Here is a 57,149-nt window from a genome sequence, read left to right as displayed (position 1 = left end):
GCGGGGTCCACTTCACCGGCCACCGCAAGGCCGACGGCACCCACGAACTGGACCTCACCATCAGCCGCCCCGCCGTCCGGATCTCGGGCGGCAGCGGCACCCTCTACGCCGACATGGTCAGCAAGGCGAAGACGACCGGCAAGGTCACCACCTCCGCCCAGGTCCCGCTCGCCGCGCTCAATCTCTCCGGCATCAACATGAAGGGCGGCGCCAGCCCCATCGCCCTCAACAACGTGCCCGCGACACTGACCGCACAGGGCGCGACGGCGTTCGCCGGGTACTACACGGCCGGTACGCCGCTCGACCCGGTCAGCCTCAACGTCGACGTGGCGGCAGCAGCAGCGCCGAAGCCGAAGCCGTCAGCCGAACCGTCCAAGAGAGCAACGCCGCAGACGCCGCAGACGACACAGACCGGCTTCCGCGACGCGGCCGTCGACTGGGGCGTACGCCGGACCTTCCGTGAGTACGTGACCGGCTCCATCGCCAAGGGCAAGTGGACCCTGACCGGCGGCGCCCAGGACGGCGGCGCGCTCTTCCGCTTCCCGCAGGGCAAGGGCTCGTACGACGCCAAGAAGCAGACTCTGGACGCCACCTTCGCCGGAACCGTCCGCTTCACCGGCGCGGAGCTCGATCTGACCCTCACCAAGGTCGCCGCCCGGGTGACGGCGGGCAAGGGCACGCTGACCGCCGACGTCGTCACCGCCGACCGGACGGACAAGGCAGTCCCCCTGGTCACCTTCACCGCCACGGACTTCGCGCCGAAGAACGGTCTCGCCGCCCTCACCGAGGCCCCGGCGATCCTCACCGAGCGCGGTGCCAAGGCATTCGGCGGCATGTACAAGGCGGGCACGGCCATGGATCCGGTCTCGCTCGCCGTCGCCGTCGAGGAGTCGGCGCGGCTGCCCGCCCTGCCAGATCTGGGCAGCGGCGCGAACACCTCACCGGCGCCCTCGCCCTCGCCCTCACCGGCACCGACGCCGCAGCCGAAGCTGAAGCTGAAAGCGGACACCGCCTCCAGCACAGGGACGTACGTCGCCGTCGGCGGTGCGGGTGTGCTCGCGGTCATCGCCGCCGCCGTTGCCCTGTACCTCGTCCGCCGTCGTCGCACCACCCACAACTGACCGAGGAGCACACGACCATGGCAGCCACTCGCCACCCCATACCCCTCGCCGCGGCCATCGCGACCGCCGCCGCCTTCGGCGCGACCGCGTTCGCCCTCCCGGCGCTCGCCACGGGCAACGCTCCCGCTCCCGCCGCCGTCCCGGTTCCCGCCGCCTCGCAGCTGGAGCTGAAGGAAGGCACCCTGGACTGGGGCTTCAAGCAGACCTTCCGCAACTACGTGACCGGGATGGCCCAAGGGACGATCGAGGTCACGGACGGCGCCAAGCAGGCGGCGAACAATGGGCCGTTCACCTTCACGGACGGCACGGGCACGTACGACGACACCGGCACGAAGGCCACCAACACCGCCCTCAAGGGCAGTGTTCTCTTCTCCTCCACGGCCCACCTCTTCGTCATCAAAATCGCCGATGTGAAGGTGATCACCGCGGGCACGGGCGGCTCCATCCAGGCCGATGTCACGCTCAACGGCGCGACCCAGAACGACATCGCGCTCGCCAAGCTCGATCTGACGGCCGTCCAGCCGGGGCAGGGCGCGGGTGGCGCGACGGTCTTCAAGGACATACCGGCGTCGCTGACCGCGGACGGCGCGAAGGCCTTCAACAGCATGTACAAGGAGGGCGAGGCGCTCGACCCGGCGACGCTGTCGGTCAAGACGGCGGGCGGCAGCCAGCCGCCGACCAGCCCGCCCGTGACTTCCTCTGTGACGCCTTCTGTCACTCCGTCCGTGACACCTACCGTCATGCCGCCGGTTACGCCGCCCGTGACGCCGCCCCCCACCCCGACGTCGTCCATCACCGGCCGGCCGGGCGCCGAGGACGGTGCGATTGTCGACGGCAACCTCGACTGGGGCGTCAAGAAGAGGTTCCGCGACTACGTCGTCGGCTCCATCGCCCACGGCAAGGTCGAACTGTCCGGCGGGGCCACGGCTGCCGGCGACGGCTACCGCTTCCCCAAGGGCGTCGGCACCTTTGACGTGACGGCCCAGACCCTCACCGCCTCCTTCGACGGCAAGGTCCGCTTCCTCGGTCACCTGACCACCGGCGAGTACCTCCTCGACATGTCCCTGAGCGGCTTCGAGGTGCGGGTGACCGGCACAAAGGGCACGCTCGTCGCCGACGTCAGCACGAAGGACCGCCCGAAGAACCCGGAGACCCCTCCGAAGGTCAGCACCTTCCAGAACCTGAGCATCGCCACGCTGACCCTCCCGGCGGGCGGCCTGAAGGCCGAGGACGGTGTGGTGAAGCTGACGGCCGTCCCGGCCAAGCTGACCGCGGACGGCGCGAAGGTGTTTGACGGCCAGTACCCGGCGGGCGATGAGATGGACGCGGTGACGGTCGCGGTCGCCCTTGACGACGACGCGGAGCTTCCGGGCGTTACGGGCGGCTCCACGGGCGGTTCCACGAGCGGCGGCTCGACGACCGGCGGCTCCACCACGGGCGGCACGGTCGGCGGCGGCTCGGTCGGCGGCGGCGGCTCGGTGGGCGGCGCCATGGCCTCCACCGGCGCCGAGATCCCGGTGACCGCGCTGCTGGCCGCGTCGGGCGGCATCGTGGCTGCGGGCGCGGCCGTGGTCTTCGCGGTCCGCCGCCGCGAGGGCGGCACCGCGTCCTGACCCTGGCCCTGACCGGAGCGACCGGAACGCAGGGCCGCACCGTCCTCGAACCGGGGACGGCGCGGGCCTGCGCGGATGCTTGAATGCCGGGGTGAACGAACTCGACGTACTGAGCGTCTTCTGCGGTCCTGACGGGCGTCACGGCAATGCCCTCGGTGTTGTACGCGATTCCCGCCACTACCCGGACCAGGCGTCCCGGCAGGCCCTTGCCGCCGAACTCGGCTTCAGCGAGACCGTGTTCGTGGACGACCCCGAGCGCGGGCATATCGACATCTACACGCCCGGCCTGCGGCTGCCCTTCGCCGGGCACCCGCTCGTCGGGGCGGCCTGGCTGCTCGACATCGAGGTGCTTGAACTGGCGGTCGGCGAGGTGTTCGCGCGCCAGGACGGTGAGTTCACCTGGATCACCGTCCGCCCGGAGTGGGCCCCGCCGCGCACTCTCCAGCGGTACGCCTCCGTCGCCGAGGTCGACGCGCTGCCCGCCCCGCCGCCCGGCGAGGGCTGGCTCTACGCCTGGGCCTGGCAGGACGAGGCCGCGGGCCGGGTCAGGGCCCGCGGCTTCCCGCGCCGCGACGACGGGATCGCGGAGGACGAGGCGACCGGCGCGGCGGCTCTGCTGCTCACGGCGGAGCTGGGCCGCGCCCTCAACATCACGCAGGGGCGCGGCTCACAGCTGCTCACGGCACCGGCGCCGGACGGCACGATCGAGCTCGGCGGCCGGGTCAGATTCACACACTGAGCCCCTGAGTCCTACGCGCTGAGGCGGAACTCTTCGCCCAGCTCCCGGAAGACCGCGCCGTTGAAGCCGAACGCCCGCTTGCACTCGCCGATGATGCGCTGCTTCTCCAAGTCGTCCGCGTTCAGCGCGTTCAGCAGCTCGCGGTAGCCCCGCTTGAACTCCGCCGGATTGGTGATCTGCTCGAAGACGTAGAACCGCACGCCGTCGCCCTTGTGCGCGAAGCCCCAGGTCTTCTCCGCCTTGTCGCGGATGATCTGGCCGCCGGAGAGGTCCCCGAGGTAGCGGGTGTAGTGGTGCGCGACATACCCCCCGGGCCAGTCGCGCGCGCACTCCTCGATCCGGGCGGCGTACGCGGTGGTGGCGGGCAGCGGCGCGAGACCCTCGCGCCACTGTGGACCGCGCAGATGCGTGAGATCGCGCTCCAGCGCGGCCGTACGCATCAGCTTGGACTGGATGAAGGGTCCGGCGACGGGATCCTCCTTCAGCGAATCCGCCGCCTCCTCCAGCGCCCGGTAGACGAACCACAGCTGCTCGGTGTAGCGCGCGTACGCCGCCACACCCAGCCGGCCGCCGAGCAGATCACTCATGAAGGACGAGGTCTCCGCCTCGGTGTGCTGCTCCTGCGAGGCGACCCGGATGAGCGTGGAGAAGGGCGTGCCGGTGGCGGTGGCATCCAAGGCGGGCCTCCAGGGACCGATGGGGACGGGAAAGGAAGCGGTGCGCGGCAGCGGCAGTCGCCGCGGTGCCGCGGTTGCCAATGCCGATCTTCCTACTTAGGCTTACCTAAGTCAATGTGTTCCCGACGTCCTGTCGGTAAAACTCTACCGCTCGCCGCGATCACGGCAATGTGAGGATCTCGGCCCCGCTTTCCGTCACCACCAGCGTGTGCTCGAACTGCGCGGTCCGCCTCCGGTCCTTCGTCACCACGGTCCAGCCGTCGTCCCAGATGTCGTACTCGTACGTGCCGAGCGTGAGCATCGGCTCGATGGTGAAGGTCATCCCGGGCTGCATCACGGTGGTCGCGTGCGGGGCGTCGTAGTGCGGGATGATCAGCCCGGAGTGGAACGACGAACTGATCCCGTGCCCGGTGAAGTCACGGACGACGCCGTAGCCGAAGCGCTTGGCGTACGACTCGATGACGCGGCCGATGACATTGACCTGGCGGCCCGGCTTGACGGCCTTGATGGCGCGGTTGAGGGACTCGCGGGTCCGCTCCACCAGCAGCCGCGACTCCTCGTCCACGTCGCCGCAGAGGTAGGTGGCGTTGTTGTCGCCGTGCACACCGTTGATGTAGGCGGTGACGTCGAGATTCACGATGTCGCCGTCGCGCAGGACGGTGGAGTCGGGGATTCCGTGACAGATGACCTCGTTGACGGAGGAACAGAGCGACTTGGGAAAGTTGCGGTAGCCGAGGGTGGAGGGATAGGCGCCGTTGTCGCACATGAACTCGTGCGCGACCCGGTCGAGTTCGTCCGTGGTCACGCCGGGGGAGATGTGCTTGGCGGCCTCCTCCATCGCCTGCGCGGCGATGCGCCCGGCGACGCGCATCCGCTCGATGGTGTCGGAGTCCTGGACTTCCGGCCCGGTGTACGGGGTGGGCGCGGGCTTCCCGACGTACTCGGGGCGCCGGATGCTGCCGGGGACGGATCGGATGGGAGAGAGCTCCCCTGGTACGAGCAGTGACTGGCCAGACATGTCAGCGAGTCTAACCAGGGGGTGTGGGGCAGCATGGCCCCAGAGGAAGGAGCCGACGATGGCCCTGTTCAAGAAGCGCACGGCCGGGAAACCGGGTGAGTGGTACTACTGCCTGCAGCACAAAAAGGTCGAGGAGGGCCCGGAGTGCCCGGCGAAGAACCGGTTCGGGCCGTATGGGTCGCGGGGGGAGGCGGAGCGGGCGATGGAGACGGCGCGAGAGCGGAATCTGGAGTGGGAGACGGATCCGCGCTGGCACGACAAGCCGGGCCCCACGGAGCGGGACGCGTCCTGAGCCTGGCGCCTCGGGCCCTGGTCGGGGGCGCTGCCCCCGAACCCGCCCCCTACGCCCTGGCGGGCGTGGGGGGACCCCCAGCGCCTCAATCGCCGCCGGGGCTGGAAATCCAGCCCGTCCGGCGTTTGAGGACACGGCCGAAGGCCGTACCGGGGGTCCAGGGGGGCGAAGCCCCTTGGTTAAGGGATGGGGCGGGTAGGGGAACAGGCCCCCGGCAGGGGCCTGCCCCGTCAAAGCACCCCCTCCGCCTCCTTCCGCGCCCGCCGCGCCACCGCGTCCCCGTCCGTCTCCGCGTCGTACGACACCAGCCTCGGCAGCACCGCCGTCAGCACCCCCACCGCCGCCACGCACGCCAGCCCTCCGCCCCAGATCGCCGGCCGCGTCCCCGTCCAGCCCGCCATCGCGCCCGCGCGGACCTGGCCCAACTGCGGGCCGACGCTGTACGACAGCACCTCTATGCCCGCCAGCCGCCCCCGCAGCTCGTCCGGGATCGTCTGGTTCCAGATCGTGGAGCGGCCAAGACCGCTCAGCATGTCGCCCGCGCCCGCGAACGCCAGGCACACCAGCACCAGCCATACATTGCCGAACCACCCCGCCCCCGCGATCGCCGCGCCCCAGCCCGCCGCGCCGAAGACCACCAGCAGACCGTGCCGCCGCACCCGGGACGTCCAGCCGCTCGTCAGGCTCAGCACTACCGATCCGACGGCGCCCGCCGCGTACATCAGGCCCAGTGACCACTCCGCGTCCAGGTCGTCCGCCAGGAACGGGAAGATCGTGTGCGGGAAGGCGAGCACCATCGCCGCCAGGTCGATCGCGTACGTCCCCAGCAGCACCGGACGGGACCACGCGTACCGCGCTCCCTCCGCGATGCCCCGCAGCGACGGCTTCTCCGCGTCGTGCGCGGGCGGGGCCGCCGCCAGTCGCGTACACAGCAGTACGGACGCGGTGAAGCCGACGACCGTGATCGCGTACGCCGCGGCGTTCCCCGCGTACGCCACCACCAGACCCGACAGCGCGGGCGCCGCGATCGCGCTGAGCTGCCACCGCAGCGCGTTGAGCGCGGCAGCCGCCGTGAGCTGGTCGTGCGGCACGATCCGGGCCATCAACGCGTCCAGCGCCGGGCGCTGCAGCCCGGCGAGTGCCGAGACCCCGGCCGCGACCAGATACAGCGGCCAGAGCATCGGCTCCGGAAGTAGCGCGTTCACCAGGAGGATGACGGCCAGCAGGCCGAGGCCCGCCTCCGTGCCCATGATCAGCTTGCGGCGGTCGACGGCGTCGGCGAGCGCCCCGCCGTACAGGCCGAAGACGATCAGGGGCACCAGCTCCACCGCGCCCATCGCACCGACCGCCAGCGGAGAGCCCGTGAGCTCCTTGATCTGGAGCGGCAGGGCGATCATCGCCATGAAGCTGCCGAAGTAGGTCACCAGGCCCTGGATCCAGAGCAGCCGGAAGTCGCGGGACGACCGCAAAGGCGACAGGTCGGGCAAGATCGAGGAGAGGGCAGAAGTCACAAGCGGCCATGGTCCGGTCCTGTAGTGGCCCGGAGCAACTGGTTTACGTTCTCGGCTTTACGGTTCTCGGCACGCAGAACCAACACGCAGACCAACACGTAAAGTCGACCCATGACTTCCACTGACAATGCGGGCACCGCGCCGAAGGCCCCCGCCAAGGATCCCCGGGACCTCCCCGACGTCTCCGGCCTCGTCGTCGGCGTCCTCGGCGGCACCGGCCCGCAGGGCAAGGGGCTCGCGTACCGGCTGGCCAGGGCCGGGCAGAAGGTGATCATCGGTTCCCGGGCGGCGGACCGTGCCGAGAAGGCGGCGGCGGAGCTCGGCCTGAGCATCGAGGGCGCCGACAACGCCGAGTGCGCGCGGCGCAGCGATGTCGTCATCGTGGCCGTGCCCTGGGAGGGGCACGGCGAGACGCTGGAGACGCTGCAGAAGGAGCTCGCGGGCAAGCTCGTCGTGGACTGTGTCAACCCGCTCGGCTTCGACAAGAAGGGCGCGTACGCGCTGAAGCCGGAGGAGGGCAGCGCCGCCGAGCAGGCCGCCGCCCTGCTGCCCGACTCGCGGGTGACCGCCGCGTTCCACCACCTGTCGGCCGTACTGCTCCAGGACCCGGCGGTCGAGGAGATCGACACCGATGTGATGGTGCTGGGCGAGTCCCGCGCGGACACCGACATCGTGCAGGCGCTGGCCGGCCGTATACCCGGCATGCGCGGCATTTTCGCGGGGCGGCTGCGCAACGCGCACCAGGTGGAGTCGCTGGTGGCGAACCTGATCTCGGTGAACCGCCGCTACAAGGCACACGCGGGTCTGCGCGTCACCGACGTCTAGCCGTGGCACCGGCGGCAGGGGCATGGGGGACACTGGACGGGACGTACAACACCCCGACAGGAGCCCACCCCATGCCCCGCCTCGCTCTCTACTCCCTCATCGTCTGCGCCCTCGCCGTCACGGCGGCCGTGGTCTCCTTCGTACAGGGCAGCTGGCTCGGGGTCGTCTGGGTGCTGCTCTCCGGGCTCTCCTCGAACATGGCCTGGTACTACCTGCGCAAGGCCCGCCTCACCGCGGAGAGCTGATCGAGAATTCCGGCCAGAACTGGTAGAGATCCAGCCCTGCCACCGAGTCGTACCTGGAGACGCCGAGCCCGTCCAGGATCGAGTACACCGCGTCGAAGAACACGCCGTTGACCTCGGGGATCCACAGCAGGGCGAAGATGGCGAGCAGCCCGAAGGGCGCGTACGGCTCCATCTGGCGGCGGATCTTGTACGAGAGCCAGGGCTCCAGCACGCCGTACCCGTCCAGGCCCGGGACCGGCAGGAAGTTCAGGATCGCCGCCGTGACCTGGAGCATCGCCAGGAAGGCGAGCGCGTAGCGGAAGGGCGTGGGAACGCCGTCCAGTGCGCCCAGCCAGAACGGCGCTGTGCAGACAATCGCGAACAGTACGTTCGTGAGCGGTCCCGCAGCCGATATCAGGCTGTGCTTCCAGCGGCCCCGGATCCGGTCGCGCTCGATGAAGACCGCGCCGCCGGGCAGGCCGATACCGCCCAGGATCAGGAAGACGACGGGCAGCACGACCGACAGCAGGGCGTGCGTGTACTTGAGCGGGTTGAGGGACAAGTAGCCCTTCGCGCCGATGGAGACGTCGCCGCTGTGCAGCGCGGTGCGGGCGTGCGCGTACTCGTGCAGACAGAGCGAGACGATCCACGCCGAGGTGACGAAGAGGAACGCGGCGAGGCCGGGGCTCGCAGCGAAGTCCGTCCACACCGCCCAGCCGGTCACCGCCATCACGGCGACGATCCCGAGGAAGACGGGGCTCACCCGCCGCTCGCTGTTGCGGGTGGTGGCGTAGGTCATGGGCGCGGCTCCAGGGGCTTGGCGGGGCGTGCGGATCGACCGTAGCGGCGATGCGGCGGCGACGTGCTGAATCGTGCTGAACCGTGGTGAATAACGTCCCGGGTATGGTCCCTGGTTCCTGCCAGGTCTCTGGCCCGAATCGCTGCCGGAAATAACACTGCGCGGTCTCGGGGCGGCACAAGTGACAATGGGCGGGTGCACTATCGGCTTCTCGGCACCACACAGGCTTTCCACAACGACGGCACGCCCGTCGCCCTCGGCGGCGCGCGCCTGCGCGCGGTGCTGGCCGCGCTGGCGCTGCGGCCCGGCCGTACGGTCCCGGTCGGTGTCCTGGTCGAGGAGGTCTGGGACGGCGACCCGCCGGCTGACGCGGCGGGCGCGGTGCAGGCGCTCATCGGGCGGCTGAGACGGGCGCTGGGGCACGCGGCGGTGGCCCGTGCGGAGGACGGCGGCTACCGGCTGCGCGCGGACGGCGACGACGTGGACCTGCACCGGTTCGACCGGCTGGCGAAGGAGGGCGCGCGGGCGCTGGGGGAGGGCGACGCGGAGAAGGCGGCGGCGCTGCTCGACGACGCGCTCGGGCTGTGGCAGGGACCGGTGCTTGCCGACCTGCCCGACCGTACGGCGCGTGCGGCCCGCTGGGAGGCCCGCCAGCTGGACGCCCGCCGCTCCCGCCTGTCGGCGGCGCTGGCCCTGGGCCGGGCCGAGGAGGCCCTGCCGGAGCTGGTCGCGCTGTGCGCGGAGCATCCGATGGACGAGCGCCTGCAGGCCCTGCGGATCCGGGCACTGCGGGACGCGGACCGCGCGGCGGAGGCGCTGACCGCGTACGAGGAGATACGCCACCGCCTGGCGGACACCTTGGGCACGACCCCCGGCCGCGAACTGCGGGCGCTGCACGGAGAGCTGCTGAACGGTTACGCCCCACCCGTCGGCGGCACGGTCCGTGCGGCGACCGAGGGCGCGGCCCGCGAGAGCACCCCGTACGCCACCGGATCCGCCCACAACGGCCGCACCCCGGCCACCGCGCCCGGTGGCCACGACCGCCCCCCTCCCCCCGGGAACCTCCGCGCTCGGCTCACCTCCTTCGTCGGGCGCGACGCCGATATCGACGCCATTCACGGCGACCTCCGCAGGGCCCGGCTCGTCACCCTGCTCGGGCCCGGCGGGGCCGGGAAGACCCGGCTCTCGCAGGAGGCCGCCGAGCGCGCCGTAGCCAAAGCTCACGACGCGAACGCGAACGCGAACGCGAACGGAAACGGAAACGGAAACGGAAACGCGGACGCGAACGGACACGGGAACGGGAACGCGCGGAGCCCGTGGCCCGACGGGGTCTGGCTGGCCGAGCTCGCGCCCGTGGACGACCCCGAGACCGTGCCCGAAGCTGTCCTCACCGCCCTCGGGGCGCGCGAGACCGTCCTGCGCGGCGCCCGCGCCGAAGAGATACGCGCCGTCGAAGGGCACGGTGACAACCCCCTCGTACGGCTGACCGAGCACTGCTCACGCCGCCGCATGCTGCTTCTCCTCGACAACTGCGAGCACGTCGTCGCAGCCGCCGCCACCCTCGCCGAGCAGCTGCTGGAGAACTGCCCGGGGCTCACCGTCCTCGCCACCAGCCGGGAACCGCTCGGCGTGCCGGGCGAGTTGGTGCGGCCCGTCGACCCCCTGCCCGACCCCATGGCGCTGCGGCTCCTCGCCGAGCGGGGCGCCGCCGCCAGGCCCGGGTTCCGTATCGACTCCGACCCGGCCACCGCCGCCGCCTGCGCCGAGATCTGCCGCCGCCTGGACGGCCTCCCACTCGCCATCGAACTCGCCGCCGCCCGGCTGCGGATGCTCACCCCGCGCCAGATCGCCGACCGCCTGGACGACCGCTTCCGGCTGCTGACCAGCGGCAGCCGTACCGTCCTGCCGCGCCAGCAGACCCTGCGCGCCGTCGTGGACTGGTCCTGGGACCTCCTCGACGACCCCGAACGTGCCGCCCTGCGCCGCCTGTCCGTCTTCGCCGGCGGCTGCGACCTCCCCGCCGCCGAAGACGTCTGCGGCGAGGACGCCCTCGACCTGCTCGGGTCGCTCATCGACAAGTCCCTTGTCGTCGCCGCCCCCACCCCCGACGGGCAGATGCGCTACCGCCTCCTGGAGACCGTCGCCGAGTACGCCGCCGAGCACCTCGACCAGGCCGGCGAACGCGCCGAGGCCGAACACCGCCACCTCGTCCACTACCGGGAGCTGGCCCGCACCACCGACCCCCTCCTGCGCGGTCCCTGGCAGCGCGCCGCCATCGAGCGGTTCCAGCGCGAGTACGAGAACCTCCGCATCGCTCTGCGCCGCGCCGTCGCCGCCCGCGACGAGCAGGAGGCGCTCCAACTCGTACTGTCCCTGTGCTGGTACTGGCAGATGCGGGATCTGCGGAGCGAGGCCCGGCACTGGGCCACCGCCGTCGGCGAACTCGGCCCCGATCCGTTCACACCGCCGGTCGAGCCCGCCCTGCCCGTCTTCGAGCGGTTCACGGACGCCCCGCCGCCCATGGAGCCGGAGCTGCTGAAGGAGGCCAGACGCAGCGCGGCCCTGATCCGGATGATCTTCATGGACTACGACGCGGACCGTTGGACCGAACCGGAAGGCATCGAGCGGCTGCGCAACATCAGCCGGACCTACCATCCCGGGCTGCCGCAGACCTGCCGCCCCCCGACCTCGTTCTGGTTCTTCGCCGTCGTGATGACCGGAGACGGCGAACAGTTCAAGGACATGCTGGACCGGACCGTCGACGCCTGCCGCGCGTTCGGATACGAGTGGGAGCTCGCCGCCGCCCTCCAGGGACGGGCCAATGTCTTCGCCAACCGCAGCGATTGGGCCGGTGACGCGGCCGGCGACGCCGATGAGGCGCTGGAGATCTTTCTCCGCCTCGGCGACGTCTGGGGTGTGGCCGAGGCCCTGTCCGCGCGCGGCGAGGCGCGCGAGCGGCTCGGCCAGTACGCGCTCGCCGCCGAGGACTTCACGGCCGCCATCGACTACGCCCAGCAGCTCGGCGCCCAGGCGCAGATAGCGATACTGCGCTCCCGACTCGGCGGCATCCTCCTGGAGACGGAGGAGGGCGAGCGCGGTGAGGCACTCCTGCGCGACGTGCTGGCCGTCAACGAGGGCGGGTACAACGAGTCCTCGGCCATCGCCCGGGTCCTCCTCGCCCTGTGGCTGGGCCACACCGGCCGCACTCAGGAGGCGCGCGCGGAGATCGAGCTGCTGAGGGTGCAGTTCAACTCCAACACCCTCGCCGTCTTCGAGGGCATGGTGACCGGTTTCCTCGCCTGGCTGGACCTGCTCGACGGCGCGTACGAAAGCGCGCTGACCAACGCGCGACTGGCGCTCGCCAAGGCGCAGGATCCGCTGACCAGGATGATCGCGCCGCAGATGCAGTCGGTGCACATGGTCACCGCCGCCGGGGCGCTGGCCCTGCGCAGGCCGGAGCGCGCACGAGACGCGGCCCGGCTGCTCGGTGCGGCCGACGCCCTGCTGCCGCCCGGCCATCACGGGGCTCAGCACGAGCGCGAGAACCGGGCCCGTTCACAGGCGGCCGTCCTCGCCGCGCTCGCAGAGGACGCCGACGATGCCGAAGGCGCAGTCGGCGCGTACGAGGTCGCGTACGCCGAAGGCGCCGGCCTCACCATGGAAGAGGCCGCCGCCCTCGTCTGACTTACCTCAGCCGGCCTCAGGTCTTCTTCCGGAACTTGGCGACCGCGAGCGGCATCGTGATCAGCGTGATGAGCGCCGCCCAGCCGAGCGTCATCCACACCGACTCGGCGACAGGACCGCCGTTGATGAGGTTCCGTGCGGCGTCGGCGAGGTTGGAGAGCGGGTTGATGTCCGTGAAGGTCTCCAGCCAGCCCGGCATTGTCGACGTCGGGGTGAAGATCGAGGAGCCGAACTGCAACGGCATCAGCACGAGCATGGCCACTCCTTGGACGGCCTGGGCCGTCTTCATGGTGAGACCGAGCAGGATGAAGATCCACATCAGCGAGGCGCCGAATACGGTCGAGAGACCGATCGCCGCGAAGAGTTCGAGGACGGAGGTCTTGATCTCCAGGCCGAGCAGGAAGCCCATGCCGAGCAGGATGGTCGTGGCGACCAGCATCCGGCCGATCTCCACGACTATCTTCGCTATGAGGACCGAGGAGCGGGCTATCGGCATGGACCGGAACCGGTCCATCACGCCCTTCTTGAAGTCGTCGTTCACACCGGTGCCGACGGCCATGGCGATGTTCATGCCCATCATCGCCATCAGGCCCGGGACCAGATAGTTGACGTAGACCTGCTGCTGGCCCTTGCCGGAGATCGCGCCGCCGAAGACGTACACGAACAGCAGCACAAAGATGATCGGCATCAGCAGGACGTCGAACATCGACTCCGGGTCCTGCTTGATCTGCAGGGCGTTACGGCGCACCAGCGCGCCGATGTGCCGGAGATTGGCCCGCAGGCCGATCCGGCCCTCACCGCCGCCGGACGGCCGTTTCTGAGGGGAGGGGGCGGGCGTGGATTCGGGCGCGGGCGCCTTCGAGTGCTGCACTGTCGCCGCGCTCATGCCGCGACCTCCTCAAGAACGGTGTCGGACGTGTTGGGTGTGCCGGTCGTGTCGGACTCGGACGACGGCGCGGTCTTCTCGCCGGTGATGGCCAGGAACACTTCGTCCAGGCTGGGCAGATGCGTGCCGATGTGCCCTATGCCGAAGCCCCGCGCGCCCAGCAGGCCGACCACAGCGGTCAGTTGCTCGTCGCTCAGGATCGGTACGTACAGCATTCCCTCGTCCGCCACGGCCTGCGCCCCCGCGAGGCCGTCGAGACCCGCTTCGGTGACCGCCGCCGCCATCGCGGTCAGCTGGGCCGGATCGCTGGGCCGTATCTGGAGGGTCCGGCCGCCGACCTTGGCCTTCAGCTCGTCCACCTTGCCGTTGGCGATGACCCGCCCCCGGTCGATGACCGTGAGCTCGTCGGCCAGCTGCTCGGCCTCCTCCATGTACTGGGTGGTGAGCAGGACGGTCACTCCTTCGCCGACCATCCGCTTCACCTCGGCCCAGACCTCGTTACGGGTACGGGGGTCGAGGCCCGTCGTCGGCTCGTCCAGATAGAGCACGGCCGGCTGCCCGATCATCGAGGCGGCCAGGTCGAGCCGTCGCCGCATACCGCCGGAGTACTGGAGGGCGGGCCGCTTGGCGGACTCGGTCAGCGAGAAGCGCTCCAGCATCTCGTCGGCGCGCAGCCGGGCGTCCTTGCGGGAGAGGTCGAGCAGCCGCCCGATCATGTAGAGGTTCTCCCAGCCGGAGAGCTTCTCGTCGACCGAGGCGTACTGGCCGGTGAGGCCGATGGTGCGGCGCAGCTGCCGGGGCTGCCGCAGCACGTCGTAGCCCGCGACGAAGGCGGAGCCGGCGTCCGGCTGGATGAGGGTGGAGAGAACTCGTACGAGAGTGGTCTTGCCGGCGCCGTTGGGGCCGAGGACACCCAGGACGGTGCCTTCGCGGACATCCAGGTCCACGCCGTCCAGAGCTTTGGTCTCGCCGTAGTGCTTGACCAGCCCCCGCACCTCGACGGCGTTGCCCTTGCCACCGTTGGGGTCTTTGTTGATTCGCGTCATGACGCTCATCGTGGCGCATGCCACTGACAATCCACCTACAGGCCGCCGACAGCCGGCCGAACAGCCCGCCGATGGGGGATGTCGGCGGGCTGTCGTTGGTGCCGGAATGGTCCGTGAGCGGTGTGCGGTGCAGTGGAAGGTCAGTGGAAGGTGTGCTCCTCCTGCGGGAACGATCCTGCAGTGACGTCCTCGGCGAACGCCTTCGCCGCGTCCCCGAGCGTCTGCCGCAGATTCGCGTACTGCTTGGTGAAGCGCGGCACCTTCCCGCCCGTCAGTCCGGCCATGTCCGTCCAGACGAGCACCTGCGCGTCCGTGTCCGGCCCCGCGCCGATGCCGATGGTCGGGATGTGCAGGCTGCGCGTGATCTCGGCGGCGATCTCGGCCGGTACGAGCTCCAGCACCACCGCGAACGCGCCCGCCTCCTGCGCCGCCTTGGCGTCCCGGACCAGCCGGTGCGCGGCCTCGTCGCCACGGCCCTGCACCCGGTACCCCATGGTGTTGACGGACTGCGGGGTCAGCCCGAGGTGCGACATGACCGGGATGCCCGCCTGGACCAGTAGCTCGGTCTGGCCGAGCGAGCGCTCGCCGCCCTCGAGCTTGACCGCACCCACGCCCGCGTCCTTGACCAGCCGGGTGGCGCTGCGCAGTGCCTGGACGGGGCCCTCCTGGTACGAGCCGAAGGGGAGGTCGCCGACGATCAGGGCGCGCTTGGTGCCCCGTACGACGGCGGCGGACAGCAGCGTCATCTCGTCCATCGTGACCGGCACGGTGGTCTCGTAACCGAGGTGAACGTTGCCCATGGAGTCGCCGACGAGCATGACCGGGATGCCGGCCTCGTCGAAGACGGACGCGGTCATCGCGTCGTAGGCGGTGAGCATGGGCCACTTCTCGCCCCGCTCTTTGGCGGCGGCGATGTCGTGGACGGTGATACGGCGAGTGCCCTTGCCGCCGTACAGCGCCTTGCTGCTGTCGGCGGGCGTGGCGGGCGTGGTGGGTGTGGCGGCAGCCTGAAGCGTCATGGCTGAACGGCTCCTTCGTCATCTCGAGGCACCCTTACGGCGTCCCCGGACCGTCTCCATGGTGGCACCTCGTGCCGCCCCTGGGGAAGAGGTGGCCGTCCGTTCGGTAAAGACTTCCTATACGAGACGGTTTCGTATCGGAACGGAGTACCCTGGGCTGCCATGCCGACTCCGTCCGACGCAGCTGCCGCACCTGACGTACCCGACGTATCCCGTGTACCCGAGGCAGTCCACCGACGCAGGTGGTCGATCCTCGGAGTCCTGATGTTCAGCCTGATCATCATCGTGCTGGACAACTCGATTCTGAACATCGCGGTCAAGACGATCGCCGGCCCGCCGCCCACCGGCATCGGCGCCACCCAGAGCGAGCTGGAGTGGGCGATCAACGCCTACACGCTCGTCTTCGCCGGGCTGCTGTTCACCGCGGGCCTCCTCGGCGACCGCACCGGCCGCAAGAAGGCGCTGCTCTTCGGGGTCGCCGTCTTCGGCGTCGGCTCGGCGCTGGCCGCGTTCTCCGGCTCGCCCACCGAACTCATCGCCTACCGCGCGGTGATGGGCTTCGGCGCGGCCTTTGTGATGCCCGCCACCCTCGCCGTACTGATGAACGTCTTCGAACGCGAGGAGCAGCCCAAGGCCATAGGGATCTGGGCGGGCGGTGTCGGCGTCGGCATCGCCATCGGCCCGATCACCGGCGGGGTGCTGCTGGAGCACTTCTGGTGGGGCTCGATCTTCCTGATAAACGTTCCGGTCGTGGTCATCGCGCTGATCGCGATGACACTGCTGGTTCCCGACTCCAAGGACCCGGAGCCCGGCCGTATCGACCCTCTGGGTGTGGCCCTGTCCATCGTCGGTCTCGTCCTGCTCGTGTACGGAATCATCCGCGGTGGTGAGCTCGCCGACTTCGGCACGGCCTCCGTGCTGCTTCCGCTGCTCGGCGGTCTCGCCGTACTCGCCGGTTTCGTTCTGCACGAGCGGCGCAGCGACCACCCCGCCATCGACATCGCGTACTTCAAGAAGCCCGCCTTCGCCGCGGCCGTCGCCGCGATCGCGCTGGTCTTCTTCGCACTGATGGGCGTGACGTTCTTCTCCGCGTTCTACCTCCAGAGCGTACGGGGCCAGAGCCCGCTGGAGGCCGGGCTGCTTCTCCTGCCGCTGGCCGTGGCGCAGATGATCTTCGCGCCGCGCGCCCGGCTGGTCGTGGACCGGTTCGGCGCCCGCGCGGTCTGCACGATCGGCATGCTCATGGTCGCTGCCGGGCTCTCCGCCTTCACTGTCTTCGACGCCGCCACACCCCTCTGGGTGCTGGAAGTGGTCTTCTTCGTCCAGGGCGCGGGCATGGCGCACATCATGCCGCCGGTGACCGTGACGGTCATGCAGACGCTGCCCCGCGAGAAGGCCGGTTCAGGGTCCGCGGTCAACAACACCTTCCGTCAGGTCGGCGGGGCACTGGGTGTCGCCGTACTCGGCTCGCTGCTCTCCACGCGGTACCGGAGCGAGATCGAGGGCCATCTGTCGGTGCTCCCGCGCGGCGAACGGCACGAGGCGGGGGAGTCGATCGAGGCCACCCTCGGGATCGCGGAGAGGCACGGCGGCGCGGCCGGCAAGGCCCTGATCGGTCCCGCGAACGACGCGTTCCTCAGCGCCATGCATCTGACGGCGCTGGGCGCGGCGGGCATCGCCCTGATCGGGGCGGTGGTGGTGGCGCTGTTCCTGCCGGGCCGGGTGAAGGGGGACGAAGAGGGAGAAGCCGCCGGCGAATCGGACCGGGTGCCGACCGGCACCGGCACCGGCGCCGACCAGACCGACCGGACGACGTGACGACATGACGACATGACGACCGGACCTGACGTACCGTACGTCCGCGATGGCGACAGACAGGGCGAGTGACGGGGCGAGTGACAGAGTGGACGTGCCCGTGGGGGAGCAGCGAGGCGTGGCCGCGGCAGTCGCCGGGCGACGCGGACGGCCGCGCAGTGAGAGTGCCGAGCGTTCGATTGTCGACGCCGTCGTGCACCTCCTCGAAGAGGGCGTGCCGTTCTCCGGGCTCTCCATCGAGCGCATCGCGCGCACCGCGGGCGTCGGCAAGGCCACCATCTACCGCCGCTGGGCGGGCAAGGAGGCCCTCTTCGTCGACGTCGTACGCTCAATCGAGCCCGACGACCCGCCACTGCCCGGCACCTCGGTACGCGACGACCTGGTCGCGCTGGTCGAGACGCTGCGGCGGCGCGGCCTCGCCAAGCGCTCCTCCGCCCTGCTGCACAACGTCTTCGCGCAGATGCGGAGCCATCCCAAGCTGTGGGACATGTATCACGTCACCTCCGTCCAGCCACGGCGCGAGCAGATGGAGGCAGTGCTGCGACGGGGGATCGCGACCGGCGAGATCCGGCCGGATCTCGACGTCGAGCTGCTGAGCGATCTGTTCTCCGGGCCGATGCTCGTACGGACTGTGCTGCGGCCGGAGGGCACGCCGGAGGCGGGCAGCTCGGAACGGATCGTCGACGCGGTACTGCGGGGCGTCGGCACAGGCGCAGGCGCAGGCACAGGTACAGGCACGGGCACGGGCCGAGGTACGGGCACGGGCACGGGCCGAGGTACGGGTACGGGCGAGGGCGTTGCCCCGGACGGGGGCACGGACGCGGGCGTGCCGCACTGAAGTTGCCCGCCCGGCAGCCCGCCGGCCCGGCGTATGCGTCGTTTCTCACACCGCCACCGCCTGGCCCGATGTCAGGAACCGCGAGCGGCCGCCTGCCGTCCCTGTCGGCACCGACTGAGTGCGGCTGTCCGGCCGCGGCGGAAAAGCGCCCGTCATCCCCTAGGGTCGACGTCGAAGGCGAGGACGGCGCGACGGCCGGGCAGTGGCAAGGCAGTGGCACGGCAGCGGCAAGACAGCGGCTAGGCAGTGAGGAACAGCTCCATGGCGCAGGCGGAAATGACGGAACCCGCGACCGGCGACACGGGAGACCGGCGGCCCCCCGGATCCCGGCTCCGGAGCGTGCTCGACCGCTGGCGCGGCGACCCCGGCATCTGGCGGCGCGGCATCGTCCTCGCCGCGTTCGCCCTGCTGGTCGCCCTGTTGATGATTCTGCACGCGCAGATCCCGAACCGGGTCGGCAACCTGGGCAGCCTCACCGAGACCTTCCTGCCCTGGCTGGGCCTGTTCATCCCGCTGATCCTCGCTGCCGCGCTGCTGCGGCGCTCGGCCACCGCGCTGATCACCCTGCTGCTGCCGACCGTGGTCTGGCTGAATCTTTTCGGTGGGCTGCTCATCGAAAAGTCCGGCGGCGGCGGCGATTTGACCGTTGCCACGCACAATGTCAACGCAAAGAACCCCGACCCGGCGGGCACGGCGACAGAGGTCGCCGCCTCGGGCGCGGACGTGCTGGCGCTCCAGGAACTGCCCGCCGGCCAGGTGGAGTCGTACGAGCAGGCCCTTGCCGGGACGTACAAGTACCACGCCATACAGGGCACTGTCGGGCTGTGGTCCAAGTACCCGATGAGCGGCACCAAGGCCGTGGACATCAAGCTGGGCTGGGACCGCGCCATGCGCTCGACGGTGGCGACGCCCCGGGGCGCGATCGCGGTGTTCGTGGCCCATATGCCGTCCGTACGCGTGAAGGTCAACGCGGGCTTCACCGCCAACCAGCGCGACAAGAGCGCGGACGCGCTGGGCGAGGCGATCAGCGATGAGGCCCTGGACAAGGTCGTGCTGCTCGGCGACCTCAACGGCACCATGAACGACCGCTCGCTGAACGCTGTCACGGCCCAGATGCGTTCCACTCAGGGCGCGGTGGGCGACGGCTTCGGCTTCAGCTGGCCGGCGTCGTTCCCGATGGCCCGCATCGACCAGATCATGGTGCGGGGCATCGAGCCGGTGGCGTCATGGACGCTGCCCCGGACGGACAGTGATCACCTCCCGATCGCGGCGCGCGTCAAGTTCTGATCGTCAAGTTCTGATCGTCCAGCTGTGACTGTCGAGGTGTGACTGTCGAGGTGTGACGGAGAACGCAGTACGGGGAACCCCGCCGCAACGCCCTGTTCATCTGAAGGGCCGATCCGTGTGAGAGCCTTTGTTCCGTAGCTAAACTAATCCCAGAAGCTCGGAAGGCCCTTCCCATGCCCTTGGCGCTGTTCGCGCTCGCCGTGTCCGCCTTCGGTATCGGCACCACCGAGTTCGTGATGATGGGCCTGCTGCCCAATGTCGCCGACGACCTCGGCACCTCCGTCCCCACGGCCGGTTACCTCGTCTCCGCGTACGCGATCGGCGTCGTCATCGGCGCCCCGCTGCTCACCGCGCTCGGCTCCCGCATCCCGCGCAAGCGGATGCTCCTGCTGCTGATGGCGCTCTTCGTCGTCGGCAACCTCGCCTCCGCCCTCGCGCCCGGCTTCGGCTGGCTGATCGCGGGCCGGGTGCTCGCGGGACTGCCGCACGGCGCGTTCTTCGGCGTCGGCGCGGTCGTCGCGGCGCGGCTGGTCGCCGACGGCCGCCAGGCGCGGGCCGTGGCAACGATGTTCCTCGGCCTCACCGTCGCCAATATCGTCGGCGTCCCCGCGGCCACCCTGCTCGGCCAGCACCTCGGCTGGCGCGCCACCTTCCTGGTCGTCACCGTGATCGGCCTGGTCGCGATGGCCGCGCTCGCCCGGCTTATTCCGTACGTACCCGTCGACGCGCACCAGAGCCTGGGCCGCGAGGTGCGCGCGCTGGGCAATCGGCAGGTGCTGCTCGGTCTGCTGACCGCGGTCTTCGGCTTCGCCGGGGTCTTCGCGGTGTACTCCTACCTCGCCTCCATGACGACCGAGGCGATGGGCTTCGGCGAGTCCTCGGTGACGCTGGTCCTCGCGCTCTTCGGCATCGGCATGACCCTGGGCGCGCTGATCGCGGGCCCGCTGACGGACCGGGCGCTGCGCCCCACGCTGTACGGCTCGCTGGCTGTCCTCACGCTGGTGCTGGCCGTGTTCCCGTTCACCGTGCACAACCAGGCGGCGGCGCTCGTCGCGGTGGTGGTGCTGGGCGCGGTCGGCTTCACGACCACCACCCCGCTCCAGATGCTGGTCATGAACCATGCCCACGACGCACCCACGCTGGCCTCCGCCTCCAACCACGCGGCCTTCAACCTCGCCAACGCGGGCGGCGCGTGGCTCGGCGGCGTGGCCATCGCGGCGGGCTGGGGCTGGACTTCACCGGCACTGGTCGGCGCGGTGCTGACGGTCGTGGGCCTGGCGATCGCGGTGACGGCGGGCGTGCTGGACCGTACGCCGTCCGACCGTACGCCGAAGGGGGCCTCCCGCATCGTCGCCACCGGAAGCCCCCGTACTCACACCGAAGAGGAACTCAGCCTGTCGTCGTCTCCCGCCAGCGGTTCGTGATCGGCAGCCGCCGGTCCTTGCCGAAGCCCTTCGCGGAGATCTTGGTGCCCGGCGGGTACTGGCGCCGCTTGTACTCCGCCGTGTCCACCATGCGCAGCGTCTTCGCCACCAGCTCCTCGTCGAAGCCCGCCGCCACGATCGCGTCCTTGCCCTGGTCCCGGTCGACGTACAGCTCCAGGAGCCGGTCCAGTACGCCGTAGTCCGGCAGCGAGTCGGTGTCGACCTGACCGGGGCGCAGCTCCGCGCTCGGCGGCTTGGAGATGGAAGCCTCGGGGATCGGCGGGGTGTGCCCGCGCTCCTGGGCCGCGCGGTTGCGCCACTGCGCGAGCCGGAAGACGGTCGTCTTGTAGACGTCCTTGATGGGCCCGTACGCGCCGACGGAGTCGCCGTACAGCGTCGAGTACCCCACCGCCAGCTCGGACTTGTTGCCCGGGGCGAGGACGATGTGGCCCTCCTGGTTGGAGATGGCCATCAGCATCGTGCCGCGCAGCCGCGACTGGAGGTTCTCCTCGGCGAGACCGGTCAGGCCGAGCGCGCCCATGTACGCGTCGAACATCGGCGCGATCGGTACGGTGCGGAAGTTGAGCCCGGTACGGCGGGCCAGCTCGGCCGCGTCGTCCTCGGAGTGGCTGGACGAGTACTTCGACGGCATCGAGACGCCGTACACGTTCTGCGCGCCCACCGCGTCGCAGGCGAGCGCGGCCACGAGTGCCGAGTCGATGCCGCCCGAGAGCCCGATCAGGACACTGCGGAAGCCGTTCTTGGCGGCGTACGCGCGCAGTCCCACGACGAGCGCGGAGTAGACCTCCTCGTCGTCGTCCAGGCGGTCGGCGTAGCCTCCGCCCAGCTCGGCGTCGTACGCGGGCAGCGGCTCCTGGGACAGGACGACGTGCTCGATGCGCAGCCCGTCGTCCACGATGCCCGAGGGGACCTCCCCGGCGGCGGGCAGCTCCAGATCCAGTACGACGCTGCCCTCGGCGAACTGCGGGGCGCGCGCGACGACTTCGCCGTCGGGGCCGACGACGATCGAGTCGCCGTCGAAGACCAGCTCGTCCTGTCCGCCGATCATGGCCAGGTAGGCGGTGGTGCACCCGGCCTCCTGGGCGCGCTTGCGCACGAGCTCCAGGCGGGTGTCGTCCTTGTTCTGCTCGTACGGCGAGGCGTTGATGGAGATCAGCAGCCCGGCCCCGGCGGACCTGGTGGCGGGGACCCGGCCACCGTCCTGCCAGAGGTCCTCGCAGATCGCGAGCGCGACGTCGACGCCGTGTACGCGGATGACGGGCATGGTGTCGCCCGGCACGAAGTAGCGGAACTCGTCGAAGACGCCGTAGTTGGGCAGGTGATGCTTGGCGAAGGTGAGCGCCACCTCACCGCCGTACAGCACGGCGGCGGCGTTCTGCGGGGCCCCCGGGGGCTGCCCGTAGCGGGGCTGGACGCGCTCGGAACGGTCGAGGTACCCGACGATGACGGGCAGCTGTCCGAACCCTTCGCGGTCCAGACGCACGGCCAGGGCACGCAGCGCGGCCCGGGACGCGTCCACGAAGGACGGCCGCAGGGCCAGGTCCTCGACGGGATAGCCGGTCAGCACCATCTCGGGGAAGGCGACAAGATGCGCCCCCTGCTCGGCGGAGTGCCGGGTCCAGTGCATGATCGCCTCGGCGTTGCCGGCGAGATCGCCGACGGTCGAGTCGATCTGATTCAGGGCGAGGCGTAGTTGAGGCACGCGGCCAGTGTAATCGTCTTTCTGACACGATGCCCTATGGGGCGTACCACGGGGCTGTCGGCTTCGGGGCGCTTCGCCGACGGTCCACTCGGCCGAGTGGCTGGTGGGCCGCACCATCGGTGCGGCCCACCAGGTGACCTGATGGCCCTCAGTCCGTACGGGCCTCCGCGCCCCGCTTGCGCAGCAGGTCGACCATCAGGTCCACCTCCGAGCGCTGGGCGTCCACCATCCCCTGGGCCAGCTTCCGCTCCGTATCCACGGTGCAGAGCTTCGCGCAGCCCTCGGCCATCGTGATCCCGCCGTTGTGGTGGGTGATCATCAGCTGGAGATACTCGATCTCGGCCTGCTTGCCGCCGGCCTTGCCGAGCCGGGCCAGGTCCGCCCTGCTCGCCATGCCCGGCATCAGCACACCGTCCTCGGCCGGAGCGGGCTGTCCCACCTGGTCCGCGCCGCCGTGCCCAGCGTGCTCACCACCACCGCTACCGCTCATCCACGCCATCGGCTCACTGCCCGCGGAGAGCTTCGGCAGCCCCCACAGATCCAGCCAGCCCAGCATCATCCCGCGCTGATTGGCCTGGGTGTTGGCGACGTCGTACGCGAGCCGCCGGATCTCCTCGTCCTCCGTACGGTCCCGGACGATGAACGACATCTCCACCGCCTGCTGGTGGTGCACCGACATATCGCGGGCGAACCCCGCGTCCGCCGAACTCGCCGTAGGCGTATCCGACGTGCCGTCACCGCCGCCACCGTCACCGACTGCCGACGCCACCGTCGCCGCCCCCGCGAAGAGCACCGCGAGCACGACCGCCGTGACCGCCGCCCACTGCGTACGGTTCATGCCGATCACGAAGCGCCCAGACCGCCGGTGCACGCCGCGCCCGGCTCAGGCGTCTGCGAGCCCTGCACGTACTTCGTGAAGAACTGGTCCACCCGCGGGTCATCAGCGCTGTCGACCGTGACCTGCCTGCCCCAGGCGGTCAGCATGATCGCCCCGGCCTGGTCCTTGTACGGGCTCATGAGCGAGTACGGGGTGTCTTTCACCTTCGCGCTCAGTTTGGTCACATCGGCGGCGGGCGCCTTGTCGGTGTACGTCACCCAGACCGCGCCGTGCTCCAGCGAGTGCACGGCGTTCATGTCGGCGATCGCTTCCTTGTAGACGTCGCCGTTGCAGTTCATCCACACCTGATCGTGGTCCCCGCCGACCGGCGGCTTCATCGGGTAGGCGACGGCCTTGGTGACATGCTTGTTGGTGAGCTTCTTCACGTCCCAGGACTTCTCGCCGGTGACCGGAGCCTTCGCCTGGGCGACCTTCTTGTCCTTTTCCTCCGACTCCTTGTTGAGGACGACGGCACCGAAGCCGACGAGACCGGCGACGACGACAGCGCTGATGCTGATCGTGATGATGCGATTGCGGCGCTCGCGTGCCCGGTCGGCGCGGCGCATCTCCTCTATTCGGGCCTTGCGGTCGTTGTCGCGGGAAGCATTGCGGGAAGCCATGGTCGTTGTCGTCCTTCGTGAAGTCTGCAAGCGATCAAAGGGTGGGGGAGCGAGGGCCTGCTGTCTACGCTAAGTCCGCAGCACTTGAAGGACGTGAAGGTCCGGGGCGCGCGGCAGCGCCCCGGAACGGGGCAGCCGGCCGGTGGCGGCCGGCGGGTCGAAGTGCGGGGGCTGCGCGCCGGACGGGAGCGGGGCGTCGGGCGGTGGGGCGGTCAGCACGGCTGGTGCGACCAGCGGGAGCAGGCCGCAGCCGCGCTTGTCGTACGGACAGGTGTACGTGTACGTGTACGAGGTTGCGGTTGCGGCGGTAACCGCCGTCTGTACGACGTCCGGAGGCGAGGCGGTGTGGGTGCTCTGGTGCGGGGCAGCCGGGCTCAGACAGATCAGGAGCGCGCCGAGGAGCGTCGCCGCGGCACTCACGAGTGCCATGGGACGCGCGGTGCGCGTGATGTGGTTGAGCCGTGAACCCCCCATGGCCGCAGAATAGTGGGCCGGGGGGCTCTGTACGCCATATGGGCCCGGGTAAGGCCGGTAAACAGTCACGACTGGCACGGATCAGGGCCCCGTCGCACCGTGCGACAGGACCCTGATCCATGCTCGTCGTGCGTACCCGTGCGTACCCGTGCGTACCTCAGACGCGCGTCACACCCGTTCGGGCGCCCGCGCCTCCGCCGTCTCCCGCGGCGGCCGGTCCGCCGCCCGGAACAGCCGCCCAGGCCACCAGAACCAGCGGCCCAGATCGAGCGCGAGCGCCGGCACCAGGACCGTACGCACCAGGAACGTATCCAGCAGCACGCCGATGCCGACGAGCACGCCCAGCTGCGCCATGGTCACCAGCGGCAGCCCGGCGAACACCGCGAACGTCGCGGCCAGCACGACGCCCGCGCTGGTGATGACGCCGCCGGTGGTCGTCAGGCCCTCCAGCACACCGCGTGCGTGGCCCAGCCGGACGGCCTCCTCCCGGACCCGGTGCATCAGGAAGATGTTGTAGTCGATGCCGAGGGCGACCAGGAAGACGAAGCCCATCAGCGGAAGCGACCAGTCGACTCCGGCGAAGCCGAGCACATGCTCGAACAGCAGATTCGAAGCGCCGAGCGCCGCGAAGTACGAGAGCACGACCGTCGCGAGCAGCAGCACCGGCGCGACGATCGCCCGCAGCAGCAGGACCAGTACCAGCAGGACCACCAGCAGAACCACCGGGATGACCGTCCGCAGATCGCGGTCGGCGGCCCGCTGGGTGTCGAGGGTCTGCGCGGTGGTGCCGCCCACCAGGGCGTCCGCGCCCTCGACCGTATGGACCCGGTCGCGCAGCCGGTCGACGGTGTCCTTGGCGGCCTGGCTGTCCGGGGCGTCCTTGAGCACCACGGAGAGCGTGGTCAGTGCGCCGTCCCTCGTACGCTCGCCGTCGTCGTCGACCCGGGCGACCCCGGCGACCTGCGACGCGGCGGCCTTGACCGCGGCGGCCCCGGCGGTCCTGGTGACAATCTGCGCGGGGTCGGACGCGCCCGACGGATAGTGGGCCGAGATCCGTTCCTGGGCGACGACCGACTCCGGCTTGTCCTGGAACAGCTCCGACTGGCGCAGTCCCATGTCGATGGAGAAGGCGCTGAGCGCCAGTACACCGGCGACCGCGACGGACATCATCCAGGACCAGCGGGGACGGCGGGCGACGGCCGCCCCGATCCGGGACCAGACCGTTGTCGTCCTGCGCGCCGGGGTCCCGAAGCGCGGTACGAAGGGCCAGAAGACCCAGCGGCCCGCGAGGACGAGCAGCGCGGGCAGGATCGTGATCATCGCGAGGAAGCCGCAGATCACCCCGATCGCGCCCACCAGGCCCAGGGACCGCGAGGAGTTGATGTCGGCGAGCGAGAGACAGGCGAGGCCGACGGCGATGGTCCCCGCGGACGCCAGGATCGCGGGCCCGGAGTGGCGCAGCGCGAGCTTCATCGCGGTGTGCCGGTCCTCGTGGCGGTGCAGCTCCTCGCGGTAGCGCGCGATGAGGAGCAGTGCGTAGTCCGTGCCGACCCCGAAGACGAGCACCATCAGGATGCCCGCGCTCTGCGGGTCGACGGGCAGGCCGGCGTACTTGGCCAGCAGGTAGGTGGCGACCTGGGTGAGGACCGCGGCGAAGGCGACGGACAGCAGCGGGAACAGCCACAGGACCGGGCTGCGGTAGGTGATCAGCAGCAGGATGGCCACCACCAGGCCGGTGGCGATCAGGAGGGTGGCGTCGAGCGAGTCGAAGACGGCGATCTGGTCGATCAGCGACCCGGCGGGGCCGCCGACCTCGACGTCCAGGCCGGGCGGGGCGTTGGCGCCCGCGATGTCCCGGATCTCCTCGACCCGGTCGCTGATCCCGTCCTCCTCCGAGGAGAGCGGGACGACGAGCATGAGGGCCTTGCCGTCGTCGGAGGGGATGGCCGCTGCGATCCGCTCGCCCTCGGCGGCGTACTTCGCGAAGGCGGCGCGGTCGGCTTCCGCCTTGCCGGAGACGGTGCTGCCGATGGCGTCGTTGCCGCTGTAGACGATGACGGCGGGCATCACCGGATCCGTACGGAACTTCTCCAGCTCCGTGTTGACCTGCGCGGACTCTGCCCCACGGGGCAGAAACGCATTGGGCCCCGTCTCTTCGACCTCGCCGAGCTTCCCGGCGAGCGGGCCGAGCGCGGCGGCGAGGATCAGCCAGCCGACGAGGACGAGCCATTTGGTCCGCCTGCCGCCCGGTACGGTGGCCAGCCGCTTGATCAGCGCTTTCATGGCCTGCGTGGCGTGCATGGCCTGCATGGGTAATCTCCTTGTGTGGAGTTCGGGACGCACGGGACCCGCACCGCGGCGTGATGGTTTGGCGACCTGCCGCGGCGTACGGGTGGTGGTGCGTTGACTGGGTTCTCCATGAGTACGGCCGGGAGTTCCCGCTCCCGGCCGTACCGCGTATGCGACTACTCGATTTCGCGCATCATCTTCTCCATCGAGGTGAGCGACGTACGGGTCTGGGTGAGCTCTTCGAGGGTGCGCCGGTGCAGCTCGACGTTGTCCTCCAGCAGCTGCGCGTACTTCGTGGCGAGCTCCCGGTACTGGCTCTCGCGGGCGGCCAGCGCGCGGGCGCGCCAGGTCGCGGCGAACTGCCAGACGATCACGATGAGGAGGAGGAAGAGCCCGCCGGCTGCGACCGCTCCTGCCAAATCCGCGTTCATTGCGCCGTCTCCTTCGTCGTGTCCGTCGTGTCCGTCGTGTTGAGCGTCCGTGCCGCTGCCGCGACCACCTCGGGAGTCAGCGTCAGGGAGAAGGGCGTGAGCTCGAAGTACTTCATCGCCTTGCCGCCCTCCGACAGCTCCAGCGCTCCGGTGACCAGCCCGGCCGCCTCCAGCCGCTGCAGATGCATATGCAGCAGCGGGCGTCCGATGCCGAGCTCGCGGGCGAGCCTGCTGACGTAGTTGCGCCCGCCGAGGAGCGATTCGACGATCCGCATCCGGTGCGGATTCCCGAGCGCCGTCAGCACCTTGAGCAGCTGGTCACCCGTCGGAACCTGGGCCGGGACCTCGGTCATCGGTGCCCTCCGCTCGTATCTGTCAGTTCAAACTGACACACCCGGTCCAGGTGTGTCAAAAAGATCTGACACATGTCCGGGATGAGTGAGGGGTACCTCAGGGTCGTCTCGGGGTACCCCCTGACTCACAATGGGCTCAGCCGGTACCGCGTGCGGTGGACGTGCCTCGCAACGCGCCTGAAACCCATGGGTGGCATGCTCGTCTTGAGCAGGCGGCTTGACCAGCAAGGATGGATGGAAATGGATAAGCAGCAGGAATTCGTGCTCAGGACGCTCGAAGAGCGCGACATTCGCTTCGTGCGCCTGTGGTTCACCGACGTGCTCGGCTTCCTGAAGTCGGTCGCGGTGGCCCCCGCCGAGCTGGAGCAGGCCTTCGACGAGGGCATTGGCTTCGACGGCTCCGCGATCGAGGGCTTCGCACGCGTATACGAATCCGACATGATCGCGAAGCCGGATCCCAGTACGTTCCAGATCCTGCCCTGGCGGGCGGAGGCGCCCGGCACGGCGCGGATGTTCTGCGACATCCTCATGCCGGACGGCTCCCCGTCGTTCGCCGACCCCCGCTTCGTACTGAAGCGGATGCTCGCCAAGACGTCGGACCTGGGCTTCACCTTCTACACCCACCCGGAGATCGAGTTCTTCCTGCTGAAGGACAAGCCGCTGGACGGCTCCCGTCCGGTCCCGGCGGACAACTCCGGCTACTTCGACCACACGCCGCAGAACGTGGGCATGGACTTCCGCCGCCAGGCGATCACCATGCTGGAGTCGATGGGCATCTCGGTGGAGTTCAGCCACCACGAGGGCGCGCCGGGCCAGCAGGAGATCGACCTGCGATACGCGGACGCGCTGTCCACGGCCGACAACATCATGACGTTCCGCCTGGTCATGAAGCAGGTCGCGCTGGAGCAGGGGGTCCAGGCGACGTTCATGCCGAAGCCGTTCTCGGAGTACCCCGGCTCGGGCATGCACACCCACCTCTCACTCTTCGAGGGCGACCGGAACGCGTTCTACGAGTCGGGCTCGGAGTACCAGCTTTCCAAGGTGGGCCGCTCCTTCATCGCGGGCCTGCTGAAGCACGCGGCGGAGATCTCGGCCGTCACGAACCAGTGGGTCAACTCCTACAAGCGCATCTGGGGCGGCTCGGCCCGCAGCGCGGGAGCGGGCGGCGAGGCCCCCTCGTACATCTGCTGGGGCCACAACAACCGCTCGGCGCTGATCCGCGTCCCGATGTACAAGCCGGGCAAGACGGGCTCGGCGCGCGTCGAGGTCCGCTCGATCGACTCGGGAGCCAACCCGTACCTGACGTACGCGGTCCTGCTGGCGGCGGGCCTCAAGGGCATCGAGGAGGGTTACGAACTCCCGGCGGGCGCGGACGACGACGTATGGGCGCTGTCGGACGCGGAGCGCCGCGCGATGGGCATCGAGCCGCTGCCGCAGAACCTGGGCGAGGCGATCACGCTGATGGAGCGCAGCGAGCTGGTGGCGGAGACGCTGGGCGAGCATGTCTTCGACTTCTTCCTCCGGAACAAGAAGCAGGAGTGGGAGGAGTACCGCTCCGAGGTGACGGCCTTCGAACTCCGCAAGAACCTGCCGGTTCTGTAGCGGCGCCCGAACGACGATCCGGGCCGGTGGCGGTGTGCCACCGGCCCGGCCAGTTCTACTCTTGCGGCTGCCAGAACCGGTCAGCCCGCGCGGAGAGCCGCGGTCGCCTCTACGAGGCCGTCTCGTTCCAGGCGTTCGAGGACATCGCCGATGGTGCCGGGCGGCCTGCGCCAGGAGTCGGCGATTTGTTGGACGGCGGCGAAGACTCGTTGCCGGTCGAGATCGATTTGGGCGAGGACGAAGTCGTCGGGGTGCACGGCCTCAACGTTCCACGTCGCCAGGGCCTCGTCGGGAAAGTCCTTGAGGTTATGGGTGACGATCAGCTGACCTCGGGACTTGATCGCAGCGGCGAGCACGTGGTGATCGTCGGGATCGGGTAACTGGAGCGTTGCCTCCAGAGGTTCGTAACCCCTCACGAGACAGTCCCGTACAGCGCGCATCATCAACTCGCGCGTGCGGGCGAGCTCCGCCGGGTCCAGTTCGGGTCTGTTGGTCTGGAGGTTGGTGAAGACCTCATCCAGGATGCGGTCTGTCCACTTGGCCTGCACCAGTCCGGCCTGGGCTATCCGGATCAACAGGTCCCGCAAGGTGCTCGGATACAGGACACAGGCGTCGTAGACGACGGTGAATGCCGCGGGATCAGATCAGCCCCATCTCCTGGTTCAACGCCGTCAGTTCATCCGCCGCGTCGCGTCGCTTCTGATCGTCCTGGCGCTGGTACTCCAGCAGCGACTGTGCCTTGATCCGGCGGTGCGTACCGACCTTCCGGTAGTCGATCTCGCCTGCCTCCAGAAGCCCGATCAGGAACGGCCGGGAGACGTTCAGCATGTCGGCCGCCTGCTGCGTGGTCAGTTCCGCATGCTCGGGGACGATGGATACGGCACGGCCGGCTGCCATGTGGCTGAGGACCGTGGCCAGTAGTTCCACCGCCTCGCGGGGGAGCTCAAGATCGGCGTTTCCTTCTTCGATCCTGAACCGGAACCGCTCGGCGCGTGGGGAACGGGCCAGGGAACGTTTCACCGGCCTCAGCGCCCGCGCCGCGAAGTCGGCGCTCGCGTCCGATGGGGGCATCGAACGAGCGGTTGAGTTGCTCATCGGGTGACCGTCCCTTCGTGTCGTGACCAGGGCCGCATGACCGACGGCCCTATTCGCATTATCCGCAACAGCCGAAATAAACGCAACAGGCGCGTAGCCGGCGCGGATCATGTCACCTGGCCAAATCGGGACCGGGCCGAAGGCTGTGTGCCGTCGGCCCGGGACTTCTCATGCAGCGTCTAACAGGGGACGACGTGCCAGACCGGGGCCCAGTCGTAGTAGCCGCTGTTGGCGTACGCGGGGGGTGTCGTGTAGATGGTGTTGTAGTTGCGGTCCAGGAACCTGGCCCTCGTGCCGGGGGTCTGGTTGTTGCTCCAGGAGCCGGGGTCGTTCCAGTTCGCCAGGTCGTACGTCTGGCACTTCCACAGGTTGAACTGCGTGCCGGTGAAGTTCGTGCCGGTCCACATGCAGAAGTTCTCGTACGGGCAGGCCGCCTTCGTACCCGGCTTGGCCGCCGTGCTGGTCAGGTCGCGGGCGTGGCGCTCTCCCGGCACGGCGACGACGATTTCGCCCTTGCCCGCCAGCGCGATCTTGTTGGCGGAGACCTGCTTCCCACCCACCGAGGTGAGATAGCCGGTGACCCTTGTCTGTAGTTCCTTCGCCTGCGTGCCGGTCAGCCCGGCCTGCCTCGCCTGGGCGGCAAAGTCCTGGTCGGTGCCCGTCGTGGCGGCCGAGGCCGAGGCCGTGCCGGTGAGTCCGATCACGGCTGCGGCGATGAGTGCCATCACCGCGAACCATGACGTCGTCAGCTTGCGTAGCGCCATGCGCGTTTCCCCCAACTGTGTTCCCGAACCGATGCCCGCGCTCTTGTGCCGGGCTCGTCAACGAGTCTGTCGGGATGGGGGATTCGCGAACAAGAACTTCCTCCATGGATGTCCAGGACACGCCACGGCGCCCCTCCCTGACCGCGCCGGTCCGCGCCTCACCAGCGGGCGACCGCCCAGGCGAACGCATAGCCCGCGCTGTTGAGGGCGCAGTGCAGCGCGACGGGCGGGATGAGGCTGCCGGAGCGGCGGCGCAGTTCGCAGAGGAACATACCGGCGATGGCGGTGCCAAGGACCGCCGCTGACACAGACAGGGCGACGCCGGTTCGGCTCGTGCCGAAGATCGCCTCGGCGGCCGCGTTCGCGCGCGTGAGCCCCCGGGCGGGCTGAACGTGCCAGAGCCCGAAGAGCACCGAGGAGACGGCAGTGGCCCACATGGGTCCCCGCCGCCGCTCGACCATGGCCCACAGCACTCCCCGGAACGCGATCTCCTCCAGCAGCACGGTGCCCAGCGGTACGCGGACCAGCACGCGGAACATCAGCTCGTCCGAGGTCAGCCCCGCGGCACGTTCGTCCAGGAAGGCCTCCCGGGTGAACGGCATGGCCAGACCCAGCAGATAGACCACCAGGACGGCTCCGACCAGGACCAGTCCCCAGCGCAGTCCCCGGCGGGCAGCGGCGGCGCCGAGTCCCAGGTCCGCCCAGCTGAGGCCATCCCACCGGGCGATCAGCAGAAGAACGGCGGCCGTGGCGGCGCAGAGGGGGACGTACCAGTCGTCCGCGAGCCGGTTGCCCCACACCTGCACCGCAGCGAGAACCGCGATGACCAGTGTGATCCGCATCGTCGTACCAGGATGGCCCAATCCTGGGGGCGCAGCACCTCGTGCAGTGGCTGGGTGTAGTGGCCCGTATGCGAGGGCCGCCTTGAAATCACGCCGTCATGCGCGGGGCTTCGCGCGGACGTGCATCCGCTCGCCCTGTCTCCCGAAGAGGCTCAGGATCTCGACCTGCCGCCCGTCCGCGCTGCTGAACCAATGAGGCACGCGGGTGTCGAACTCGGCGGCCTCGCCGGGACCGAGGACCAGATTGTGCTCGGCGAGGACGAGCCGTAGTCGGCCGTCCAGCACATAGAGCCACTCGTAGCCCTCGTGCGTACGCAGTTCCGGCTCGGCACCCCGGTCCGAAATGATCATCTTGTACGCCTGGAGGGGGCCCAGGCTCCGGGTCAGGGGGACGAACGTACCGCCGCTCGCCAGGGTGCCGGGTGTCATCCGTACCCGGGGATCCCCGACTTCGGGGGCGCCGACCAGGTCGTCCAGGGGCACGTCGTACGCACCGGCGAGTGGCAGCAGCAGTTCCAGGCTGGGGCGGCGCTGCCCGGTCTCCAGCCGCGAGAGCGTGCTCTTGGAGATGCCGGTCGCCTCGGAGAGCGCGGCCAGGGTGAGGCCGCGCTTGGCGCGAAGCCCTTTGAGCCGGGAGGCGACCTCGTCAATGACCGCTTGGTAGGGCGGTTGCTTGTCCATGCGGGCATTCCATCCTGCCGTCCCGGAATCGGCAACAAGATTTGCCGCCGTCTTCTGGCAGGCGCACGCTCCTGGCCGGGGTCACCAGAGAACGGAGTCCACGTTGAAGTCACCCAGTGCGGGACAGGACGAGGCAGCAGCCAGAAGCGCGGAGCGGACGCCTACGCACCGATGGGCGCTCGCCGCCCTTTCGCTGTCCATGTTGCTGTCCTCGCTCGGCACGAGCATCGCCAATGTCGGCCTGCCGACGTTGGCGCAAGCGTTCTCCGCCTCCTTTCAGGAGGTCCAGTGGGTCGTCCTCGCCTATCTCCTCGCCATCACCACCGTGATCGTCAGCGTCGGACGGCTCGGTGACATCATCGGCCGCCGACGGCTGCTCCTGGCCGGAATCTCCCTGTTCACGGCGGCCTCGGTCCTGTGCGGCGTCGCGCCCACGCTGGGGCTGTTGATTGCCGCCCGGGCGGCGCAGGGCCTTGGAGCGGCCATCATGATGGCTCTCACCATGGCGTTCGTGGGTGAGACGGTTCCGAAGGCAAAGACCGGTAGCGCCATGGGGCTGCTCGGAACGATGTCCGCGATCGGCACCGCTCTTGGTCCGTCGCTCGGCGGCGCGCTGATCTCCGGACTCGGTTGGCGGTCCATTTTCCTCGTCAACGCACCGCTGGGTATCGCGACTCTTCTGCTCGCGTACCGCTACCTGCCCGTTGACCGGCACGAGCCCAAGGCCGACCGGCCCGGCTTCGACCATGTCGGCACACTGCTGCTCGCTCTGACGCTCGCCGCTTACGCACTCGCCATGACGATGGGACGCGGCACGCTGCTGTTGGCTGCCGCGTTCGGCGTCGGCCTCTTCGTACTTGCCGAGGCGAGAGCCGCATCCCCCTTGGTCCCATTGGCAATGTTCCGCGAGCCGGCGCTGAGTGCGAGCCTCGCCATGAGCACGCTCGTCTCGACGGTGATGATGACTACGCTGGTGGTCGGGCCGTTCTATCTCTCTCGTACGCTCGGGCTCGAAGAGGCTCTTGTCGGGCTCGTCATGTCGGTCGGTCCGCTTGCCGCCGCGCTGACCAGTGCGCCCGCTGGTCGCATTACGGACCGATTCGGCGCACAGCGCATGACCATCGTCGGGCTCATCGGAATAGCGGCCGGTTCGTTCGTTCTGTCCATGCTGTCAGCGGCGGTCGGCATTCTCGGCTACCTCGCCCCTATCGTCGTCATCACCGTCGGCTATGCGGTGTTCCAGACGGCCAACAACACCGCCGTCATGACAGACATCCGCCCGGACCAGCGAGGCGTCACGTCAGGCATGCTCAACCTGTCGCGCAATCTCGGGCTCGTCACCGGTACATCCGTCATGGGCGCGGTCTTCGCCCTCGCCGGTATGCGAGTCACGTTCGCGGTCGCGGCGATTCTGATCGTCGTCGCGACCGCGATTGCGGTGGGAAGCCGTGCTCTCGGGGGCGGGGATTCCTCCGGTGTCAGCGGGTGGCCGCGTACGTGATGAAGTCGGCCCAGGGGGTTGGGGTGAACGCGAGCTGGGCGCGTTCCTTCCTCTTGGAGTCCCGTACGCGGATGGTGCCGATGGCTGCCGCGACCTCGACGCAGTCGGACCCGGGCTCGCCGCTGCTATAGCTGCAAAGAACCCGGGAAAGAACCCACCAAAACCACCCCCAGCCCTCCGTCACTCGCACGAGTGATCCGGGCCGATCTGGCTGGCGCATATGCCATGCGGCGAGGCAGGCTCGGGCTCAACAACCGCAGACATGCGACGGCCCCCGGCCGGGACGGCAATCCCGATCGAGGGCCTGACCACCAAGGAAGAAGACGCTTCCCGATGGCTGAGCAGCAGCTTAACGCGCCCTTGAGCGCCCCGTCCCCCGTTCCCACGTCCGGCGTACGGCACGTCAATCGCAGCCACCCGGACTGATTCACCGTGGTCGGAAACCACCTCGCGCAGCACCGAGAACTGTCCCTCATCGCCATCGGGCTGGCCGTACACATCCAGTCGCTGCCCGCCGGGAAGTGGGTCTCGATCAAGGAACTGGCCCAGCGCTTCGCGGAGGGCGAGATCCGTATCGCCGAGGCCCTTCGCGAGCTGGAGACCCACGGTTACCTCGCCCGTAGGCGGGAGCGGTTGCCGTCCGGCCAGATGGTGACCCGGACCGTCTTGTACAACAACCCGCCCGCGATGAAGGCGGATGCGGCGCCCCCGCCACCGCAGCCCGAGTCCGAGCCCGAGCTTGAGCGGCCCGCGTCCAGCCCCCGTGGTGCCGTTGCCCGCGCCCGCAGACCCCGTCGTCTGGGACCTCCTCGCCGGGCTCCGGCGCGACGACCCCCGCCTGCTCCTCGCCGAGCGCGACCTCCACCGTCTCGCGCCCGGCGTCGCGGCCTGGCTGGAGCGCGGTGTGGAACCCGCCGCCGTACGGCGTACCCTCATTGCCGCACTGCCCGCCGAGCCGATCCACCATCCGGCCGCCCTGCTCGCCCACCGCCTCACGGCGCTGCTGCCGCCACCGCTCCCGGCGGCACCGCCCCGGCTGGAACGCCCGGACCCGCTCCAGAACTGCGATCGCTGCGACCGGGCCTTCCGCGCACCGGAACCGGGTCACTGCCGGGAGTGTGCGGGGGCCGTGGTGACGCCTCGCGCGGCGGTGGCGTAGCGCCCCGGCGTAGTTCCCACATGACGTGTGAAGTGTCTGTTCAGGTGGGACTGGTCATGGAATCCCACGGTCGTGGCGACGTCGGCGGGCCGCCAGTCGGCGAGGAGGAGTCGGCGAGCCCGGTCTATGCGCTTGCCGGTCAGGTACGTGTGCGGCGGCAGGCCGTAGGTCTGCTTGAAGCAGCGGATCAGATGCGTGGGGTGAGCCTGCAGGATGGTGGCGGCCTCCTGCAGAGACAAGCCGCCGGGTATTCGCGAGTCCAGCAGTTCCCGCAACGTGGTGGCCAGGCGGTTGGCCTCGGGGCCCGGTTGGCGGGGCCGGAGCGCGTCAAGGTGGAAGTGGAGCCGTTCACGGACGAATGACAGACGGGACTCGGCTTCGAGGGCGTCTCCCGGGTGGTGAAGCGCGGTGTGCAACTGGTGGATTCGATGACGCAGCAGTACGTCCTCGATGAGCGGGTCGTCCACCGCGCTGCCGGCCAATCGCTCCGGGAGCACGGTCGTATCGAGGTAGAGCACGCGCTTGCGGAAGCCGGAAGCAGTGACAGTTCTGCCGTCGTGGGAGACGCCAGGAGGCAGCAGGAGGACCACGCCTGTCCCTGTGGCTCCATGCCGATGGCGATCGAGCGCGAAGTCGACCGACCCCTCGTCGAGGATCATCAGATCCCAGGTGTCGTGGGTGTGGGCCGGGTAGGCGTGCTCGGTGAAGTGCGCGTGGAAGACCTCGGCGATACCCGGGACTGCCGGCCGCCAGGCGTTGATCTTCGTGCGAGGTCGGTCTCCTGCCATGCCAGGAACGTACAAGACCGGCTGGGTACACAGGCGGCAGGCTCACAGACACCAGCCGGGGCAGGGGCCCCGGAGTGACCGAGCATTCGGAGGACACCGCATGTCCAAGTCGCCCAAGAGCGTCAGCCTCGCGGAAAAGCTCTCGCAATTCAGCGACCTCTGGTCGCAGAAGAAAGTGGCTGATCTCAACGACTACGAGGTCAAGCTCGCCAAGCTGAAGGGAGAATTCGTCTGGCACACCCATGAGGACACCGATGAACTGTTCCTCGTCATCAGCGGCCGACTCACCATCCAGCTCAGGGATGGAGACGTTGTCCTCGAACCAGGCGAGCTGTTCGTCGTTCCCCGTGGTGTCGAACACTGCCCGGTGGCAGACGAGGAAACGGCCATCCTGCTGCTCGAACCGGCTGGAACGATGAACACCGGCGATGCGGGAGGGCCGATGACCAAGGCGGCCGAGTCGCTTCACTAGCCGCGGTCCGGCTTCTGGCGACGTACCACCGATGAGTTCAGCCGGTCCCCGTCGTCTACTGAGGGAGGTACGAAAACACCGACGACTTCTGTGGAGACCCGGCATGAGGAAGATCATCGCAGACCTGTTCATCTCGCTCGACGGCGTCGTGGAGGCGCCCGACCAGTGGCACTTCCCCTACTTCAACGACGAGATGGGGGCGGCCGTCGACGCCTCTCTCGGCACGGTCGACACGTTGCTCCTCGGTCGTAAGACCTACGACAGCTTCGCCGGCGCCTGGCCCGAGCGGGAGGCAGCCGGTGGGGAGGACGCCCCCTTTGCCAAGGTCCTCGGCGACGCCCGGAAGATCGTCGTGTCGAACCAGCAGCTTGAGTTCACCTGGCGGAACTCCGAGCAGCTCACGGGCGATCTCATCGAGGCGGTCACTGCCCTGAAGAACGAGCCGGGCACCGGTTCCATCGGGATGAGCGGCTCGGTCTCCGTCGTCCGTCAGCTGCTGGCCGCTGGGCTGCTGGACGAACTGCACCTGCTGGTGCACCCGATCGCCGTCCGCAAGGGCATGCGGCTGTTCGAGGAGGGCGAGACGCCGATCCCGTTGAAGCTGATCTCTGCCGAGACCTTCCAGACAGGTGTGCTGAACCTCTTCTACGCCCCCGCCGAGTCGGCCGGGCAGGCAACCTATGACGACGCCAAGGCCCACCTGCCCCAGGCCGAGCACTAGCACCACCGGTTAGCACCACCGGTCCTTATCGGGCCAGAACAGTCACGATGAAGGGCAGCGCGCCGGTGACCACTGCCAGGAGCATGGAAGCGAGGGTCTGACCGTTTACCACGGTGGTGGGGCTGGCGATGACGTAGGAGAGGAGGTCGTTGATGCGGGCGTCGGCATCGCTGACCTGTGCGGAGCTGGCGGGCGGCCGTGGCGGTAACGCTCTCGCGATCCGTTCCACAACGTAGGCACGTCTCTGCTCTACGAGGGCCGACAGGCGCCACTGCGAGTACAGGCCGAATACAGCGATCGCCACCATAAAAACTCCGGCGAGCGCCCATTTGGTGGCTGTCAGCAGGTTGTTGCCAGGAGCGAGTCCTGAGACATAGATGACGGGGACGAAGGCGATCGAGAAGCCCACGGCCGAGAGCAGAGCTACGAAGCGGTACCAGCGGGCGACGCGTTCCACGCCCACGGTTCTTGCCGGGGCGAACCAGAGGAGTCTGACATTACGCAGGGTCGTGATGATCTTGGCCAGTTTCACTGCCCTGAGGATCCAGTACGCGCTGTTGGCGGCGGCAGCTCCGGTGACCGCGACCACCAGGTATGAGGCGAGGTCGACATACATGCGCTGGGTGACACCCTGCGCGCGCGTGAGGGTGAACATAACCACCGCACCCGTAGCGGAGCCCAGAGCCATGTATTGCCACTGGCGCTTCTGCGACGTGCCACGGTCGATCCATGCGTGTACTGCGGTGCGTCCGGGATCGGTGAGTATTCGGTCCATAGAGTCCGTCATGGCGTGGAAAGTGCGACAGCCCAGCCACTGGCAGAGGACGACGTAAAGGTCGACCGCGGTGTAGTAGAGCATCCACAGGTAGTACGTGCGGCCGTGCGGCGTGGAGGTCGGGAAGAACAGTTGATGGCTTGCGGCCACAGCGAATGGCACGGACACGGCCAGCAGGAAGGGCACGCAGCGCCTGGCTTTCCACGTCAACGCGGGTCCTGTAGCCCTGATTCCGAACACACGGAGGAAGACGACCTGGGCCATGTCCGCCGGATAACGGTTGTAGAGGTCTCCCAGTACAGGCACCGGCCCCCCGAAGCTCACCTGCTGGAAGATTCAGCCAGCAGGCATCAACAGTGACAGCTCGGCACGCCTGCGATCGCAAGGTCGGGGTTTGTCGGCGATGAGTGGGCGAGAAATGTCTAAGGACTGGTACTGCGTTTGTCTTACCGAGGGACGTCGCTGCGGTGCTCCTGGACGTCCCGTACGGCGCTCACTGCTGGGGCTCGTCGCGCAGCCGCAGCCGCAGCAGCACCAGTTCGGTGAACGCCTCCCGCTCGCCGAGCTGACACCGCACCACCAGTAGCTCGCTGTGCCTGTCCTGGCCACCGCACCCCCTTGTCCCACTCTGTATGCCGAGCAAGTCGGCGGTGAGGCAGGAAAAGTTCACGGCGGAACCTGTTGGGCTGCCCAGGTTGTCGAGTGGGTGACAGGGTCTTTGGACCTCACACTCCTTGGGAGGAGCACTCGTGAGCGAGACGGCCTATTTGGACGAGCAGCTGTTGAGGCGGGGCCTGCACGAGCTGGCCGAGTCGGAGAGCTCGCCCGGAAGCCCACCGGCGGTGGGTGCCCTGGTGGGCCGGGGCCGCCGCGCCCGGTGGCGCAGGCGCGCGACCGCCGTCACCGTGAGCGCGGCGCTGCTCGGCGTCGTGGGCGCGGGCGGTGTGTACGGGGGCATGCTCGACGGCGGGGAAGGTGCGAACGTCGCCGCGCCGCCCACGCCCGACGGTGTGCGGACGGTTGACATCCTCAAGAACCTGCTCCCCGAGGGGACAGTCAGCCAGGAACGTGAGGGCATGCCGGGCAGTGCCTTCGCGTCCTACGCGGGCGGTTCTCTCGTCTTCGACGACGGTAAGGGCGCGGCGGCGATCTCGATCTCGCTGGGCAGGGTCGACTCGCCCGCGGCCAGTCTTGCCAGCCTGGTGGGGTGTGCCCGCGGCCCCAAGGGGGGCAGTTGGGGGCCCTACGGGACCTGTACGTCAGAGAAGTTGGCTGACGGCTCCACCCTGATACTCGCCAAGTCGTTCGAGGCCAAGTCCCGCGCCGAGTCCCGTAGCAAGGACCCCAAGATCTGGACCTGGGAAGCTCTCCTCTACAAACAGGACGGTTCGATACTCACCCTCAAGGAATGGAACGCACCCGCCCAGAAGGGCGTCAAGCCCACGCGCGCCGACCCACCGCTGACGCGGAAGCAGCTGACCGATTTTGTGACGGCGAGGGAGTGGCACACCACACTGGACTCCTTCCCCCGGCGTGGGGGCGGCGTCCATGACGAGGGCGCTCCGAGCGGCTTCGAAATCAAAGACACCCTCATACCGCTGCTCCCGTCGAGTCTGAAGCCGGCCGGTCTCGCGGGCGGCACCAGCCCCAACGACTTCCTCAGCCTCGGCGTCAATGATGGCAAGGGTGGGGCGGCGGTCGAAGTCAACATCGACCATCGCGGAACCAACGACGGCGATCGGGTGCGGATCCACGAGCGGCAGGGCCTGGATCCGTGGAGCGGGAAGGACCTGCGGTTCCGGTCTGTCACCGCCGTTCGGCCCGGCGGCTTCCGGGTTGTCGTCACGACGTACAACGGCTATGCGTTCGGTGATGCGACCCGCGCCACACCGCCGCTCACCATGAAGCAGCTCAGGGCCATCGCGACCAGTGAGGAGTGGGACAAGTTCAAGTGAGGGACCGGGTACGGGCCGAACCTGCCGACCGGCAGGAACGGCCCGGCCAACCCCGAGTTCAGCGCTCAGCCAGAGGCGCCGGGGCCTCCTGGACCGTCCAGCCGTTGCCGTCCGGGTCCTTGAAGAACATGAACGAGTTCCACTCCTCTCCCGGGCCGTCCTCCCAGCCGCCCGCGCCGACGTGCTGGATCGGGCTGACCTCCACCGACCGCTCCGTGAACGCGGCGCGCGCCGCCGCGATGTCCGTCACGCACAGTTGGAGGCCCTGGAGCGAGCCGGGTGTCATGGACGGCTGGTCCGGGTGTTCCGGCACGCCGCTGATCAGCGCGATCGAGCAGCGGGAGCCCGGCGGGGTGATCTGGATGATGCGGACGCCCGGGACCACCTCCTGGTCGAGGTCGACCTTGAAGCCGCAGCCCTCCTCGTAGAACCTCTTCGACCGGTCGAGATCGGTGGCCGGGACCGTGATGACCTCAAGTGTCATTTCCATAGGTGGCGCCCTCCTCAGGTGAATTGCCAGCGGGTCTGGCCGTATGGGTCTTTGGCGAAGCCGAATGCGGTGCGCGGCGCGACCCGGAACACCGGGGCCGGGCCGCCGGCGCCCACGAAACAGCCGTCGCGGACTTCGAAGGTCCACTCTTTGCCGTACTTCTCGACGTACGCCCCGGCCAGGGCGCGCAGACGCGTCTCGTCGGTCACCCGGACCGCCTCGCCTTCGAACACCAGATCGTATCCCTCGTGCAGAGCGTTGCTGCCAGTTGTGAGAACGACGTTCTGATTGTGGCGAAGGTTCTTGGCCTTGCGCTCGTCCGCGCCGGTGCAGAAATGCAGCCCGCCGTCCTGCCAGACGGCGATCAGCGGCGTGACATGCGGACGCCCGTCAGGCCGTACGGTCGACAGCCAGAAGACCTCCGCCGCGCTCAGGCGGGACACTGCCTGCGACCAGTCCGTGGGTTCGGCTTTCTCCTCGCTGTACCGGGCGTCCAGGTCGGTCACTGGTTCAGCCGGCGGTTCAGTCAGCGGTTCAGTCAGCGGTTCGTTCTCGGACATGGTGGCGTCCTCTCGTGCGGTGCCGATGAAGGGGTGACTGCGGCCCGCCTCCGTACTCATCGGTCCGCCGGATACGCTCGGAGCCGGATCGTGTACAGGAGGCCACAGGATGACGGTGCCGGGACGCAGAAGCAGTACCTTCACCCGCCTGCTGCGGCACGGCTTCACCGATCCCTCCGCCGCCGAGCGGCTCCTCTCCCTCCCCCTCCTCGCTCCCGTACGCACCGACCCGGTCCTCCTCGACGCGCTCGGCGCCGCCGCCGACCCCGACCTCGCGCTCCGTTCCCTCGTACGCCTGGTGGAGGCGCAGCACCCGGCCGACCGACAGGGATTCCTGGACACCCTCGTCACCGCGAAACCCCTGCGCGACCGGCTGCTCGGGGTCCTCGGCGCGTCCGACGCGCTCGGCGATCACCTGGCCCGGCATCCGCACGACTGGAAGGCGCTCGTCACGTACGAGGCGGCCGACCTGCACCCCGGCGTCGCGGAATTCGAGTGCTGTCTCGCCGGCGCCGCCGACCCCGTCGCGCTGCGCGTCGCCTACCGGCGGTGCCTGCTGTCCATCGCCGCCCGCGATGTCTGCGGTACGACCGATCTCGCCGAGGTCGCCGCCGAACTCGCCGACCTCGCGACCGCCACGCTGCGCGCCGCCCTCGCCATCGCGCGTACCGCCGCGCCCGGCGACGCGGAGCAGTGCAGGCTCGCCGTCATCGCCATGGGAAAGTGCGGCGGCCACGAGCTCAACTACGTCTCCGACGTGGACGTGATCTTTGTCGGTGAGCCGGTGGAGGGCGCGGACGAGACCAAGGCCGTGCAGGCGGCGGCCCGGATCGCGTCCCATCTGATGCGGATCTGCTCCGAGACGACCGTCGAGGGCACCATCTGGCCCGTCGACGCCAATCTGCGGCCCGAGGGGCGTAACGGACCGCTGGTCCGTACGCTCTCCAGCCACCTCGCCTACTACCAGCGCTGGGCCAAGACCTGGGAGTTCCAGGCGCTGCTGAAGGCGCGGCCGGTCGCCGGGGACGTGGCGCTCGGGGAGGCGTACATCAAGGCGGTGTCCCCGCTGGTGTGGCAGGCCGCCGAGCGCGAGAACTTCGTCCCCGACGTGCAGAAGATGCGCCGTCGCGTCGTCGACAACATCCCCGCCGCGGAGGTGGAGCGCGAGCTCAAGCTCGGTCCTGGCGGGCTGCGGGACGTGGAGTTCGCCGTACAGCTGCTCCAGCTGGTGCACGGGCGCAGCGACGCGACCCTGCACAGCGGCTCCACGCTGGAAGCGCTTCAGGCACTGGCGGCCGGTGGGTATGTGGGGCGGTCGGACGCGGCACAGCTGGATCGTGCGTACCGTTTTCTGCGGGCCATGGAGCACCGGATCCAGCTGTACAGGCTGCGGCGTACGCATCTGGTGCCGGTGGAGGAGGCCGACCTGCGCCGCCTGGGGCGTTCGCTGGGGCTGCGTACGGATCCGGTGGCCGAGGTGACCAGGGAGTGGCGGCGCCACGCGGCTGTGGTGCGGCGGCTGCACGAGAAGATCTTCTACCGGCCGCTGCTGGACGCGTTCGCGCAGCTCGCGCCGGGCGAGACGCGGCTGAGCCCGCGCGCGGCCGGGCAGCGTCTTGAGGCGCTGGGGTACGCGGATCCGGCCGCGGCGCTGCGGCATCTGGAGGCGCTGTCGTCCGGGGTGACGCGCAAGGCCGCGATCCAGCGCACGCTGCTGCCGGTGCTGCTGGGCTGGTTCGCCGACTCGGCCGACCCGGACGCCGGTCTGCTGGGGTTCCGCAAGGTGTCCGACGCGCTGGGCAAGACCCCCTGGTATCTGCGGCTGCTGCGGGACGAGGGCGCGGCGGCGGAGAACCTGGCGCGAGTGCTGTCGGCGGGGCGGCTCGCGCCCGATCTGCTGCTGCGGGCGCCCGAGGCGGTGGCGCTGCTCGGCGACCCGGAAGGGCTGAAGCCGCGCAGCTGGGAACACCTGGAGCAGGAGATCCTCGCGGCGGTGGGGCGCGCGGACACGGCGGAGGGGGCGGTGGCGGCGGCGCGTGGTGTGCGGCGGCGGGAGCTGTTCCGTACGACCGCGGCGGATCTGGTCAGCTCCTACGGTACGGAGGACAGCCCGGCGGAGCCGGACCCCGGGGCGCTGGTTGACCGGGTCGGGAACGCGGTCACCGACCTGAACGCGGCGACGCTCGCGGGGGCGCTCAGGGCGGTGGTGCGGGCGGGGTGGGGGGACACGCTGCCGACGCGGTTCGCGATCATCGGGATGGGGCGCTTCGGGGGGCACGAGCTGGGTTACGGGTCCGACGCGGATGTGCTGTTCGTGCATGAACCGCGGGAGGGCGTGGAGCCGGAGGAGGCGGCGCGGGCGGCGAACCGGGTCGTCACGGAGATGAGCAGGCTGCTGCGGCTGCCGGCGGCGGATCCGCCGCTGCTGATCGACGCGGATCTGCGGCCGGAGGGGAAGAGCGGGCCCATGGTTCGTACGCTCCCGTCGTACGAGGCGTATTACCGGCGGTGGTCGGTGGCGTGGGAGAGCCAGGCGCTGTTGCGGGCGCGGCCGGTGGCGGGGGACGCGGAGCTGGGGGCGCGGTTTGTGGAGCTGATCGATCCGCTGCGGTATCCGGAGGGTGGGCTGGGCGAGGACGCGGTGCGGGAGATCCGGCGGCTGAAGGCGCGGATGGAGACGGAGAGGATGCCGCGGGGGGCGGATCCGACGCTGCATATGAAGCTGGGGCGGGGTGGGCTGAGCGATGTGGAGTGGACGGTTCAGCTGCTCCAGATGCAGCACGGGTGGGCGGAGCCGGGGCTTCGTACTCCGCGTACGAGGGAGGCACTGGCGGCGGCGCGGGCGGCGGGCCTGATTTCGGGGGAGGAGGCGCAGACGCTGGACGAGGCGTGGGTGCTGGCGACGCGGGTGCGGAACGGGGTGATGCTGGTGAGGGGGCGGGCGGGGGACACGTTTCCTTCGGGGGGGCGGGAGCTGGCGGCGGTGGGGCGGTATTTGGGGTACGGGACGGGGCATGTGGGGGACATGCTGGAGGACTACCGGAGGACGACGAGGCGGGCGCGGGCGGTGGTGGAGGAGCGGTTTTACGGGGCGTAGGGGTGTTTTTCCCCCACCCCGCCCCAACCCGAAACCGGGGCTGCGCCCCGGACCCCGGGGGTGAGATGTAGCGGGGCTGACGCCCCCGCGCCCCCGGTTGCGCCGGCTTCGCGGCGCGGGCGTGCGGGGCGGGCCCGCTGTCCGGTGGCGCCGGCTTCGCGGCGCGGGGGCTGTCGGCCTGGGCGGCCCGCTGTCCGGTTCGCCAGATGCGCCGGTGCGGGTGCCGCCCGAGGTGTCCGGGTCACCGGCTCGGCAGCTGGGCCTCGGGGGAGGGGGCGCGGCGGGGGCTGACGCCCCCGCGCCCCCGGTTGCGCCGGCTTCGCGGCGACGCGTGACCAGTCGGGTTGGGTGGGGCCGTGCCCCCGGTCGCGTCGGCCTGGCGTTCGTGGGTGGGCCCGGTGCGCGGTATCGCGAGTCCTACGGGCGGGTCTGTGGGGAGAACAGGCCCCTCGCCCGAGCCCGCAGTAGCGGGGTCAGTGCAGGGCGCAGGGGCACCATGCGCGGGAGGCGGTGGGGGAGTGCGCCGTACCAGGCGAACGACGCCGCGAAGCCGAACGCCAGGCACATCAGGCCGCCCACCGCGTCCAGCCAGAAGTGGTTGGCCGTGGCCACGATCACCACCAGGGTTGCCGTGGGGTACAGCACGCCCAGGATCTTCGCCCACGGCGCCCTCGCCACCGCGAAGATGATCATGCCGCACCACACCGACCAGCCGATATGCATCGACGGCATCGCCGCGTACTGGTTCGACATGTTCTTCAGGTCGCCCGACGCCATCGAGCCCCACGTCTGGTGGACCAGCACCGTGTCGATGAAGTTCTGGCCGTTCATCAGCCGGGGCGGTGCGAGCGGATACAGGTAGTAGCCGACCAGCGCCACACCCGTCGTGGCGAAAACCACCAGCCGCGCCGCCGCGTAACGGCCCGGGTGCCAGCGGTAGAGCCACACCAGCACCCCGATCGTCACAATGAAGTGCAGGGTCGCGTAGTAGTAGTTCATCGAAACGATCAGCCATGTCGTCGAGTTCACGGCGTGGTTGATCGACTGCTCCACGGCTATGCCCAGCGACTTCTCGACGTCCCAGATCCAGTCCGCATTGCGCAGCGCCTGCGTCTTCTGCTCCGGCACCGCATTGCGGATCAGTGAGTAGATCCAGTAACTGACCCCGATGAGGAGAACTTCGAACCAGATCCGCGGGCGGCGCGGGCTCCGGAGCGTACGAAACCGCGCCCGCGAATCAGCCGCGGCAGTCTCTGCAACCGTGGGTGCGGGGGTGGCCGTCCGGCCTTCCATAGTCTTCACGGTCGCTTCGCCCATGGGACGAGAGTCTGCCAGATACATGCCACCCCGCCGATCCTCCCCCGGGTGGGTTCTGGGACACACCCGCTACGCCCTACGGACGACGGCTTCCCCCTACAGGCCCCGGTCCGGGCGCCGATGCCGTTGAACCGCGAACCACCAGTTCCGGCATGAAGATGAATTCACTGTGCGGCGCCGGGGTTCCCCCGATCTCCTCCAGCAGCGTACGCACCGCCGCCTGGCCCATGGCCGGGACCGGCTTGCGTACCGTCGTCAGCGGCGGATCCGTGAACGCGATCAGCGGTGAGTCGTCGAACCCGACCACCGACACGTCGTCCGGCACCTCCAGGCCCCGCTGCCGCGCCGCCCGTATCGCGCCCAGCGCCATCATGTCGCTCGCGCACACCACCGCCGTACAGCCGGTGGCTATCAGCGCGGACGCCGCCGCCTGGCCGCCCTCCAGCGTGTACAGCGAGTGCTGGATCAGCTCGGTCTCGATCTCCCGCGGGTCCAGGCCCAGCTGGTCCTGGACCGCCCGCACGAAGCCCTCGATCTTCCGCAGTACGGGGACGAAACGCTTCGGGCCCAGCGCCAGGCCGATCCGTGTGTGGCCCAGCGACGCCAGATGCGTCACCGCCAGCCTCATCGCCGCCCGGTCGTCGGGGGAGATGAACGGCGCCTGCACCTTCGGCGAGAACCCGTCGACCAGTACGAAGGGCACGCCCTGCGCCCGCAGCTGCTCGTAGCGCTGCATGTCGGCCGTGGTGTCGGCGTGCAGCCCGGAGACGTAGATGATGCCCGCGACCCCCCGGTCCACCAGCATCTCGGTCAGCTCGTCCTCCGTGGACCCGCCCGGGGTCTGCGTCGCCAGCACCGGGGTATAGCCCTGGCGCGTCAGCGCCTGGCCGATGACCTGCGCCAGGGCGGGGAATATGGGGTTCTCCAGCTCCGGCGTGATCAGCCCGACCAGGCCCGCGCTGCGCTGGCGCAGCCGCACCGGGCGCTCGTATCCCAGGACGTCGAGCGCGGCCAGTACGGACTGGCGGGTGGTCGCGGCGACGCCGGGCTTTCCGTTGAGGACCCGGCTCACCGTCGCTTCGCTGACCCCCGCCTGCGCTGCGATATCTGCCAGTCGTGCGGGTGCGCTCACAGCATTGGACTGTACCGGGCGCATCTCAGACTGCCCACCAGACGCAGGTTTCCCTGGGGATACGGACCGCCCTGCCGGTGAACTCCAGGGCCGCCGTCGCGAGCACCGGCCGCCCCGGGACGGGCAGCTCGACCTCGGCGGCCAGGGTATTGAGGGTGCACACCAGGCCCGGCCGGGCGAAGACCAGCACGCCCTCGGGCCCGTCCAGCCACTCCATCCCGCCGTCGCCCAGGCCCGGCAGTTCCCGCCGCAGCGCGAGCGCCGACCGGTACAGCTCCAGGGTGGAGCGCGGATCGCCGGTCTGCGCCTGGGCCGAGAGGTCCTTCCAGGAGTCGGGCTGCGGCAGCCAGGAGCCGCCCGTGCCGAAGCCGTACGGAGCGGTCGTGCCGGACCACGGCAGCGGCACCCGGCAGCCGTCGCGCATGCCGTCCTGGCCGTCGCCGCGGAAGAACGCCGGGTCCTGGCGTACCGCGTCCGGCAGGTCCTCGACCTCCGGCAGGCCCAGCTCCTCGCCCTGGTAGACGTACGTCGACCCGGGCAGCGCCAGCGTCAGCAGCGCCGCTGCCCGGGCGCGGCGGAGGCCTGTGTCCTTGCCGCCGTATCGGGTGGTGTGGCGTACGACGTCGTGGTTGGAGAGCACCCACGTGGTCGGGGCGCCCACCGACGCCGTCGCCGTCAGCGACTCGTCGATCACCTTGCGCATCGCCTCCGCGCCCCAGGCGCAGGTCAGGAACTGGAAATTGAACGCCTGGTGCAGCTCGTCGGGGCGTACGTACAGCGCGAGCCGCTCCGCGGAGGGCGCCCACGCCTCGGCGACGCCGATGCGCTCGCCCTCGTAGCTGTCCAGCAGCCGCCGCCAGGAGCGGTGGATCTCGTGGACGCCGTCCTGGTCGAAGAACGGCAGCACCTGCGCGCCGATGAGCTTCGCCTGCTCGCGTACGCCGAGGTCCGGCAGCCCGGCGGCCTTGATCATGCCGTGGGCGACGTCGATGCGGAAACCGTCGACGCCCAGGTCCAGCCAGAAACGCAGGACCGACTCGAACTCCTCGCGCACGGCCGGGTTTTCCCAGTTGAGGTCCGGCTGCGCGGGGGCGAAGAGGTGCAGATACCAGTCGCCGTCGGCGGTACGGGTCCACGCCGGGCCGCCGAAGACGGACTCCCAGTCGTTGGGCGGCAGCTCGCCGTCCACTCCCTTGCCGGGACGGAAGTGGTACAGCTCCCGCTCGGGCACGCCGGGGCCCCCGGCCAGCGCCGCCTGGAACCAGACATGCTGGTCGGAGGTGTGGTTGGGGACGATGTCGACGATGATCCGCAGCCCGAGGCGGTGCGCCTCGCGTACGAGGTCGTCGGCGTCCGAGAGGTCGCCGAAGAGCGGGTCCACGGCACGGTAGTCGGCGACGTCGTAGCCGCCGTCGGCCTGCGGGGAGGCGTAGAAGGGGGTGAGCCAGACGGCGTCCACACCCAGGTCCGCGAGGTAGGGCAGCCGCTCGCGGGCGCCCCGCAGATCGCCGATGCCGTCCCCGTCGCTGTCGGCGAAGGAGCGCACGTACACCTGGTAGATGACGGCGTCCCGCCACCAGCCCGCGGAGTGCGCGGACTGCGCGGCGGGCTGGTCACTGAGGGTGGGAGCGAGCTCCTGGGTCATGTACGTTCCCTTGTAGATCGTTAATTGCATAGATATTGGCTCAACGCGCAGTGTGCGGAGGGGATACGAGCCGATGGCCACTCATCCCTTTGTGCCGCCCGCCGTCAGCCCCGCCACCAGGTGCTTCTGCGCGAAGAAGAACAGGATTCCCGCGGGCAGCAGGATCAGCACCGACGACGCCGTCATCAGGCCCCACTCGGCGCGGTGCGGACCGACGAAGGTCTGCAGGCCCACCGACAGGGTGTACTTCCCCTCGCTGCTCATGAACTGCGAGGCGAAGGCGACCTCGCCCCAGGCGGTGAGGAAGGTGTAGAACGCGGTCACCGCCAGACCCGGCCGGGCCAGCGGCACGATCAGCCGCCAGAACGTGCCGAACGGCGAGAGGCCGTCGATCCGCCCCGATTCGTCGATCTCGGCGGGAATCGTGTCGAAGTAGCCCTTGAGCATCCAGGCGCAGAACGGCACGGAGAACGAGCAGTACGTGAGGATCAGGCCGCCGTAGGAGTCGAGCAGACCCAGCGTCCCCATGATGTTGTAGAGCGGCACGATCAGCACCGCCACCGGGAACATCTGCGAGATCAGGAACGACCACATCAGCGAGCGGTGCCCCGGGAAACGCATCCGCGAGACCGCGTAGCCCGCGCTGGCCGAGATCAGCACGCCCACCAGTACGGTGCCGCCCGCCACCACCACGGAATTCAGGAACCAGGTCCCGAACTCCGTGTCACCCAGCACATGCGTGTAGTTGGTGAGCGTGAAGCCGCTCATCTCCATCGGATGCGTCCAGCCGTTCTCACCGCGGATGGAGACCAGCACGATGAAGACGATCGGGAACATCGCGATGACGGAGGCGACGATCAGGGCGGTGTGCAGGGCGATGGACGCGCCTCTGGAGCGCTCGCCGCGCGGGCGTACCGTCGCGGTGCGTACGGAGGTCCGGGCCGTCGGCGCTGCTTCCTTGACGGTGGTGCTCACTTGGATACCTCCTGGCTGCTGAGCATCCGGCGGTAGAAGACGGAGAAGACCAGGAGCAGCGAGAGGATCACGATGCCGTACGAGGCGGAGCCCGCGTAGTCCCGTACGCCCTGGAAGGCGAGGCGGTAGGCGTACGTCACCAGGATCTCGCTCTCGGTGCCGCCGGCCTGCCCGATCACGAGATAGATGATCGGGAACATGTTGAAGGTCCAGATGGTGCCCAGCAGGACGATGGTGGAGCTGACCGGCTTCAGGCCGGGCATCGTCACATTCCAGAACCGCTGCCAGTGCGAGGCGCCGTCCATCTCGGCCGCCTCGTGCAGCTCGCGCGGGATGGACTGGAGCCCGCCGAGTATCGCCACCATCATGAACGGCACACCGAGCCAGGTGTTGACCGCGATGACCGACAGCTTCTGGATCGTCGGATCGCCCAGCCAGTCGACGGCGCCGATACCGACCTTGGACAGCAGCGCGTTGAACACGCCGTTGTCGGTGTTGTACATCAGCTTCCAGGCGAACGCGGCGACGAAGGCCGGGACCGCCCAGGGCAGGATCAGCAGCACACGGTAGAGGGACCGGCCGCGCACCTGCCGGTTGAGCAGCATCGCGAGCGCGAGACCGATCGTGTAGTGCAGGAAGACGCAGCTCGCGGTCCAGATGACCGTCCAGCCCAGCCGCGGGTAGAACGACCCCTCCTTGCCGGAGAGGATGTTCCAGTAGTTGTCGAGACCGACGAACTTGTACGTCGACGGGACCTCGAAATCACCGATGGTGCGGCCGATGTTGGCCTCGTTGGCGTCGGTGAAGGAGAGGTAGACGCCGCGGCCGAGCGGATAGCCGACGAGCACGGCGAGGACCACGACCACGGGCAGGACCATGGCCCAGGCGTACCAGTGGGTGGTGAAGGACCTTCTGGTCCTGAGGATCAGGGTGCTCATCTCTCTCCGTACGGCGCGGTGGTGAAGGCATCACGTGAAGGGATGACGTGACGGGATGGACCGGCTCGGCCGGCCGGGCGCGTGGGGTCTGCCCCACGCTGAGCGGGGCAGCTCCCCCGGCCGGCCGAGCCGGAGACAAGGGGCGTCCAGAACACGCCCTGGGGCTCGTCAGCCGATCTTGTAGTCCTTGAGGAGCTTGGTGTTCCACTCCTTGGCCAGGGCGTCCAGACCGGCCTTCGGCGCGACATCCCCGCGCAGGATCTTCACGTAGTGCTGGTCGTACGCGACGAAGAGGTCACCGACGCCGGGGATCACCGGGCGGGACTTGGCGACGGTCAGCGCGTCCTGGAAAGCCTTCTTCGCGGGGTCGGCGGTGACCTCGGCGGTGTAGGCGGACTTCCGGGTCGGCAGGGTGTTGATCTCCTTGGCCGTCAGCTCCTGGCTCTTCGCCGAGGCCATGAACTTCACGAAGAGGTACGAGGCGTCCTTGTTCTTGGAGCCGCGGTAGATGGAGTAGTTGTGACCGCCGATGGGGGCGGCTGCCGTGCCGCTCGCGCCGGCCGGGACCTTGGCGATACCCAGGTTGGCCTTGTCCTTGAAGGACTTGCCGCTGTAGTCGTCGGAGACCGACCACGGGCCGTTGATCACCATGGCGACCTTGCCGTCCTTGAAGGACGTCTGGGCCGCGACATAACCGTCGGTGGTGGCGGGCTTGAGCGCCACGCCCGAGCCGACGAGCTGGAGCGCCGTCTCCATGCCCTTGACGGCCTCGGGCGAGTTGACGGTGATTTTCTTGCCGGCGACGTCGAGCATGTCCGCGCCCTCGCCGTAGAGGAACGGCAGGGAGAAGTAGCCCTCGGGGTTGAGCTGCGTGCCCGCGATCCCCGTCTTCTCCTTGATCGTCTTGGCGGTGGCGATGAACTCTTCCCACGTGGCCGGCGGCTTGGCGATGCCCGCCTTCTTGAAGATCTCCTTGTTGTAGAGGAGACCCAGGGTGTCGGTGACCTGCGGGACGCCGACCGTCTCGTTGTTCCACTTGGCGGTGGAGAGCGGGCCGGGGAGGAAGTCCGCGGTGTTGTCCAGGGCCGGGGTGTTGTCCAGCGGCTGGAGGTAGCCGAGGTTGGCGAACCCGGCCGACCAGCCGACGTCGGTACGGATGATGTCGGGCGCGCCGTTGCCCGACTGGGCCGCCGTCTTGAACTTCTGCTCCGCCTGGTCGAACGAGACCGACGTACGGGTCACCTTGATCTTCGGGTACTCGTCCTCGAAGGCCTTGACCAGCTTGTCGTACGTCGGGCCCTCGGCCTCGTTGGAGGTGTCCCACCAGGTGATGGACCCGGCGACGCTCTGCGGGTCCGCCGCTGCCTTCTTGCCGCTGCTGTCGCCGCCGCCGCTGTCGCTGTCTCCGCAAGCGCTGGCGGTAAGAGCCAGTACGCCGACGATCGCGGCGACCGATATGCCCTTGCGCATCTTGATCTCCTCATTGAGGTCAGGCCCTGCCTGTCCCTCGGGCCGGGCTGCTGCGGCGTGAAGCTAACAGTCTTGCAAGGCCTTGCGAAAGACCTTGCAGGAAAGAAAGCGGCAAGGTTTCCAGGTTGTGACCTGCTTGTGTCTTGGGGGTTGACCGGCGGCTGCACTGCTTCTACGGTCTGGGCGCAGGACGCATGACGGTTTCTGCAAGAACCGTCAAGAACGTTGCTGCAAAAGCCTTCAGGCACGGCGCGTTGTCTCACGAGGCTGCTCTGTCACCCGCATTCGCAGGAGAAAACATGGCCAGCAGACCTCTGGCCGCCGCGCTCGCCCTTGTGGCGGGTATGGCGGTCGCCGTGCTCCCCCCAACAGGAATCGCCGCCGCCGCGCCGCCCGGCGACAAGGACGTCACCGCCGTCCTCTTCGAGTGGCGCTTCGCCTCGGTCGCCAAGGCGTGCACCGATCAGCTTGGACCGGCAGGCTACGGATACGTCCAGGTCTCACCGCCCCAGGAACACATCCAGGGCGGCCAGTGGTGGACCTCGTACCAGCCCGTCAGCTACAAGATCGCCGGCCGTCTCGGCGACCGCGCCGCGTTCACGCACATGGTGAACACCTGCCACGCGGCGGGCGTGAAGGTCGTCGCCGACAGCGTCATCAACCACATGGCCGCCGGGTCGGGCACCGGCACCGGCGGCTCGGCGTACCAGAAGTACAACTACCCCGGCATCTACTCCGGCGCGGACATGGACGACTGCCGCTCGTCCATCAGCAACTACGGCGACCGGGGCAACGTACAGAACTGCGAGCTGGTCGGCCTCGCCGACCTGGACACCGGCGAGGACTACGTACGCGGCCGGATCGCCGCGTACCTCAACGACCTGCTGTCGCTCGGCGTCGACGGCTTCCGCGTCGACGCCGCCAAGCACATGCCCGCGGCCGACCTCGCCAACATCAAGTCCCGGCTCACCAACCCGAACGCGTACTGGAAGCAGGAAGCGATACACGGCGCGGGCGAGGCGGTCTCGCCGAGCGAGTATCTCGGCTCCGGCGACGTGCAGGAGTTCCGGTACGCCCGTGACCTCAAGCGCGTCTTCAACAGCGAGAACCTCGCGTACCTGAAGAACTACGGCGAGGGGTGGGCGTACATGGAGTCCGGCAAGTCGGCGGTCTTCGTGGACAACCACGACACGGAGCGCGGCGGCGACACCCTCAGCTACAAGGACGGCGCGAACTACACGCTCGCCAACGTCTTCATGCTGGCGTGGCCCTACGGCGCGCCGGACGTCCACTCCGGGTACGAGTTCACGGACCACGACGCGGGTCCGCCGCTCGGCGGGACGGTCAATGCCTGTTACAGCGACGGCTGGAAGTGCCAGCACGCGTGGCGCGAGATCTCCTCAATGGTGGCCTTCCGCAACACGGCGCGCGGCCAAGGCGTCGTCAACTGGTGGGACAACGGGTACGACCAGATCGCCTTCGGGCGCGGTTCCAAGGCGTATGTGGCGATCAACCACGAGGGCTGGTCGCTGACGCGGACCTTCCAGACCTCGCTGCCGGCCGGGGGCTACTGCGATGTGCAGAGCGGCACCGGCGTCACGGTGAACGGGTCGGGGCAGTTCACGGCCACGCTGGGCGCCAATACGGCGGTGGCGCTGCATGTGAACGCCCGCAGCTGCGGCTGAAGTTCGGATCCTTTGTACGGCCGCCCGGCGAGCGTTGCCGGGCGGCCCCCTTCTCAAGGAGAAGCGTGATACGCCCGAGAACCGCGACGATCGCCGTCGCAGCGCTGTGCGCGGCGCTCCTGCCGGCCGTGCCCGCAGCCGCCCAGGCCCAGGCCCAGGCTCCCGCCCCGCCCTCAGACAGATCGCTCGCCGCCGCACCCGCCCGCCACGACCTCACCCGCGAGCAGTTCTACTTCGTACTCCCCGACCGGTTCGCCAACGGCGACACCTCCAACGACCGCGGCGGGCTCACCGGCTCCCGCCTGGAAACCGGCTACGACCCCGCCGACAAGGGCTTCTACCAGGGCGGAGACCTCAAGGGCCTCACCCAGAAGCTCGACTACATCAAGGGCCTCGGCACCACCGCCATCTGGCTCGCGCCGATCTTCAAGAACCGGCCCGTCCAGGGGACAGGAAAGGACGCGTCCGCCGGATACCACGGCTACTGGATCACCGACTTCACCCAGGTCGACCCGCACTTCGGCACCAACGCCGACCTGACGAAGCTGATCGACGCTTCCCACCGCAAGGGAATGAAGGTCTTCTTCGACGTCATCACCAACCACACCGCCGACACCGTCGACTACGCCGAGAAGAAGTACGGCTACCGCCCCAAGGGCGCCTACCCCTACCTGGACAAGAGCGGCCGTCCCTTCGACGACCGCCCCTCCGTCGCCGCGGACGTGGACGCCGACTCCTTCCCGTACAGCCCGCGAACGACTGGCCAGAAGGTGCCCGCCTGGCTCAATGACCCGGCGATGTACCACAACCGCGGTGACTCCACCTTCGCCGGTGAGAGCTCCGAGTACGGCGACTTCTCCGGCCTGGACGATCTGTGGACCGAGCGTCCCGAGGTCGTCTCCGGCATGGAGAAGATCTACGAGAAGTGGGTCCGCGACTTCGACATCGACGGCTTCCGCATCGACACCGTCAAACACGTCGACCTGGACTTCTGGACCCAGTGGGCGACGGCCCTGGACGCGTACGCGGCCAAGCGCGGCCGGGACGACTTCTTCATGTTCGGCGAGGTCTTCTCCGCCGACACGGCGATCACCTCGCCCTACGTCACCCGCGGACGGCTCGACGCGACCCTCGACTTCCCCTTCCAGGACGCCGCCCGCTCCTACGCCTCACAGGGCGCGCCCGCGGACCGGCTCGCCGCCGTCTTCGCCGACGACTACCGCTACACCACCGACAAGGCCAACGCCTATGAGCAGGTGACCTTCCTCGGCAACCACGACATGGGCCGCATCGGCACCTTCCTCAAGCAGGACAACCCCACGGCCGGCGACGCGGAACTGCTCGCGCGCGCCAGGCTGGCGAACGAGCTGATGTTCCTCGGCCGCGGAAACCCGGTGATCTACTACGGCGACGAGCAGGGCTACACCGGCGCGGGCGGCGACAAGGACGCCCGCCAGACCCTCTTCGCCTCCCGGACCGCCGACTACCTGGACGACGACCAGCTCGGCACCGACCGTACGCACACCTCCGACGCGTACGACACCTCCCACCCCACCTACCGGTCGATCGCCGCGCTGTCGAAACTCACCAAGGACCACCCGGCGCTGCGCGACGGCATCCAGCGGCAGCGGTACGCCGCCGACTCCGTGTACGCCTTCTCCCGTACGGACGCGAAGACGCGCACCGAGTACGTTGTCGCCGCCAACAACGCCGACAGCGCGAAGACGGTGACCCTGCCGGTCGACGCCATGGACTTCCGTACGATCTACGGCGGTACGGGCGCGGTGCGCGCCACCGACGGGAAGATCACCGTCACCGTGCCCGCGCTGTCCTCGCTCGTGCTGCGCGCCGCCGAGCCGCTGGGCAAGCCCGCCGCGAAGCCGTCGATCACGCTCAAGGCCCCGGCCGCGGGCTCCACCGGCACCGTCGAGATCACCGCCGACGTCGAAGGGGGTGGGCTGAACCGCGTGGTCTTCGCCGCGCAGGTCGGCAACGGCAGCTGGCGCACCCTCGGCTCCGCCGACCACGCCCCGTACAAGGTCACCCAGCACATCGACGCCAAGACGGCTGCCGGAACCCCGCTGCGCTACAAGGCCGTTGTGGCCGACAGCGCGGGCCGTACCGCGAGCGCCCTCGCCGCCACCACCGCGGGCCGGACCCCGCCGCCCGAGAAGCCGGTAGCCGTCGAGCGCGACTACGCCGTCGTCCACTACCAGCGGCCCGCCGGCGACTACGACGGCTGGCAGCTGAAGACGGACACCGGCACCACACCCTTCACCGGGCGTGACGCGTACGGGGCCTTCGCCTGGGTCAAGCTCGCCGAGAACGCCGCGACCCTCCCGTACACCGTTGAGAACAACGGCACCGCCGACGGCCCGCAGCGCACCGTGTCCCTGGCCCGCACCGGCCAGGTCTGGATCGCGCAGGGCAAGGAAGGCCAGTCGGACACCGCCCCCGAGGGCGCCTATCCGCCGCAGGACAAGACCAAGGCCGTGCTGCACTACCACCGCCCGGACGGCGACTACGACGGCTGGGGCCTGCACACCTGGGCCGGAGCCGCGTCGCCCACCGACTGGTCCAAGCCGCTGACGCCGGTGAAGAAGGACGCGTACGGCGTGACCTTCGAGGTGCCGCTCACCGCCGGGGCCACCTCGCTCAGCTACATCCTGCACAAGGGCGACCAGAAGGACCTGCCGTCCGACCAGTCCCTGGACCTCGCGACGTACGGACACGACGTCTGGCTGCTGGCCGGGCAGCCGAAGTATCTGCTGCCGCAGACCGGCGGCACGCCCTCGCTCGACCTGGCGAAGGCCGAGGCCCAGTGGATCGGCCGGGACACCGTCGTCTGGAAGGTGAAGACCACCGACGCGACCAGCCAGCAGCTGGTGTACGCACGCGACGGCGGCATCTCCGTCGTCGACGGAGCGCTCTCGGACGAGGGGCGCTGGCTGCGCCTTTCGCCCGCCGCTTTGACCGACGCGCAGAAGGCCAAGTACCCGCACCTCGCCGACTATCCGGCGTTCACCGTCGACCCCCGCGACCGCGACCGCGTACGGGAGTCGCTGCGCGGTCAGCTCGTCGCCACCCAGCGCGCGGCCAACGGCGCGCTGCTCGCCGCCACCGGCGTCCAGACGGCCGGAGTGCTGGACGAGCTGTACGCGGGCAAAGCAACGCGGGCCGCCCTCGGACCCGTCTTCGACGGGGGCAGGGTCACGCTCTCCCTGTGGGCGCCCACCGCGCAGTCCGTCTCCCTGGATCTGGACGGCAAGACCGTCGCGATGCGGCGGGACGAGACGACCGGCGTGTGGTCGGCCACCGGACCCAGGAGCTGGCAGGGCAAGTCGTACCGCTACGCGGTGAAGGTATGGGCCCCCAGCGTCCAGAAGGTCGTCACCAACAAGGTCACCGACCCCTACTCCACCGCCCTGACCACCGACTCCGCCCGCAGCCTCGCCGTCGACCTCACCGACCCGGCTCTCGCACCCGCGGGCTGGGCGGGCCTCAGGAAACCGGCCGCAACCCCTCTGCGCGACGCGCAGATCCAGGAGCTGCACATCCGTGACTTCTCCGTCGCGGACAGCACTTCCACACACCCTGGCGAGTACCTCGCCTTCACCGACCGGGACTCGCGGGGCATGCGACACCTGCGCGCGCTCGCCGCTTCCGGCACCTCCTACGTCCACCTGCTGCCCGCCTTCGACATCGGCACCATCCCCGAGAAGAAGTCCGACCAGGCCGCACCGGCGTGCGACCTGAAGGTGTACGCGCCCGACTCCGACGAGCAGCAGGCCTGCGTCGCCCAGGCCGCCGCGAAGGACGCGTACAACTGGGGCTACGACCCGCTGCACTACACCGTCCCCGAGGGCTCGTACGCATCGGACCCCGAGGGCACCCGCCGCA

The 57,149-nt window shown here is 69.4% G+C and carries 49 protein-coding genes and 3 pseudogenes (2 of these 52 cut by a window edge); 20 read left to right on the top strand and 32 right to left on the bottom strand.

All coding sequences use genetic code 11. The features are described from left to right. The 3 genes from ACIHCQ_RS28285 to ACIHCQ_RS28275 form a co-directional block, all read left to right on the top strand. A protein-coding gene (locus tag ACIHCQ_RS28285; protein WP_399668099.1) for an HtaA domain-containing protein crosses the window boundary here: on the top strand, positions 1-1,121 show its 3' portion. Its footprint begins 289 nt before the window's first position; only the last 1,121 of its 1,410 coding nucleotides appear in the window; its start codon lies beyond the left edge, outside the window; the stop codon is at positions 1,119-1,121. A 17-nt stretch (positions 1,122-1,138) separates the two neighbouring features. Further along, positions 1,139-2,734: an HtaA domain-containing protein gene (locus tag ACIHCQ_RS28280; RefSeq protein WP_399668096.1), complete on the top strand. Its 1,596-nt coding sequence runs from the start codon at positions 1,139-1,141 to the stop codon at positions 2,732-2,734. A 91-nt stretch (positions 2,735-2,825) separates the two neighbouring features. Beyond that, on the top strand, positions 2,826-3,473 hold the full coding sequence (locus ACIHCQ_RS28275; RefSeq protein WP_399668093.1) for a PhzF family phenazine biosynthesis protein: 648 nt from the start codon (positions 2,826-2,828) through the stop codon (positions 3,471-3,473). Positions 3,474-3,484: 11 nt separating this feature from the next. Here ACIHCQ_RS28275 and ACIHCQ_RS28270 read toward each other — a convergent pair whose 3' ends face one another. Then, complete coding sequence (locus ACIHCQ_RS28270; protein WP_399668091.1) at positions 3,485-4,150, bottom strand: heme oxygenase (biliverdin-producing); 666 nt, start codon at positions 4,148-4,150, stop codon at positions 3,485-3,487. Positions 4,151-4,310: 160 nt separating this feature from the next. After that, positions 4,311-5,168, bottom strand: a complete 858-nt coding sequence (gene map / locus ACIHCQ_RS28265) for a type I methionyl aminopeptidase (RefSeq protein WP_399668088.1) — start codon at positions 5,166-5,168, stop codon at positions 4,311-4,313. 58 nt (positions 5,169-5,226) lie between these two features. Here map and ACIHCQ_RS28260 point away from each other — a divergent pair, with 58 nt between their 5' ends. Next, positions 5,227-5,460, top strand: a complete 234-nt coding sequence (locus ACIHCQ_RS28260) for a hypothetical protein (RefSeq protein WP_399668085.1) — start codon at positions 5,227-5,229, stop codon at positions 5,458-5,460. Between the two features lie 230 nt (positions 5,461-5,690). On the opposite strand, the gene ACIHCQ_RS28255 is transcribed toward ACIHCQ_RS28260, so the two are convergent. Continuing rightward, positions 5,691-6,971 (bottom strand): MFS transporter, encoded by a 1,281-nt coding sequence (locus ACIHCQ_RS28255; RefSeq protein ID WP_399668082.1) that lies wholly within the window; start codon positions 6,969-6,971, stop codon positions 5,691-5,693. A gap of 111 nt (positions 6,972-7,082) precedes the next feature. Here ACIHCQ_RS28255 and npdG point away from each other — a divergent pair, with 111 nt between their 5' ends. Then, positions 7,083-7,796 carry an NADPH-dependent F420 reductase gene (gene npdG, locus ACIHCQ_RS28250; protein WP_399668079.1) on the top strand — a complete coding sequence of 238 codons (714 nt, stop codon included), beginning with the start codon at positions 7,083-7,085 and terminating at the stop codon, positions 7,794-7,796. A gap of 71 nt (positions 7,797-7,867) precedes the next feature. Further along, on the top strand, positions 7,868-8,041 hold the full coding sequence (locus tag ACIHCQ_RS28245) for a hypothetical protein (RefSeq protein WP_399668075.1): 174 nt from the start codon (positions 7,868-7,870) through the stop codon (positions 8,039-8,041). Here ACIHCQ_RS28245 and ACIHCQ_RS28240 read toward each other — a convergent pair. Then, positions 8,025-8,819 (bottom strand): site-2 protease family protein, encoded by a 795-nt coding sequence (locus ACIHCQ_RS28240; protein WP_399668072.1) that lies wholly within the window; start codon positions 8,817-8,819, stop codon positions 8,025-8,027. The two genes, ACIHCQ_RS28245 and ACIHCQ_RS28240, sit on opposite strands and share 17 nt — an antisense overlap. A gap of 195 nt (positions 8,820-9,014) precedes the next feature. Here ACIHCQ_RS28240 and ACIHCQ_RS28235 point away from each other — a divergent pair, with 195 nt between their 5' ends. Then, positions 9,015-12,503 carry an AfsR/SARP family transcriptional regulator gene (locus ACIHCQ_RS28235; protein ID WP_399668069.1) on the top strand — a complete coding sequence of 1,163 codons (3,489 nt, stop codon included), beginning with the start codon at positions 9,015-9,017 and terminating at the stop codon, positions 12,501-12,503. 16 nt (positions 12,504-12,519) lie between these two features. Here ACIHCQ_RS28235 and ACIHCQ_RS28230 read toward each other — a convergent pair whose 3' ends face one another. The 3 genes from ACIHCQ_RS28230 to panB form a co-directional block, all read right to left on the bottom strand. Continuing rightward, complete coding sequence (locus ACIHCQ_RS28230; RefSeq protein WP_399668066.1) at positions 12,520-13,389, bottom strand: ABC transporter permease; 870 nt, start codon at positions 13,387-13,389, stop codon at positions 12,520-12,522. Next, positions 13,386-14,444, bottom strand: a complete 1,059-nt coding sequence (locus tag ACIHCQ_RS28225; protein ID WP_399668063.1) for an ATP-binding cassette domain-containing protein — start codon at positions 14,442-14,444, stop codon at positions 13,386-13,388. The genes ACIHCQ_RS28230 and ACIHCQ_RS28225 overlap by 4 nt, the downstream gene beginning before the upstream one ends. 131 nt (positions 14,445-14,575) lie before the next feature. Beyond that, positions 14,576-15,454 carry a 3-methyl-2-oxobutanoate hydroxymethyltransferase gene (gene panB / locus ACIHCQ_RS28220; protein WP_399668061.1) on the bottom strand — a complete coding sequence of 293 codons (879 nt, stop codon included), beginning with the start codon at positions 15,452-15,454 and terminating at the stop codon, positions 14,576-14,578. 162 nt (positions 15,455-15,616) lie between these two features. Here panB and ACIHCQ_RS28215 point away from each other — a divergent pair, with 162 nt between their 5' ends. The 4 genes and pseudogenes from ACIHCQ_RS28215 (at position 15,617) to ACIHCQ_RS28200 (ending at position 20,818) form a co-directional block, all read left to right on the top strand. Then, positions 15,617-17,272 (top strand): MFS transporter, encoded by a 1,656-nt coding sequence (locus ACIHCQ_RS28215; protein ID WP_399668058.1) that lies wholly within the window; start codon positions 15,617-15,619, stop codon positions 17,270-17,272. 46 nt (positions 17,273-17,318) lie between these two features. After that, positions 17,319-17,972 (top strand): annotated as a pseudogene (locus tag ACIHCQ_RS28210) (TetR/AcrR family transcriptional regulator); the annotation flags it as partial. A gap of 474 nt (positions 17,973-18,446) precedes the next feature. Further along, entirely contained in the window at positions 18,447-19,394 is a 948-nt protein-coding gene (locus ACIHCQ_RS28205; protein WP_399668275.1) for an endonuclease/exonuclease/phosphatase family protein, read from the top strand. A gap of 173 nt (positions 19,395-19,567) precedes the next feature. Then, positions 19,568-20,818, top strand: coding sequence for an MFS transporter (locus ACIHCQ_RS28200; RefSeq protein ID WP_399668054.1), 1,251 nt, complete (start codon positions 19,568-19,570; stop codon positions 20,816-20,818). Here ACIHCQ_RS28200 and ACIHCQ_RS28195 read toward each other — a convergent pair. From ACIHCQ_RS28195 to ACIHCQ_RS28165, 7 genes are all read right to left on the bottom strand, one after another. After that, positions 20,784-22,541, bottom strand: a complete 1,758-nt coding sequence (locus tag ACIHCQ_RS28195; RefSeq protein ID WP_399668051.1) for an NAD+ synthase — start codon at positions 22,539-22,541, stop codon at positions 20,784-20,786. The two genes, ACIHCQ_RS28200 and ACIHCQ_RS28195, sit on opposite strands and share 35 nt — an antisense overlap. 148 nt (positions 22,542-22,689) lie before the next feature. Further along, complete coding sequence (locus ACIHCQ_RS28190; RefSeq protein WP_399668049.1) at positions 22,690-23,379, bottom strand: DUF305 domain-containing protein; 690 nt, start codon at positions 23,377-23,379, stop codon at positions 22,690-22,692. A 5-nt stretch (positions 23,380-23,384) separates the two neighbouring features. Beyond that, positions 23,385-24,038, bottom strand: a complete 654-nt coding sequence (locus ACIHCQ_RS28185) for a DUF3105 domain-containing protein (protein ID WP_399668046.1) — start codon at positions 24,036-24,038, stop codon at positions 23,385-23,387. Between the two features lie 69 nt (positions 24,039-24,107). Further along, positions 24,108-24,467, bottom strand: a complete 360-nt coding sequence (locus ACIHCQ_RS28180; RefSeq protein ID WP_399668043.1) for a hypothetical protein — start codon at positions 24,465-24,467, stop codon at positions 24,108-24,110. Positions 24,468-24,680: 213 nt separating this feature from the next. Further along, positions 24,681-26,795: an MMPL family transporter gene (locus ACIHCQ_RS28175; protein ID WP_399668272.1), complete on the bottom strand. Its 2,115-nt coding sequence runs from the start codon at positions 26,793-26,795 to the stop codon at positions 24,681-24,683. A 182-nt stretch (positions 26,796-26,977) separates the two neighbouring features. Continuing rightward, positions 26,978-27,232 carry a hypothetical protein gene (locus ACIHCQ_RS28170; RefSeq protein ID WP_399668040.1) on the bottom strand — a complete coding sequence of 85 codons (255 nt, stop codon included), beginning with the start codon at positions 27,230-27,232 and terminating at the stop codon, positions 26,978-26,980. Then, complete coding sequence (locus ACIHCQ_RS28165) at positions 27,229-27,585, bottom strand: ArsR/SmtB family transcription factor (protein ID WP_399668037.1); 357 nt, start codon at positions 27,583-27,585, stop codon at positions 27,229-27,231. The genes ACIHCQ_RS28170 and ACIHCQ_RS28165 overlap by 4 nt, the downstream gene beginning before the upstream one ends. A 240-nt stretch (positions 27,586-27,825) precedes the next feature. Between ACIHCQ_RS28165 and glnA the strand changes: the two genes are divergently transcribed. Then, positions 27,826-29,187: a type I glutamate--ammonia ligase gene (glnA, locus tag ACIHCQ_RS28160; protein ID WP_399668034.1), complete on the top strand. Its 1,362-nt coding sequence runs from the start codon at positions 27,826-27,828 to the stop codon at positions 29,185-29,187. An 80-nt stretch (positions 29,188-29,267) separates the two neighbouring features. Here the strand turns inward: glnA and ACIHCQ_RS28155 are convergent. From ACIHCQ_RS28155 to ACIHCQ_RS28135, 5 genes and pseudogenes are all read right to left on the bottom strand, one after another. Then, positions 29,268-29,798: pseudogene (locus tag ACIHCQ_RS28155) on the bottom strand (PIN domain-containing protein); the annotation flags it as partial. A 28-nt stretch (positions 29,799-29,826) separates the two neighbouring features. Further along, complete coding sequence (locus ACIHCQ_RS28150; protein ID WP_399668032.1) at positions 29,827-30,282, bottom strand: helix-turn-helix domain-containing protein; 456 nt, start codon at positions 30,280-30,282, stop codon at positions 29,827-29,829. A gap of 179 nt (positions 30,283-30,461) precedes the next feature. Beyond that, positions 30,462-31,046, bottom strand: a complete 585-nt coding sequence (locus tag ACIHCQ_RS28145; protein WP_399668029.1) for a peptidase inhibitor family I36 protein — start codon at positions 31,044-31,046, stop codon at positions 30,462-30,464. Positions 31,047-31,204: 158 nt separating this feature from the next. After that, a complete protein-coding gene (locus ACIHCQ_RS28140; RefSeq protein WP_399668026.1) occupies positions 31,205-31,888 on the bottom strand; it encodes a lysostaphin resistance A-like protein in 684 nt (227 codons plus the stop codon). Positions 31,889-31,984: 96 nt separating this feature from the next. Beyond that, positions 31,985-32,569, bottom strand: coding sequence for a helix-turn-helix domain-containing protein (locus ACIHCQ_RS28135; RefSeq protein ID WP_399668023.1), 585 nt, complete (start codon positions 32,567-32,569; stop codon positions 31,985-31,987). A gap of 103 nt (positions 32,570-32,672) precedes the next feature. Between ACIHCQ_RS28135 and ACIHCQ_RS28130 the strand changes: the two genes are divergently transcribed. Continuing rightward, on the top strand, positions 32,673-34,070 hold the full coding sequence (locus ACIHCQ_RS28130) for an MFS transporter (RefSeq protein WP_399668021.1): 1,398 nt from the start codon (positions 32,673-32,675) through the stop codon (positions 34,068-34,070). Here the strand turns inward: ACIHCQ_RS28130 and ACIHCQ_RS28125 are convergent. Both ACIHCQ_RS28125 and ACIHCQ_RS28120 read right to left on the bottom strand, forming a co-directional pair. After that, a complete protein-coding gene (locus ACIHCQ_RS28125; protein ID WP_399668018.1) occupies positions 34,048-34,260 on the bottom strand; it encodes a DUF397 domain-containing protein in 213 nt (70 codons plus the stop codon). The two genes, ACIHCQ_RS28130 and ACIHCQ_RS28125, sit on opposite strands and share 23 nt — an antisense overlap. Beyond that, positions 34,251-34,676 carry a hypothetical protein gene (locus ACIHCQ_RS28120; protein WP_399668015.1) on the bottom strand — a complete coding sequence of 142 codons (426 nt, stop codon included), beginning with the start codon at positions 34,674-34,676 and terminating at the stop codon, positions 34,251-34,253. Before ACIHCQ_RS28120 ends, ACIHCQ_RS28125 begins: the two co-directional genes overlap by 10 nt. 166 nt (positions 34,677-34,842) lie before the next feature. Between ACIHCQ_RS28120 and ACIHCQ_RS28115 the strand changes: the two genes are divergently transcribed. Continuing rightward, positions 34,843-35,229 carry a hypothetical protein gene (locus ACIHCQ_RS28115; RefSeq protein WP_399668012.1) on the top strand — a complete coding sequence of 129 codons (387 nt, stop codon included), beginning with the start codon at positions 34,843-34,845 and terminating at the stop codon, positions 35,227-35,229. On the opposite strand, the gene ACIHCQ_RS28110 is transcribed toward ACIHCQ_RS28115, so the two are convergent. Continuing rightward, a complete protein-coding gene (locus ACIHCQ_RS28110; RefSeq protein ID WP_399668009.1) occupies positions 35,175-36,017 on the bottom strand; it encodes a helix-turn-helix domain-containing protein in 843 nt (280 codons plus the stop codon). The two genes, ACIHCQ_RS28115 and ACIHCQ_RS28110, sit on opposite strands and share 55 nt — an antisense overlap. Positions 36,018-36,117: 100 nt before the next feature. Here ACIHCQ_RS28110 and ACIHCQ_RS28105 point away from each other — a divergent pair, with 100 nt between their 5' ends. Together ACIHCQ_RS28105 and ACIHCQ_RS28100 are read left to right on the top strand one after the other, a co-directional pair. Next, entirely contained in the window at positions 36,118-36,489 is a 372-nt protein-coding gene (locus ACIHCQ_RS28105; RefSeq protein WP_399668006.1) for a cupin domain-containing protein, read from the top strand. A gap of 103 nt (positions 36,490-36,592) precedes the next feature. Further along, positions 36,593-37,210, top strand: a complete 618-nt coding sequence (locus ACIHCQ_RS28100; RefSeq protein WP_399668003.1) for a dihydrofolate reductase family protein — start codon at positions 36,593-36,595, stop codon at positions 37,208-37,210. Positions 37,211-37,235: 25 nt separating this feature from the next. Here ACIHCQ_RS28100 and ACIHCQ_RS28095 read toward each other — a convergent pair whose 3' ends face one another. Both ACIHCQ_RS28095 and ACIHCQ_RS28090 read right to left on the bottom strand, forming a co-directional pair. Next, entirely contained in the window at positions 37,236-38,309 is a 1,074-nt protein-coding gene (locus tag ACIHCQ_RS28095; protein ID WP_399668000.1) for a hypothetical protein, read from the bottom strand. A 169-nt stretch (positions 38,310-38,478) separates the two neighbouring features. After that, the gene (locus ACIHCQ_RS28090) at positions 38,479-38,655 is read right to left on the bottom strand and encodes a hypothetical protein (RefSeq protein WP_399667997.1); all 177 of its coding nucleotides are present in this window, start codon (positions 38,653-38,655) and stop codon (positions 38,479-38,481) included. 79 nt (positions 38,656-38,734) lie between these two features. Between ACIHCQ_RS28090 and ACIHCQ_RS28085 the strand changes: the two genes are divergently transcribed. Then, a complete protein-coding gene (locus ACIHCQ_RS28085; RefSeq protein ID WP_399667994.1) occupies positions 38,735-39,940 on the top strand; it encodes a hypothetical protein in 1,206 nt (401 codons plus the stop codon). A 58-nt stretch (positions 39,941-39,998) separates the two neighbouring features. Here the strand turns inward: ACIHCQ_RS28085 and ACIHCQ_RS28080 are convergent, their stop codons facing one another. Then, complete coding sequence (locus ACIHCQ_RS28080; RefSeq protein WP_399667991.1) at positions 39,999-40,430, bottom strand: VOC family protein; 432 nt, start codon at positions 40,428-40,430, stop codon at positions 39,999-40,001. A 14-nt stretch (positions 40,431-40,444) separates the two neighbouring features. Further along, on the bottom strand, positions 40,445-40,990 hold the full coding sequence (locus ACIHCQ_RS28075; RefSeq protein ID WP_399667988.1) for a pyridoxamine 5'-phosphate oxidase family protein: 546 nt from the start codon (positions 40,988-40,990) through the stop codon (positions 40,445-40,447). A 109-nt stretch (positions 40,991-41,099) separates the two neighbouring features. Here ACIHCQ_RS28075 and ACIHCQ_RS28070 point away from each other — a divergent pair, with 109 nt between their 5' ends. Beyond that, on the top strand, positions 41,100-44,087 hold the full coding sequence (locus ACIHCQ_RS28070) for a bifunctional [glutamine synthetase] adenylyltransferase/[glutamine synthetase]-adenylyl-L-tyrosine phosphorylase (protein WP_399667985.1): 2,988 nt from the start codon (positions 41,100-41,102) through the stop codon (positions 44,085-44,087). A gap of 417 nt (positions 44,088-44,504) precedes the next feature. On the opposite strand, the gene ACIHCQ_RS28065 is transcribed toward ACIHCQ_RS28070, so the two are convergent. From ACIHCQ_RS28065 to ACIHCQ_RS28040, 6 genes are all read right to left on the bottom strand, one after another. After that, the gene (locus ACIHCQ_RS28065; RefSeq protein ID WP_399667983.1) at positions 44,505-45,404 is read right to left on the bottom strand and encodes a phosphatase PAP2 family protein; all 900 of its coding nucleotides are present in this window, start codon (positions 45,402-45,404) and stop codon (positions 44,505-44,507) included. A 76-nt stretch (positions 45,405-45,480) separates the two neighbouring features. Further along, the gene (locus tag ACIHCQ_RS28060; protein WP_399667980.1) at positions 45,481-46,536 is read right to left on the bottom strand and encodes a LacI family DNA-binding transcriptional regulator; all 1,056 of its coding nucleotides are present in this window, start codon (positions 46,534-46,536) and stop codon (positions 45,481-45,483) included. Positions 46,537-46,561: 25 nt separating this feature from the next. After that, a complete protein-coding gene (locus ACIHCQ_RS28055) occupies positions 46,562-48,181 on the bottom strand; it encodes a glycoside hydrolase family 13 protein (protein ID WP_399667978.1) in 1,620 nt (539 codons plus the stop codon). Between the two features lie 81 nt (positions 48,182-48,262). Beyond that, entirely contained in the window at positions 48,263-49,156 is an 894-nt protein-coding gene (locus ACIHCQ_RS28050; protein WP_399667975.1) for a sugar ABC transporter permease, read from the bottom strand. Continuing rightward, positions 49,153-50,094 carry a carbohydrate ABC transporter permease gene (locus ACIHCQ_RS28045; RefSeq protein ID WP_399667972.1) on the bottom strand — a complete coding sequence of 314 codons (942 nt, stop codon included), beginning with the start codon at positions 50,092-50,094 and terminating at the stop codon, positions 49,153-49,155. Before ACIHCQ_RS28045 ends, ACIHCQ_RS28050 begins: the two co-directional genes overlap by 4 nt. 168 nt (positions 50,095-50,262) lie before the next feature. Next, positions 50,263-51,564, bottom strand: a complete 1,302-nt coding sequence (locus ACIHCQ_RS28040) for an extracellular solute-binding protein (protein ID WP_399667969.1) — start codon at positions 51,562-51,564, stop codon at positions 50,263-50,265. 299 nt (positions 51,565-51,863) lie between these two features. Here ACIHCQ_RS28040 and ACIHCQ_RS28035 point away from each other — a divergent pair. Further along, a pseudogene (locus ACIHCQ_RS28035) lies at positions 51,864-53,243 on the top strand (alpha-amylase family protein); the annotation flags it as partial. 71 nt (positions 53,244-53,314) lie between these two features. Then, positions 53,315-57,149 carry the 5' portion of a pullulanase-type alpha-1,6-glucosidase gene (gene pulA / locus ACIHCQ_RS28030; protein ID WP_399667966.1) on the top strand. The gene runs 1,469 nt beyond the window's last position, so the window shows 3,835 of its 5,304 coding nt (coding positions 1-3,835); its start codon is at positions 53,315-53,317; the stop codon falls past the right edge of the window.

Origin of the sequence: Streptomyces sp. NPDC052236, assembly GCF_044548015.1 — a bacterium.
Classification (GTDB): Bacteria; Actinomycetota; Actinomycetes; order Streptomycetales; family Streptomycetaceae; genus Streptomyces.
This window is presented reverse-complemented; position numbering and strand designations above follow the sequence as displayed.

Coding starts and splice junctions, on each gene's coding strand:
- ACIHCQ_RS28230 (WP_399668066.1), bottom strand. CDS start 13,389: ATGAGCGCGGCGACAGTGCAGCACTCGAAGGCGCCCGCGCCCGAATCC.
- ACIHCQ_RS28245 (WP_399668075.1), top strand. CDS start 7,868: ATGCCCCGCCTCGCTCTCTACTCCCTCATCGTCTGCGCCCTCGCCGTC.
- ACIHCQ_RS28190 (WP_399668049.1), bottom strand. CDS start 23,379: ATGAACCGTACGCAGTGGGCGGCGGTCACGGCGGTCGTGCTCGCGGTG.
- ACIHCQ_RS28145 (WP_399668029.1), bottom strand. CDS start 31,046: ATGGCGCTACGCAAGCTGACGACGTCATGGTTCGCGGTGATGGCACTC.
- ACIHCQ_RS28225 (WP_399668063.1), bottom strand. CDS start 14,444: ATGAGCGTCATGACGCGAATCAACAAAGACCCCAACGGTGGCAAGGGC.
- ACIHCQ_RS28150 (WP_399668032.1), bottom strand. CDS start 30,282: ATGAGCAACTCAACCGCTCGTTCGATGCCCCCATCGGACGCGAGCGCC.
- ACIHCQ_RS28200 (WP_399668054.1), top strand. CDS start 19,568: ATGCCCTTGGCGCTGTTCGCGCTCGCCGTGTCCGCCTTCGGTATCGGC.
- ACIHCQ_RS28075 (WP_399667988.1), bottom strand. CDS start 40,990: ATGTCCGAGAACGAACCGCTGACTGAACCGCTGACTGAACCGCCGGCT.
- ACIHCQ_RS28055 (WP_399667978.1), bottom strand. CDS start 48,181: ATGACCCAGGAGCTCGCTCCCACCCTCAGTGACCAGCCCGCCGCGCAG.
- ACIHCQ_RS28070 (WP_399667985.1), top strand. CDS start 41,100: ATGACGGTGCCGGGACGCAGAAGCAGTACCTTCACCCGCCTGCTGCGG.
- ACIHCQ_RS28140 (WP_399668026.1), bottom strand. CDS start 31,888: ATGCGGATCACACTGGTCATCGCGGTTCTCGCTGCGGTGCAGGTGTGG.
- ACIHCQ_RS28040 (WP_399667969.1), bottom strand. CDS start 51,564: ATGCGCAAGGGCATATCGGTCGCCGCGATCGTCGGCGTACTGGCTCTT.
- ACIHCQ_RS28135 (WP_399668023.1), bottom strand. CDS start 32,569: ATGGACAAGCAACCGCCCTACCAAGCGGTCATTGACGAGGTCGCCTCC.
- ACIHCQ_RS28185 (WP_399668046.1), bottom strand. CDS start 24,038: ATGGCTTCCCGCAATGCTTCCCGCGACAACGACCGCAAGGCCCGAATA.
- npdG (WP_399668079.1), top strand. CDS start 7,083: ATGACTTCCACTGACAATGCGGGCACCGCGCCGAAGGCCCCCGCCAAG.
- ACIHCQ_RS28170 (WP_399668040.1), bottom strand. CDS start 27,232: ATGAACGCGGATTTGGCAGGAGCGGTCGCAGCCGGCGGGCTCTTCCTC.
- ACIHCQ_RS28175 (WP_399668272.1), bottom strand. CDS start 26,795: ATGAAAGCGCTGATCAAGCGGCTGGCCACCGTACCGGGCGGCAGGCGG.
- ACIHCQ_RS28240 (WP_399668072.1), bottom strand. CDS start 8,819: ATGACCTACGCCACCACCCGCAACAGCGAGCGGCGGGTGAGCCCCGTC.
- ACIHCQ_RS28215 (WP_399668058.1), top strand. CDS start 15,617: ATGCCGACTCCGTCCGACGCAGCTGCCGCACCTGACGTACCCGACGTA.
- ACIHCQ_RS28065 (WP_399667983.1), bottom strand. CDS start 45,404: ATGGGCGAAGCGACCGTGAAGACTATGGAAGGCCGGACGGCCACCCCC.
- ACIHCQ_RS28100 (WP_399668003.1), top strand. CDS start 36,593: ATGAGGAAGATCATCGCAGACCTGTTCATCTCGCTCGACGGCGTCGTG.
- panB (WP_399668061.1), bottom strand. CDS start 15,454: ATGACGCTTCAGGCTGCCGCCACACCCACCACGCCCGCCACGCCCGCC.
- ACIHCQ_RS28110 (WP_399668009.1), bottom strand. CDS start 36,017: ATGGCAGGAGACCGACCTCGCACGAAGATCAACGCCTGGCGGCCGGCA.
- ACIHCQ_RS28080 (WP_399667991.1), bottom strand. CDS start 40,430: ATGGAAATGACACTTGAGGTCATCACGGTCCCGGCCACCGATCTCGAC.
- map (WP_399668088.1), bottom strand. CDS start 5,168: ATGTCTGGCCAGTCACTGCTCGTACCAGGGGAGCTCTCTCCCATCCGA.
- ACIHCQ_RS28045 (WP_399667972.1), bottom strand. CDS start 50,094: ATGAGCACCCTGATCCTCAGGACCAGAAGGTCCTTCACCACCCACTGG.
- glnA (WP_399668034.1), top strand. CDS start 27,826: ATGGATAAGCAGCAGGAATTCGTGCTCAGGACGCTCGAAGAGCGCGAC.
- ACIHCQ_RS28280 (WP_399668096.1), top strand. CDS start 1,139: ATGGCAGCCACTCGCCACCCCATACCCCTCGCCGCGGCCATCGCGACC.
- ACIHCQ_RS28105 (WP_399668006.1), top strand. CDS start 36,118: ATGTCCAAGTCGCCCAAGAGCGTCAGCCTCGCGGAAAAGCTCTCGCAA.
- ACIHCQ_RS28180 (WP_399668043.1), bottom strand. CDS start 24,467: ATGGCACTCGTGAGTGCCGCGGCGACGCTCCTCGGCGCGCTCCTGATC.
- ACIHCQ_RS28165 (WP_399668037.1), bottom strand. CDS start 27,585: ATGACCGAGGTCCCGGCCCAGGTTCCGACGGGTGACCAGCTGCTCAAG.
- ACIHCQ_RS28260 (WP_399668085.1), top strand. CDS start 5,227: ATGGCCCTGTTCAAGAAGCGCACGGCCGGGAAACCGGGTGAGTGGTAC.